Raw genomic sequence first — 57,671 nt, forward strand, 5'->3', positions numbered from 1 at the left:
TGGAGATGGTGGTATGCGCCGCACCTTGCTATCTGGCGCGCAACGGTACGCCGCAGCATCCGGCCCAGCTGGCGCGAGACCATCACATCGTGCAGGTGGCGTCGCCGCAAAGCGGGCGCGCTTTTCAGCATACTTTAACGCGTGATGGCGAAGAGATTGCACTACAAGGCCGCTGGCAGCTATCGGTAAACGATGCCACCGCTGCGCTGAGCGCCGCCTGCGCCGGCGCTGGCGTGGTGACTACCTACCGTTTTCTGGCTGACGAGGCGTTAGCCAGCGGGAAACTGGTGGCCCTGCTGCCGCAGTGGCGGCTGGCGCCGGTGCCGGTGCATATTGCATGGCCGGAAAATCGCCATCTCGCATCACGGGTCAGGCTGTTTATTGACTGGGTCCGCTTGCTGTTCAGCGCTGAAGCGCCACAATGACAGTACCGTTCGCTGTTAAGGGGGATGAATGACTCGTTTTTGCCTGGGTAGCGGTCGCCATCCGCGCGTCATACGGTTGGGTTGAAAGCACAAATAATTTATGGTTAAACGTCGTCGCAATGGGATAATTTGTCGACTCTACTATAGCGAGCGTGGGTGCAATGTCGGTATTCAATACCATCTGGTCGTTTATTGCTGAGAATTATATTCTCTACGTGATATTTTTCAGCGGCGTGCTGCTGATATCCGGCTTGGTATCATGGCTTATCAGCAAGTTCTTTTTGGTATTTCTGGTGCGCAGGCTGTTTTTTGCCACGCACAAGCAGGAAGTGCCGCTGGAAAAAGATGTGCGTATTGCCGGTAAGCTGGCGAATATGGTGCCGGTGGTAGCGGTATATACCCTCAATCAGTTCATCCCCAACCTGCCGCTGCACATGGTGGACAGCATAAATACCATTTGCGGTATTTTATTTATTGTTTACCTGGCGAATCTGATTAACGAAATTCTGGAGATTATTAATCTTTCATGGGTGCGTAAAACCCGTAAAAAGAATCACTCGATTAAAGGCTATATCCAGGTGGGTAAAATCGGTGTCCACGTGATTGCCGTGATACTGGTGTTGGCGACGATGTCGAACAAATCGCCGGTGATCATTCTGTCCAGTTTGGGCGCCGTGGCGGCGGTGCTGATGTTAGTGTTCCAGCACACGCTGATTTCGCTGGTAGCCAATATCCAGGTTTCAACCTCTGACGTATTACAGCTGGGCGACTGGATTGAAATGCCTGGCTCGGATATCAGCGGCGAAGTGATTGATATCGCTCTGCATACCATTACCGTGCGTAACTGGGACAATACCATTTCGCGCATTCCCACCAAAAATTTTATTACCGAAGCCTACACTAACTGGCAGGCAATGTTTGCCTCCGGCGGTCGGCGTATTAAACGCAGTTTTTATATTGATCAGCTGTCAATTTCCTTCGCTACGCCCGCGCTTATGCAGTCGCTGGAGCGCCTGCCGCTGCTGCATCAGATGGTGGAAGAAACCCTGCCGGCGGACAAGCCGGCGTCGCCGGACGAGTCATGGTTTATTGAGCAGGGAATTACTAACGTTGGGCTGTTTCGTCAATATATCGCGCGCTGGCTGGGTAAGCGCGGCGATATTCGTGGCGATATGTATCTGGTTGTGCGGCCGCTGGCGCCGACGGCGCAGGGCCTTCCCGTGGAGGTTTACTGCTTCACCTCCTCAACGTTGTGGATTGATTATGAAGCGTCGCAGGCGGAAATTTTTGAATATATTTACGCCATTTCGCACTATTTCCAGCTGAACATTTATCAGCAGCCAACCGGCAGCGATTTCCGCCGCTTTACTGGCCCACCGTCGGCGTGATGCTCTGCTCCCTTGTCTCTCCCGGCGAGGCAGGGGATTGCGAGTAAGCTATTTCTTTTCCGCAGAATCTTCCGTTGGCTGACCGCTGGCTTATCAGGTGCTTTTTGCCAGCGGCTTCGGAAACCAGGACATTTACAACTGCGCCTTCTGGCGTCAGGGTAGAAAGCGGACCTAACGCAACATTCGGAGATTATGATGATTGTTAACAGCATTGTTTATCGTCAGGGACGCGAGCCGGAAGTGGTTGCGGTTGAAGATATCAGCGAAGTTATTAAGCAGCCTGATACCTTTATCTGGCTGGGGTTGCTGGAGCCGGAACCGGCTTTTATGAACACCATCAAGCAGGAGTTTAACCTGCACGAACTGGCGATTGAGGATGCGCTCACCGCCCATCAGCGGCCAAAGATTGAGCGCTACAGAGATTCGTTGTTTATCGTATTAAAAACCGCCGGGCAAAACGAAAGTGGCGAGGTCCACTGTGGTGAAACCCACCTGTTTGTCGGCAAAAACTTTCTTATTTCGGTGCGTCATGGTCAATCGGACAGCTATGCCGCCGTGCGTCAGCGGGCGCTGGAGAACCACGATAAGTTTGCGCTGGGTGCAGGATACGCGCTGTACTGCATTATGGATTTTATCGTCGACAACTACAGCGATACCGTGGCAAAGCTTAACGACCGTTTTGGCGATATCGAAACGGCGATGTTTAACAGTGAGTTTAATCGCGACGATCTGCAGCTTGCCTATAACATGCGGCGCGAGCTGTCTTTGTTGCGTAACGCCGCCCAGCCGGTTGAGGAAATCTGCTCGCAGCTGATCCACCTGCACGAAGAGATAATCCCGGAGCCGCTCCGGCCTTACATTCGCGATGTGCAGGACCACGCCAGCCACGTGGTTATTGATGCCGAAGAGATGCGCGAAATGCTGATTAATGGGATGCAGGTCAAGCTGGCGCTGGTCTCGGTGCAGCAAAACGAAGTGGTTAAGCGTCTGGCGGGATGGGGGGCGATTCTGGTGGTGCCTACGGTGGTGTTTAGCATGTACGGCATGAACTTTAAAAATATGCCGGAGCTTAATGAAGCCTACGGCTATCCGGCGGCGCTGGTGATTACCTTCGGGGTTTGCGGCTGGGTGTGGAAAAAGTTTCGTAACGCCGGCTGGCTGTAATTGAGCGGTGAGGGCGCAGAGGGGGCTAGTCCAGCGCCACCCATCGGCGGCCGCCGAGCACCGTAATGGCGATAATCGTCAGCGCTGCTGCCAGATGCATAAGCAAATCAGGCATCTCCAGCGTGACCGGATGGCAAAATGACAGCAGGGTTGCGGTCATAAAAGCGATACCGCAACCGGCCAGCGCCAGGCTGCGCGTCGGATAGAGCGTTCGCGTACGGCGCAGGCTGATCACAGAAAAGACCATCATTGGCAGGCTGGCCGCCAGCATAAACTGATAGCAGTGCATACCGTCGCCCGCGGCGTGGGGCTCAATGGGAGTATGGCTGGCGTTAATCAGATTGGTTACCAGCCAGCTCATCACCAGCAGTGTCAGCCAGAGTGGCCTGATCGGTTTGCGTCCGGCAATGCTGAGGTTAAAGGCGCTGAAAATCGCCACGGTGCCGGCAATAAATGCCAGCAGCATGGCGAGGAGGGCGGTTAATGCGCCTGGCTGCGACCAGTCGGTAAAGGTGTGGCGCAGCTGCCAGCCAGCCAGCGCGCCGGTGGGAAGCACGCAGGAAACCCAGCTGACAACGCGCCAGAGGGTGGGCGGCGTGCGGGTAACCGGACGTGCAGTGCGGCTTAAGGTCTCAATTAATTTGTCATGATTTCCCATGGCTACTGGCTCCAAATTTACGCAGGTTTTGCATGGCGCGGTGCAACAGCGCTTTCACTGCTGATACGGAGAGATCGTTTTCCGCTGCCGCTTCGGCAAGGCTACTTTCGCGTAAATGAACTGATTCAATGATCTGTCGCTGGCGGGGCGGCAGCTGACCCAGCCAGCCGCTCAGCACCTGGCTGTTGGCAATATCGTCCGTTAGCTTGCCTTCGCCGCCGCTGGTCTGGTAATGCAACACGTCTTCATCCTGTAACTCCCAGTCGCGGCGACGGCCGCGCTGACGCAGCGCATCTATCGCGCGCGCGGCGGCGATCGCCGCGACCCATGGCAAAATCGGACGGGTCGGATCATAGGTATGTCTCACCCGATGAATCGCCAGCAAAGTGTCCTGAATGACATCCTCGACCAGCGCTTCATCGCTGATTTTCTTGCGCACCAGGGCCCGGATGGCGGGCACCATTGCCTGCAACAGCTGACTGTAAGCCTGCTGATCGCCTGCCTGAGCGCGCGCCATCAGTGTCGGCCAGCGGGTGCTTGATGCCTCAGACAACGACATAGTGCGCCCGCTGAGCGGTTATTTTACTCCGCGCCGGATGCTTAACGCGGTGTGGCATGAAACACGTGGTAAGTTACTAATAATTTCATGCTTTTTTCCCCGTTTCGCTGGCTTTGTCAAGGGCGGAAATCACCGTGCCGGGCGTCAATACCTGCGGCAGAACGACCGGCTTGCCGCCGTTCGCCGGGTAAACGACGTAGAGTGGCAAACCACCGCGGCCAAAATCGCTTAGCGCCTGTTCTATATCGGCATTAAATTTCGTTGAGTCGGCAACCATATAGATGGTGCCCGTTTTCGCCATCGCCTGCTTCACCGCCTGGGTTGTCAGCGAGGTGCGATCGTTGACCTGACAGGTAATGCACCAAGACGCGGTAAAGTTGACGAATACCGGTTTGCCCTGGCCTTTCACCGCGTCAACATTCTGCGGCGACCACGCCACCGGTGCCGGTGCGCTGTCGCTGGCGATCTCAGCGTTGCCTGGCGCCGGGTCCGCGCTGTTTTTCAAGGCAACCAGCGGCGGCGCTAATAAAATAATAAATGCGCCGGTCAGGATATACATCGGCAGATAACGTTTTCCCTGCAGATGACGCTGCTGCGCCATACCGTATAGCCATGCGGCGAAGCTGAGCAGCAATGCACAGGCCAGAATAGTCGCCAGTGCGCTGGAACCCGCCTGACGCTCCAGCACCCATACCAGCCACGCTGAAGCGCCGAGCATGGGAAACGCCAGCGCTTTTTTCAGCGTTGCCATCCATGCCCCCGGACGAGGCAACAGCTTACCTACCAGCGGGAAAAAGGAAATAAGGGTAAATGGGGCGGCAAAACCGAGGGCCAGGGCGGCAAAAATAATCAGGCTCACTGCTGGCGGCTGGGTCAGGGCATAGCCAACGGCGCTGGCCATAACCGGCGCGGTGCAAGGGGTGGCAACCACAATCGCCAGCGCCCCGGTCAGCGCAGAACCGATCAGGCCGCCGCGATTGCCGCCAGCACCGCCGACGCGCTGTACCGACAGGCCAATTTCAAACAGGCCCAGAAGGTTCAGCGCCGAGCCCAGCATAATCAACGCCAGCAGAGCGATAACCTGTGGCGATTGCAGCTGAAAACCCCAACCGACCGCCGACCCGCCGGAGCGGGCCAGCAGTAGCGCTCCCACCAGGATAAACATGGTGGCGAGCACGCCCAGCATAAACGCCAGTCCTTCAAGGCGGCTCTGAGCCGGTGAATGATGATGGCGGACCAGACCCAGCGCTTTGAGCGAAATAACCGGAAAAACACAGGGCATAAAGTTGAGAATAATGCCGCCAATAAAGGCGGCGACAATCGCAGTCAGCATGGTTCACCTGCTTGTTGGTCGCGGATTATGTCTTACCGTCAGGCTTTATTGATGGCTCTGACGATACTTTTTCACCGCATCCATGGTTTTCTGAATGTGGGCTTCCGGGTTTTTATCGGTATAGCTCAGCAGAATTTTGCCGTCCGGCGCGATAACAAACGAGGTGCGATCGGAGAGGGTTTTCCCTTTCATTTGCATGGTTGCCTGATATTCCGCGGCCACTTTGGCGCCCGGATCGGCGGCAACGGCAAACTTATCGCGGCACTCCAGCTTGGAGAAGTCAGCAATCTGTTCGACGTTGCCGGCGGTCACGCCGATTACGGTAGCGCCCAGCTTAGTAAAGCCATCGCTGGCTTCGGCAAATTCATGGGCCTCAATAGTACAACCCGCGCTAAAGGCGGCCGGGAAAAAGTAAAGCACCACCGGCCCTTTTTGCAGCGCCTGCTGCAGCGAGAAATTCATCGGCTTACCGGCCAGCGCGGCCTGTAGCTGGAAGTCAGGTGCTTTAGTTCCAACGTTGAGCGCGGCAAGGGCCGAGGTAACGGGCAGGGTGATGCTTAACAGCAGCGTGGCGATCAGTTTATGTTTCATCTGCATGGTGACTCTCCAGTTGGCAGGGTAGTAAGGATGCTATTTATTTCAGGTTCGCCGCCAGCTGCAAAAAGGTTGCGCCCGGCAGAGATTTTTTTATCGCTGACGTTGGTAATGAATATAGTCGTTGAAGATGGGACCATTTACCGCCATGCTGCCGGAGGCTGAAGGCCTGACCATTGCCGGGATTAGCACCTGGGTTAGCATCCACGGCGTGGTCGCTGGCGTAATGCCGTTTATCTGCTGCGGGCGACGCCAGATAAGCCCGTAAGTGGCAATTTTCACGCCGTTAGCCTTCATCAGCGCCAGCATCTGCTGTAAATAATGCGGAGTAAACCAGCGCTGGGAGGTAATAAAGCTATCCCACTGTGATTGGGAAACCGGCGTGCGCAACGTGAGGGTAAGATACTGAGCGACCGTTATCTGCGGCGGCAAATGCTGACGCGCCACGAAGGCAGCGCCGGCAGGGCTGGCAGCAACTTTGTCGGGCAGGTGCTTTTTCCAGGCATGGATCAGCGAGAGCTCCGTTACCATTAGCGGCTTATGCGGCACCTGACGATGGACAAACGCGGCGGCACTGCGGGCGCTGCTGATATCAGGCTGATGCAGATGGTAATCCACGCCGGTAATGCGTGCATCGTGGTTTGCCCAGCGCAGCATGCGGCGGGTCAGCTTTGCGTTTTGCACTGCCGGGCGATCGACGCGAGTCAGGCCGCCGGCATAAAGTGGCAGAGGCCTGCCGTCCGCCGCCAGCGGGTGATGTGCGGCAATATGCGCTGTCAGCCGGCGCAGAAAAACCAGTACCGGAATGCGTCCGTCAGCGCCGGGGCGTAAATCTGCCGGTCGGGTATCAATGGTGAGTTCATTGACGAGCACCAGTGCGGACAGTTTGCCTGACAGCGTTTGCAACAGGCGATCGCAAAAGTTAAAGGCCTGCTGTTCTTCCCGGCTGCCGGGGCGGGGGATCGAGCCAAAGCGGCCTTTACCGTTGGAATCCCACTTCAGCGACAGGATAATTTTATGGCCGCTGTCTGCCGCCTGTTTTAACGCCAGCAGACCGGGATCGTGCTGATAATCGCGCTGGCCGCGAATAAAGGCGGAGGCCGGGACAAAACCGCGCAGCCACTGGGTCTGCGTTTGCGCCAGCGCCTGAGGCGTCACCCAGCGCCAGTTTTCATTAATATTGCCGCCCAGCTGCAGGGCGGGGTGAGCGGCGGCGCTGAACGCGATGAGCGCGCTGACAGCCAGCAACCCAGGGCGCAGGAATATTTTGCGCAGCGAGCGCAGTATGGCGGACAAAATCGTCTCCCTGTAATGAGGGAAATATCAGGTGCCGACAGCGAAACAGGCAGCTGCCGGAATCCTTGCTACGTTTTGCGGTGTCGTGGCGCAGTTAAAAGTGTCGTCGCGAGAGTCGGCCGCAAGGTAAACATTGCGGTGAGAAGTCGTGGCTTCCGTCAGGTTCCCGCCATTACGCCGGCAACCGCGATCCCCAGGAACGCGGTGAAAAGTATGGCCACCAGCACCACGGAGCCGCCGCCGACGGCGGCGGCTGTTTTACCATCGGAGATCCCACGCTTTTCCAGCTTACTGATTTGTGAAACCGCGACGACGCTGCCGTCATCACCATAAATATTTTGCTGATCGGTCCGTGATACCGTCAGTTCGCCCGTTGCGCCATTTTTAAGCTGATAGCGGACTTTATCGCCTGAATATAGCATCGGCTGCATTAAATAATAGCTGCCGTTATTTAACGACTGCTGGCGAACATTAACACCGTAATAGGAATGGCAGCCGCTGATTATCAGCGTTGCGGCAATAAGCGCGGCTGACAGCGTTTTTAACTGTTTCATAATAGCCTGTCCCTCTTGGGGGTTATGGTGAGGTCTCGGGTAAAAGATAGCTCAGCGTTTACCGTCAGGCTAGTTTCCGACAGCTTATCTCTCCGTTTTTCATATTATTTTTCGCTGGCATCAGCAACTTCATCGGCTTTATTTTTAGCGCTCTGAATCCGGGCGTAGGTAATGACGCTATTCAGCAGGGCAATAATCAGTCGACGCTCTTCAACGGGTAAAACTTTAACCGCCAGAAACTGACTGACAAGTTCCTCCGGTGGATCGAATTGCGCATTGGCGAACACTAACTCATCCAGTGAAACATTCAGCCGGTGCGCCAGCTTAACCAGTGGAGAAAGCGTCGGCTGGGCGGTTCCGGCCTCATAGCGCCGCAGCTGATTCACGTGAATGGCCACGCTGTCGGCCAGCTCTTGTTGGGTAAAACCGGCGGCCCGGCGAAGTTGGGTCAACCGTGCGGAGAATTGCATTAAAACCCCCGCAGCGTAATTTTCAACATATCCTAACATCCCTGTCAGTTGGTTCATGTTGCCATCATAAGGCCTTTAAAACTGATGAAAAGCGTATTTCGGCAAAAGATAAAATCATTGTGTGCTGGCTCGCATTAGTGTGCTATCTGCGCCTGTCGGGGAAGCGCCCGGTTAAAATATCGAGGCTTTAAGTGTTGATCTTTCTTCATGGAACTTTTATTGTTACGTGAAATTTTATGAGGAAATCTCTATGCCATTGTTAACTTCATTTTTACCCCTGTGGATCTGCCTGGTGATTGCGCTGATGGCGAGCTGCATTTCGATTACCGTTACCCAGACTGAAATCTTTCGGCCGCTACGGGAATGGGTCAGTGGTAAAAATGTGCTGATAGGTCATCTGTTTACCTGTTTTTACTGCTTTAGCCACTGGGTGGTTTTTTTAGCGATCGTGGTTTACCGCCCGGTATTAATCAGCAGCGGATTTGTCATTATCGATTTGTTTGTCAGTACTTTTTTTACTATCGGTCTGGCGACAATGTTCAGCGGTATAATTTTAAAAGTAATGCGTACCGCCATTGCTAAAGCGATGGAAGAAAAAGAAGCCAGAGAGAAACTGGGCTTTTAATCAGGGCGCCGGTGCGGTCATTGTTAGCTTTCCACATCCTCCAGGCTGAAGGTTTCCGTCTGATCGTTATAGGAAAATATTTCGCCGTACCTGCCCCAGTTAATCACCGCCTCCAGCGTTTCCCGCGCGGCGGCGTCGGAGAGATAGTCTTCCAGTTCCTGTGCAAAGCGTACGCGCGGCGCCCGATGTTCCGGCCGCTCTTGCAGAATTTGTCGGATATGCGCTGCCAGCGGCACCCCGCGCAGCAAGTGTCCGGCAAACTGCACCTTACGCTGCTGGGTATCAAAGCCGGCAAACTGATGAGCCGCGTCGGTCAGAAATATATCGCCCTGTTGAATATCAACGAAGCGCAGGTGCTGCAAAACTTCGGCAATGGGAAACAGATCATCGACTTCCAGATGAAGAGAATTGGCGATTTCTGGCATATCCGCACGGCCGGAGTAAGGCTCCGCCGCCAGGGTTTCAATCAGACCCGCCATCAGGTTAGTTGAGACTTCCGGCAGGCGGCTGCCGAGCTGTAAAGTTTTGCCGACCGTTGGCTGACTAAGCCGGTCGGTCATGCGGCCATAGACGTCATCGACGAGGCGGCGAAATGTCGGATCGAGGCGGTTACGAGGATGGGGAAACGGCACCTGAATTTCAGCGACCACCCTGCCGGGATTTGATGACAGGATCATAATGCGGTCACACATAAACACCGCTTCTTCAATATTGTGCGTGACGATCAGTATCGACTTTATCGGGGTTTGCCCTTCCGTCCATAGATCGAGCAAATCGGTACGCAGCGTTTCCGCCGTCAGGACATCCAGTGCTGAAAACGGCTCGTCCATCAGCAGCAGCGTCGGGTCGACCACCAGTGCGCGCGCAAAGCCAACCCGCTGGCGCATGCCGCCGGATAATTCTCGCGGGTAGGCATTTTCAAAGCCATCGAGGCCGATCAGATCGATGGCCGCCAGCGCACGCTTACGTCTTTCACCGGCATTGACTCCCAGGGCCTCCAGTCCGGCTTCGACGTTTTGCTGCACCGTCAGCCAGGGAAACAGGGCAAAAGACTGGAATACCATGGCAACACCCCGTGCCGGACCAGCGACCGGTGCTCCCTGATAAATTATCTCTCCCTGCGTTGGGGTAATTAAGCCGGAAATAATTCGCAGCAGCGTCGACTTACCCGAACCGGAGCGCCCCAGCAGGCCAACGATTTCACCCGGACGGATCTCCAGCCTGACATCATCCAGAATGCGCACTTCGCCATGGGCCTTCTGATAGCCGTGCGTAACGCCGTTTACCTGCAGAATGCTTTCCTGTCCGGACGCGGTGAAAGTCATCTCTTTCTCCTTGGTGGGTCAGTCGGGAGGCTATGGAGCGCCACGCTTAATCAATACGGAAACGGTTTTCTGCCCAGGCATACAGCGGACGCCACAGCAGGCGGTTAAACAGCGTCACGAACAGCGACATCACCGCAACGCCCAGAATAATATGGGGGAAATCGCCATTGGCGGTGGTCTGCGCAATATAGGCACCCAGCCCGTGGGCTTGTAATTTAACGTCGCCCCACTGAACCCATTCCGCCACGATGCTGGCATTCCAGGCGCCGCCGGTGGCGGTAATGGCCCCGGTCAGGTAGTAGGGCATAATTCCGGGCAGGACGAACTGGCGCCACCATTGCCAGCCACGAATGTGAAAGTTTGCCGTTACTTCGCGGTAGTCATTAGGCAGAGCGCTGGTTCCGGCGATGACGTTAAACAAAATGTACCACTGCGTACCGAGTACGATCAGCGGTGACAGCCAGATATCGGGGTTTAACTGATAGCGCACGATGACTATCACAAACACCGGAAACAGCAGGTTAGCCGGAAAGGCCGCAAGAAACTGCGCGACAGGCTGTACCACCCCGGCCAGCGCCGGACGCAGACCTATCATCACGCCGATCGGCACCCAGACAAGGGAGCACAGTACGGTCAGCAGCAGCACGCGTAGCAGGGTAATCAGGCCCAGCCATAGCACATGACCGGTCTGCACTAGCGTGACATCCCGACTGATATACGCAAATACCTGCCAGACCACCAGCGCGGTCAATGCCAGTACCAGCAGATTCCAGAGCATATCCACGGCGCGCGCGTGGCGCCGCAACGGGTTTGCCTTGCGCTGAGGCTGGCTGGCAGGGGACCCGGCCAGCCGCAGGCGGGAGAGGGTGGCGAAAACCAGACCGAGGAGGGTCATCGTGCGATGCACCAGCCTGGTACGACGCATCAGATTGCGCAACCAGGACTGCGGCGCCTGCTGGCTGCGGGTGGTTTCCATGCGATACTTATCAGCCCAGGCGACCAGCGGACGGAACAGCAGCTGATCATAGGCCAGTATGACGATAAACATCGTCAGGGTTACCCACCAGATGGCCTGCATATCCTGACGTGCAATGGCGAGAGCCAGCCAGGCGCCGATGCCTGGCAACGTAATGGTACTGCTGCCAACGGTAATCGCTTCCGATGCCACCACGAAAAACCAGCCGCCGGACATCGACATCATCATGTTCCAGATAAGGCCCGGCATGGCGAAGGGAATATCCAGCTTCCAGTAGCGTTGCCAGGGCGTTAAATGAAACCCCTGAGACACTTCGCTCAGGTCGCGCGGCAAAGAGCGCAGCGACTGATAAACGCTGAAGGCCATATTCCAGGCCTGGCTGGTAAAAATAGCAAAAATTGCCGCCATCTCCGCTCCCAACACCTTGCCAGGAAACAGCGCGAGAAAGAAGGTAACGGTAAAGGAGATATAGCCCAGCACCGGCACCGATTGCAGGATATCCAGCACCGGGATAAGTATTTTCTCCGCCCGCCGGCTCTTTGTTGCCAGGGTGCCATAAACCAGCGAAAATATCAGTGAGGCCAGCATCGCCACCAGCATGCGCAGCGTGGTGCGCATGGCATATTCCGGCAGGTTCGAGGGCGATAGCGAAACCGGCGATGATTGCAGGGTGCCAATCGGCAGCTCCGTTTGCCGGAACATCACCGCAATCAGGGCAATTGAGCCGATAATCAGCGGAAAGGCGACAAAATCCCAGCGATTGGGCAGCAGACGGCGTCTTAATGCTCCACCGTTGAATCTGAAGATCATCGCGGCACCTCCACGTTATCGGCCACGCAGCATAATGAACTGGCTATTGCCGGTAATGCCTGATCTCCTCCGGCAAATATAGTGTAGCCAGGTTTTTACAAAAATATGAAAGTGTTGCGATTGCTGGCCGCTCGTACTGTATCGGTGGAACAGGCTTAGTTTGCGCCGGGCCAGTAATCAGTAACAAAGCCAGCCTGTGATAAAGATCGCCCTGTAGAAATAAGCAGATTGCGCATGTGGGAAATGCAGCGCAGGATTTAGTGTATAAAAAAAAAGCTAGTGTCCAGTGTTTAACTTTCCTCCGTATTATCACCTTGATCAGGGCCTTACCATGTCGGCGAAAGATAACCTGCTGCATAAAATTAACAGCGTGTATTCCACCCATGACGCGGGTTTCACCGCCCAGGACTGTGAGGCTCTTATGGCGGTCAGCCGCAGCGTCATTAGCCATTATCTCAACCGGCTGTGCGATGAGGGAAAATTAACCAAACAAAATACCCGCCCGGTCCGCTTTTATCTTGCTGACGAGGTTGCGTCCGGCGTATCCGCTGGCGGCGTCATGCATGACGATCCTTTTAACCTGTTTATCGGCGCTGACGGCAGCCTGCAGCCGCAGGTTGAGCTGTGCCGCGCGGCGGTGAACTACCCTTCTGAGGGGCTGGCGCTGCTGATGGTCGGTGAAAGCGGCGTCGGCAAAAGCTATCTGGCTCACCTTATTCATCAGTACGCGGTTGAAAAATCGCTCATAGCGGCGGGAAAGACGCTGGTGGATCTTAACTGCGCCGATTACGCCAATAACCCGGAGTTGCTTTCCGGCGCGCTTTTTGGCTATACCCGCGGTGCTTTTACCGGCGCCGATCGGGAAAAGGCTGGCCTGCTCGATCACGCTGATGGCGGCTTTCTGTTTCTCGACGAGGTGCATCGCCTGTCGGCGGAAAATCAGGAAAAGCTGTTTCTGTTTATGGATAAAGGCTATTTCTACCGCCTTGGCGATAGCAGCACGCGACGCTATGCCAAAGTCAGATTCCTGTTTGCCACCAGTGAAGCGACCGATGAAATGTTGCTGACCACCTTTCGCCGCCGCATTCCCTGCCGGGTCGAACTACCCGCTTTCAGCGAGCGCCCGGTTGCGGAACGGGTGGCGCTAATCGAAGCTTTTTTGCAGCAGGAGTCAGGCCGCCTGAAGCGGGAAATTGAGGTCGAGGTGGCACTCATGCAGCAGCTGATTGCCACCCCGGTGCGCGGCAACGTCGGTGAGCTGAAAAACCAGATTAAAGTACTGTGTGCCGGTGCCTGGAGTCAGCAAAAAGAGAGTGAGCAGTCCAATCTGGTGCTGGCGCTTTCCGCATCGAACCGCCCGACGCCTTCTGCTGAGCGGCTGCTAATTACCCCTCACGGGCAGCCAGGCTCAGTCTCGTTGCTTGGGCAGCGGCTGGGGGGCTGGCTGAATGAAGAGCGGCTGCTGGTTGAATTTTGTCAGAGCGCCAACGCGCCGCTTTTTGCACGCAAACTTGAGGAGTGGCTGCACTATTCCCAGTCGGACGTTTTATTGGATCGCAGCCGTCACGGCTATCTGTGGAAAAAGAGCCAGCAGGCGTTTTCACAGCTTGCGGATCTGACGGGCATTGAAATCAATCCGGCGCTGCGTAACACCCTCTGGCTGTGCATGCTTTATGCGCTGCACGCCCCGGTGGCAGAACAGCCGCTAGCCGAGCTTGATGCCGCCAGCGCCTGGACTTCGCAGCGGGCATTAATGGTTGCTGATGAATGTCTGGCGCTGATCCGCGCGCAGGTGACGCCACAGCCGCTGCCTCTGCTGCGACCGGTTATCAGAACCCTGTTTCATCATCATGTTGAGCCAGATCAGCTTATTCAGGGCGTGATTGTCTCCCACGGCAACGCCACCGCCTCCAGCATTGCGGGGACCGCTAATAAGCTGGTTGGCGGCTATTACCTTAAAGCCTTCGATATGCCTTTTTCAGTTGATACCCGCGGGATAATTGAAATGCTTATCCGTCATCTGGACAGCATTCAGCACGGTAGCGGACTGATTATTCTGGTTGATATGGGCTCGCTGAATGAAATTTATCGGGAAATTAAGCTGCATCTGCATAGCGACCTGCTGGTCATGAATAACGTTTCGACCTCAATGGCGCTGGATATCGCCGGCAAAATTCAGCACCGGCTGTCTATGCCAGAGATTGTCGACAGCATTAAGGGTGCTTATGAGGTGGAAGCCCGCTATTACGAGGGGATGATCAAGGGCAATAAAATCGTGATCTCCTGTATTTCCGGCGCCGGGGTTTCCGCCAAGCTGAAAGATATCCTTATGCGCTATCTCGATGAAAAGAGTATGGAGATCGTGACGGTGGAATATGACGATCTGAAATGGAAGTTAAGCCGGGCGGATACGGTGCTCAATGGCACCCAGCTGATTATTACCACTACCGACATTGACGCCGGCACCATTCCGTTGGTTAACGTTCAGCAGTTGCTCAAGGAGAAATCAACCCGGCTGTGGCAAAACTACTTTTGCAGCCTGCTTACCCCTGAGCAGATGGAGAGCATGATTGACGATATCGTTAAGCTTTTTACACTTGAGGGCGTTGCCGGGCATCTGAAGTTTCTTAATCCCGCAGTTATTATCGAAGAGGTCGATTTACTGATTAAGCAGTACGAAGCCCATTACCGCGTGCATTTTGAAAGTTACCTGCGAATGAATCTGTTTATGCATATCGCAGCGATGATTGAGCGCCTGATGATTAATGACGCCTTCCATCACCGTGATAACCACGAGCTTAGCCAGCCGCAGCTGCATTTTATGGATCTGCAACGCGAACTGTTTAAGCCGCTGGAAAACAGATACCGCATCGCACTTTCCACCAGCGAATCATTAATGATTTATGAGCTGATTGAACCCTGGGTAACGGTTTGAAGCTGCTGCCGCTGGCAAATGTGATCGCTGGCATAAACAGTGTCTGATAAGCAATTAGACACTAATGTAGTGTTGGGTTTGTTGTTTATCTGATTGATTAATAGCTTAAATAAAAGCTGGCATGGCAATTGCTCTTATTCTTCTGCCATCAACACAGGGGAAATCAAATGAGCGCAGGCTGGCTGGACTTAAATAACAACGTTGTGGTTGTCACCGGGGGATGTTCGGGTATTGGTGAAACGCTGGTGGGGATGCTGCATCGCAACAATGCCCACGTGGTCGTGGTCGATCGCGCGGCTAAACCCGCGAATGCACCGGACGGTGTGGACTATTTTCAGGCAGACATTACCCAGCGTGACAGCGTTGAGCATACCGTCGCGGCAATTAAAAAGCAGTGCGGGCGGATTGACGGTTGGGTGAATAACGCCGGGGTGAATCGGCCCCGTCTGCTGGTCGATTACTATCAAACCACGCCAGGATTTGAACTGAACGAGGAAGACTACGACTTTATGGTGAATATTAACCAGAAAGGCGTTTATCTCTGCGCGCAGAGCGTTGCCAGAGTGATGATCGCGCAGCAATCCGGCGTGATTATCAACATTGCCTCCGAAGCGGGAATCGAAGGCTCACGCGGGCAGAGCTGCTACGCGGCGACCAAGGCCGCCGTCCATGCTTTTACCCTGTCGTGGGCGAAAGAGCTGGGCAAATTTAATATTCGCGTCGTTGGGGTAGCGCCGGGTATTAACGAACCAACCCCGATGGGCGGCATTGAATATCAGACCGCGCTGGCCTATACGCGCGGCATTAATATCAGTGATATCGGTGATAACTACAGCGAGAAGCTGCCGCTCGGCCGCCCGGGCAAGCTGAGCGAAATTGCCGACCTTTGCTGCTTTTTGGTCTCTTCTCACGCCAGTTATATAACCGGCACCACGATTAACATTACCGGCGGTAAGTCGAAAGGGTAACCGCATCCTCATTCAGGCAGTGGTAAATAAGGAACGCTCATGACGCAATTAGCAAAACGTCCATGGTTGTTGATCATTACTCATGGGCGCTTCGGTGAAGAGCTGGTGAAAAGCTGTGAACTGGTGCTGGGCAAGATGAAAGATGTCTATTGCTTCTCTTTGCTGGAAGGAATGACGCCGGAAAAATTAATGGAAAACGTCGGAGAGGTTCTTAATAACGCACCGGAGGACAGTCTTATCTTTACCGATATATTCTCCGGCACGCCAACCAACGTTGCGGCGGTATTTGCCAAGCGTCATCAATACACGGTTATTTGCGGCGTGAATTTACCGATGTTAATTGAAGCGGAAATGAACCGGGGAGATAAATCTACTCACCAATTAGCTGATGACCTCGTCGCCGCTGGCGTGGGAAGCATTATTAATATAACCAGAATAACAAATGAAAGGTAAGACATTATGAAGAACATCAAGCTGGTACGTATCGACTTTCGTTTAATTCATGGCCAGGTCGTCACTAAGTGGAAAAATATTATCTCGGCGCAGAAGATTATTATCGTTGACGATAAATTATCTAAAGATGAATTTTTATCTGACATTTATGTTATGGCTGCGCCGCCTGATGTGTCCGTCGAGGTGCTGGCGGAAGAAACCTTCATTAATAACGTGGCATCGGGCCAGTACGATGATGGCAAGACCAATATTCTGCTGTTGTTTAAATCGATCAGCACGCTGCGCCGGGTAATTGATAACGGTGTGCCTTTTAGCGAGGTGCAAATTGGCGGATTAGGCGGCGGCGTAAACCGCAAATCCGTTACTAACGGTATCTCCATTGATAATCAGGATTTTGACGATCTGAGAGCCATTCAGGCAAAGAACGTTAGCGTTTACTTTCAGGTAACCCCGGAGGAAGTGAAGCTGACACTGGATAAAGTGCTGGCAAAAGTCGGGAGCTTATCATGATAGAAATCGCCATTTTCACCGGTCTGTGGTACTGGATTTGTAAAACGGACATGGGTTACGCCGTGACCCATGTTATCCGCCAGCCGCTGTTCTCTGCGGTTATCATCGGCTAATCATGGGCGATCTGACCCAGGCAATCGTTATCGGTGCTGCCATTCAGATTTTGTATATCGGTCTGGTTGCTGCCGGTTCCAACCTGCCGGCCGATGACTGCCTTGCCGGGCTTATTGCCATCCCGCTGGCCTTAAATACCGGGCTTAGCCCGCAGCTGGCGATTGCCATTGCGGTGCCGGTTGGCGTCATGGGGGTGTTTATTGACCAGTTCCGTAAAACGATCAATGCCTTTTTTGCTCACCTGGCGGATAAAAATGCCGAACAGGGCGATACCCGTGCCTTGACGATGACCGCCATTGTCTGGCCGACGCTGCTTGGCTTTTTCCTGCGTTTTCCGGTGCCATTCTTTGCCAACCTTTATGGTAAAGACAGCATTACCGCGTTTCTGAACAGCGTACCGCAATGGCTGATACATGGCTTCAGCGTGGCGGGCGGACTGCTGCCGGCGCTGGGGTTTGCCCTGACCATCTTTGTGATTGGTAAAAAGTCGCTGCTGCCGTGGTTTTTTATTGGCTATTTTCTCGTGCAGTTCAGCGGAATTCCGGTGTTTGGCGCGGCAATCTTCGGCTTAAGCGCCGTACTGTTAATCGCCCACTATCAAAACAAAAAAGAGGCCTGAGGGGAACATCATGGAAAACCAACAGAAGCTTATTACAGAAAAAGATGTCAAAAACAGCTGGCTTTACTATTACATCATTGCCGAAATGGGCATCTCCTACGAACGCCTGCAGGCGCTGGGTTTCGCTACTTCGCTGATCCCGGTGCTGAAAAAGCTGTACCCGAACAAAGAAGATCTGAAGCAGGCGCTAAAACGCCATCTGGTGTTCTACAACAGTGAGGCGGTTTACAGTGCGCCGATCAACGGCATCGTCATCGCCATGGAAGAGCAGAAATCGCGCGGTGGCGATATCGAAGATGACACCATCACCGGAATAAAAACCGGTCTGATGGGGCCAATGGCGGGAATCGGCGATTCCATTGACTGGGCGACCTTAAAACCGATTATCTTTGGCCTCGGCGTGACGCTGTCAGCCAGCGGCAGCATGATTGGCGCGCTATTTATGCTATTGCTGCCGATTATCCAGATAGTGGTTGGCCGTAATCTTGCCGCCTATGGCTATCGTGCCGGGCAGGCATCCATTCGGGAAATTCTTCAGTCCGGTCATATCAAAACGCTGATAACCGGCGCCAGCACCCTTGGGCTGTTTATGATGGGGGCGCTTTCCTCAACCTACGTCAAGCTATCGACGCCGGTGCAACTCAGTTTCGGTGCGCAGAATAAGCCGTTTGTTCTGCAACAGGTGCTGGACAATATCGTGCCCGGTCTGCTGCCGCTGGCGGCGGTATTCGGTATCTACTGGTGGCTGCTTAAACGTAACCAGAATTTTACCGTCATCATGATATTTATTATCGCTCTGTCGATTGGCGGCGCCTGGCTGGGGCTGTTCTGATCGCGCTGAAAGGAGACGTTTATGCAAGCGGTACACTTTGGCGCAGGCAGCATCGGACGGGGTTTTATCGGCGATCTGCTGCATGACTCAGGTTATCAGATAACCCTGCTGGATCTGGATGCTGGACTCAATGCGCAGATTAACCGGACGCACAGCTATGATCTGTATGTGATTGAGCAGGATTACCGCCTTAAAACTATCGATCGGGTGCGGGCGCTATCACCGCTAACTGACGAGCCGCAGGCCATCGCGGCGCTGGCTGACGCCGGGCTGATCACCACCGCCGTGTGGGCGGACAATCTGCCGCGTATTGCTCCGCTGCTGGCAAAAGGACTGCGGGAGCGGGCGCGGCAGGGCAAAGCTAAAATCAACGTTATCGTCTGTGAAAATGCGGTTGGCAACGGCCAGCTGATGCGCCAGGCGATCCTTTCTCAGGATCTAATGAGCGCCACTGAGCTTGACGCCTGCGCCGCCTTCCCCTGCACCGCGGTGGATCGACTGGTTCTCGGCGCGCAGCGCGAAGGGCAGCAAGTGATTAACGTTGGCGTTGATCATGAGCTGGTGATTGATCTGACGGAGCTGGTCCATCCCGACGATCGCCCGATACAGGGAGCGGTATACAGCGATAACCTGGCCAGTTGGTTTGAAAAAAAACTGTTTATTATTAACGGCGGTCACGCCTGGGCCGGTTATATGGGCTGGATCTACGGCGAGGATATTATTCAGCGGGCGTTTGCCCGGCCGGGCTTTCTCGACCAGGTAAAGCAAACCATGGGTGAGAGCGCGGCGCTGATCGCCAACAAGCACGGTTTTGCGCTGGCGGAGCTGCATGACTACCTCGACTTCGCCTGCCGGCGCTTTGCGCTGCCAGGGCTGGAGGACAGCGTGGCGCGGGTATGCCGCTCGCCGATACGCAAGCTGGCTGCCGGCGATCGATTGGTTGCGCCTGCGGTGCAGTGCCAGCAGGCCGGTCTCGACTACCCGCATTTGCTGTCGGGCATTGCCGCCGCGCTGCTGTATGACCATCCGCAGGATGAGCAGGCTCAGGAGCTGCAATGCACTATCGCTGAGCAAGGGGTTGCGCAGGCGCTGGCAAAGTACAGCGATATTACGTCGGGACATCCGCTGGCAAAGGAAATTCTGGCACAGTTTGCCCGCCTGAAAGAAATTAAAGCGCGTCACCGACGCTGAATAAAACCATATGGCTTTTATCTGAATATTTCAGAGGAATAGCCACGCCTTTTAGCTGTTAAATACCGATCGAGGAAATATCGATGAAATTACAGTTGGCCTTAGATGAATTAAAACTAAATGATGCCATTGCGCTGGCGCAGCGCGTCAGAGAGTACGTGGATATTATTGAAATCGGCACGCCGTTCGTTATTGATGAAGGGATGAATGCGGTCAGGAAATTTAAGCAACAGTTTCCTGAAAAAGAAATTCTGTCTGATGAAAAAATAATGGATGGCGGCTTTCTTGAATCCGAGCTGGCGTTTAATGCCGGCGCGGAATACGTCACGGTGCTGGGCGTAACCGATATTCTGACGATAAAAGCCTGCCTGAAGGCAGCAAAGGCTCACGGACGGCAGCTGGTGGTGGATATGATTTGCGTCGCTGATTTACCTACGCGCATTGCCGAGCTTGAGCAGGCCGGGGCGGAGATCCTGGCGGTGCATACCGGCGCCGATCAGCAGGCGGCGGGCCGCCAGCCTCTTGACGATCTGCGCGTCATGAAAACCCACGCCCGGCGCGCTAAAATTGCCGTGGCTGGCGGTATAAATAGTAAAACCATTGATCAATACGTGGCGCTGCAACCGGATATTATTATCGTTGGCTCCGCGATCACCCATGCTGCCGATCCGCAGCTTGAAGCGCGTTTAATCAAGGAGGCTATGCTGAAGGCCGGAGGTGCAGAATGACGACCTGTCACTCATTGATGGCAATTATCGAGGAGCTGAAAAGCGATGCGCAGCTTATTGAACGACAGAGCGTCGATCGGCTGGCGCAGCTGGTTCACAGCGCCAGTCGCGTTTTTGTTGCTGGCGCCGGGCGTTCTGGCTTTGCCGCCCGCGCTTTCGCTAACCGACTGATGCACCTCGGCTATAGCGTTTTCTTCGTTGGCGAGCCGACCACGCCCTCGATTCGCCAGGGCGATTTGCTGGTCATTGGTTCCGGCTCCGGTGAAACCGCAAGCCTGGTCAGTATGGCGAAAAAGGCCAAAGCCGAAGGGGCAAACATCGCCACGCTGACCATTTATCCCGATCACAGTATTGGTAAGATGGCCAGCGTCAGCATCAGGATCCCTGGGGTGACTAAAAAATCGACCGAGGGCAGCGGCAAAGCCTCATCGGTGCAGCCCTCAGGTTCATCGTTTGAGCAATTGAGCTGGTTGATTTATGACAGCATCATTGTCGATCTGAAAGCGCTAAGCGGACAAAACGACGACCAGATGTATTACCGTCACGCGAATCTTGAGTAGCAAGAACCGCTCACGGCCGCCGCGCCAGTTAGCCTGGCGCACGAGAAATTCCGCATTGCTGTACGCCCGTCGCCCGCAGCGGCGGGCAACGATGGCACCTGCCGTACAGGCGAACGGAACAACCCACCGGCGGTGGATAAATCAGCCACCAGCTTGATAACAACATTGAGGTATCAGCAAATCTGCGTCCAACGCCGTTATCGATTAAAAACGGATGCCGTTTCCCACAAGCCTGTACCAACAGGCTTTTCTGCGCCGAACGAATGAAGCCCGCCAGGGTGAGCCGCAGGGAAGCGGCGAAAGTAAGCGCTGCGTCGGGAACGCATCGCGAACGGCCCGTCAGGCGGGCTGAAGCAGTGAGGGAATGGCGCAGCCACGCAGAAACCGCCGGAAGTCCGGGGTCAAGGGGCCATGACGTTTGATGGCCCCTTGCCGGTCGCCCGCAGCGGCGGGCAACGATGGCACCTGCCGTGCAGGCGAACGGAACAACCCACCGGCGGTGGATAAATCAGCCACCAGCTTGATAACAACATTGAGGTATCAGCAACTCTGCGTCCAACGCCGTTATCGATTAAAAACGGATGCCGTTTCCCACAAGCCTGTACCAACAGGCTTTTCTGCGCCGAACGAATGAAGCCCGCCAGGGTGAGCCGCAGGGAAGCGGCGAAAGTAAGCGCTGCGTCGGGAACGCATCGCGAACGGCCCGTACGGCGGGCTGAAGCAGTAAGGGAATGGCGCAGCCACGCAGAAACTGCCGGAAGTCCGGGGTCAAGGGGCCATGACGTTTGATGGCCCCTTGCCGGTCGCCCGCAGCGGCGGGCAAACGGAGTGCCTGGCGCAAAGGCGAACGGAACAACCCACCGCAGGTGAAATAAACAACCCACCGGCGGTGAAATAAGCGCCCACCGCACAGGCGAACGGAACAACCCACCGTTGGTGAAATAAGCCGGGCAGGCAGGGAGGGATGTACAGGCCCAAGGTCAAGGAACCGTGACGCCAGATGGCCCCTTATCGCACGCCGGGTTTATTTTGTGTTCAGTATCACAAAATTCATTTCAGCGTTTTGACTGATTGCAAGCCGACGATTAGCGTAGCAGTCAAAATGAAACGTTTCATTTAGGTTCGGGAAATGGTCGCCACGATTAAAGATGTAGCCAGGCTCGCCGGCGTCTCTCTCGGTACGGTATCGAAAGTGATTAACGGTGACCTGAGCGTCAGCGAAAAGCGTAAAGAGCAGGTGCAGAGCGCGATTGCCGCGCTGGGCTATTCGCCGAACAGCATCGCGCAAAATTTACGCATTGCGAACTCCAGAACCATTTCGGTGCTGCTGGCGAATATCACCAACTCGTTTCAGATGGCGTTGGCAAAAGGCATCGAAGAAGTGGCGGTGGCGCATAATTACAACCTGGCGATCGGGGCGACCAACGAGCTGATGGAAAAAGAACTCGATAGCCTGGAGATGTTTGAACGCAATCGCAGCGACGGCATCATCATCTGCAGCACCGGCAAAACGAAAGACAAGATTTGCGCGCTGATTAATAAAGATATCCCGGTGGTGATGGTTGATCGCTTTGTGCCGGACATTCCGTGCGATTACGTTGGCGATGATTTTCCGCGCGCCATTGAGATTGCGCTGCAGCATTTGCAGGAACTGGGGCATCACCATATCGGCGTGATCCACGGCGATTTAAATACCTATCACGGCGCCTGGCGCCATGAGCTGGTGCTGCGCAAAATGCGCCGGCTGAAAATAAAATACGATGAGCGCCTGCACAAAACCGGTGCCTACAGCCACCAGCAGGGGGAAAAGGCATTTCGCGAGCTGATGTCGCTGGCGGTGCCGCCAACGGCGATATTAGCGGTGAACAACGTGCTGTGCGCCGGGGCGATTAAAGCGGCAAATAGCTGTGGCGTATCCATTCCGCAGCAAGTGTCGCTGATATTGATTAATGAGAATAATTTCTTCTGGGACATTATCTCGCCGGGTATCACCATGGTGACGCAGTCGCCGCTGAAAATCGGCCGTCACGCCGCCAGCATTATTTTTGAACGTCTACAGAGTAAGGACGCGCCGACGTTCACCAATACGTTATTTGAACCCGGACTGATTATCCGGGAGTCGACGCGCAGAATCTGAATTTTTTTAAATTAAAAATGAAACGTTTCATTTTTGAAAAATAACAACAAGGGCGTACCTGATGAACGGCTCTGTCATCCTTACTCTGGACATTGGAACCACCTCATGCAAGCTGGTGCTGATTGATCGCCACGGCCATGAGTTGTTTACCGATAAAACGCATTACCCGCTCTTTTTCCCCGCGCCGGGGAGGGTGGAGCAGGACCCGCAGGAGATCTGGTCCAACATTAAGGCGATGCTTCAGCGCCTGCCGACGCAGAGCGCCCACGCTGAAAATATTGCGGCGTTTGCCATCAGCTCGCAGATAAGCGCCCACTTTTTGGTCGATGAGGCCGGCGTGCCGCTGACCAATATTATTTCCTGGATGGACAGCCGCGCGCTGGCCGAGGCGCAGGAGCTGGTGGGGGCTTACAGCAAGGCGGATCTTCATCACGAGCTGGGGATGGATATGCTGATCGGCCCGGCGTTTATCGCGCCGAAGCTGAAGTGGCTGGCAAAAAATGAGGCGGCAAAGTTGGCGCAGGCTCGCTATCTGGTGCAGATAAAGGAGTACGTTATCTGGCAACTGAGCGGCCAGTGGCGCTCTGATCTGACCAGCCTGAAGGGCATCGTTAACCAGCAGAATCGCCGCCTCTCCACCAGGCTGCTCGCCTGGGCCGGTGCGCCGCAGTCAATTATTCCGCCCTGTGGCGATCCGTGGGATATCGTCGGTGGCCTGCAGGAAGAGGTGGCCGCAGAGCTGGGGCTGCCGCAAGGCGTGCCGCTGGTGCTCGGCTGGAACGACCTGAATGCCGCCATCCTCGGCACGGTCGGCGTACCGCAGCAAAAGCGCGGCTTTGATATTACCGGCACCTCGGAGCACATCGGCTTTGTCAGCTCGCAGCCGCTGAGCGCCAGCCCGCAGGGCATCAACTGTCTGCCATTTTTCGCCGACGTGTCGCTTTCATACGGCGTCACCTCGTCCGGCGGCCAGTCGCTGCAGTGGTATATGAAAAATATCGCGCGCAGCGATCGCTATCATGAGATCGAAACTCAGGTTGCCAGCGTGCCTGCCGGCAGCGACAGACTGCTTTTTCTGCCCTATATCAACGGGGAACGTAACCCCTGGTGGAACCCTAATGCTCAGGGCGTTTTCTTCGGCCTGCGCGCCCAGCACACCAACGATCATATGACGCGGGCGGTGCTTGAAGGCGTCGGGTTTGCTTTGAAAGCCAGCGCGGTGCGGCTGGAATCGATGCCTGATGAGTTCGTGGTCTCCGGCGGCGCCAGCTCGCTTGATATCTGGAACCAGATTAAGGCCGACATCATTGGCGTCCCCTTCAGAAAACTACAGACCACCGAGGCCGGCTGCCTTGGCGTCGCTATTCTGGCGGCCTACGCGCTCGGCTGGCATCCCTCGCTCGCGGCGGCAGCGGATAGCATGATCCGCACCGCGCAGCTCTATCTGCCGGATGCCGGTAACCAGCGTATGTATCAACAGAGGTTCGACACTTATCTCAGCTTGTATAACGCGCTGACGCCGGTGTTTGACAGCAATATTAATCAGCCAGAGGTCGTGGAATCATGAAAGCCATCATTTACGGCGCGGGAAAAATTTCGCGCGGATTTATCTCGCAGCTGCTGCATATTGCCGGCTGGCAGATTGTTTATGTCGATCTAAACGAGGCGCTGCTGGAACAGCTGCGCAGCCGCGGTAGTTTCACCGTCGAGGTGATGGGCGCAACAGAGAAAAATAGCGTTATTCAGGGCTATACCTGCCTGGCGCTTAGCGATACCGCCGCCGTGGCAAAACAGTTAAAAGATGCCGATATTATTTTTACCTCGGTGGGCGGTAAAAATTTACAGGCGTTAGGTCAAACCATCGCCGAATCGCTGAGCCTGTGCCTGCGCGACGGCGGCATTAAAAACAGCCTGAACATCATTACCTGTGAAAACTGGAAAGATCCGGCAAAAGTATTAACTGCAAGTATTAAAAGCCATTCTGGCACCAGGGAAAACCAATTATTTGACCAGCAAATTGGCGTGGCGCAGGCGGTGGTTATGCGCTCCGCCGTTGAGCCAACTCCGGACATGCTGGCGCGCGATCCGCTGATCGTGCCGGTACAGGACTTCTGGCAGCTGCCGGTGGATGCTGACAGCATTAAGGGCCAGCCGCCGGCGATCGAGGGCATTGTTTATCAGGAAAACTTTGCCGGCTTCCTCGAACGCAAAATTTTCACCTATAACACCGGCAATGCCACCATCGCCTACCTTGGCTACCTGAAGAAGCGCTATGCGCTGGCGGAAGCGGCTAACGATCCTTTCATCGTCTCGGTGCTGGACGAGGTCTATCAGGAAACCAACCGGGCGCTGGCGTTAAAGCATCAGTGCAGCATCGAAGAGCAGCAGGCCTTCTCAGCGCAGGCTAAACGGAAATATCAGGATTTCGCCATCATTGATGACGTCCGCCGTCATGCCAACGATCCGTTAAGGAAACTCGGCCCTGACGATCGGCTCATCGGCGCCGCCCGGCTGGTGCAGGCGTATGACCTGCCGGTTGATGGCATCGCCACCGCCATTGCCGCGGCGCTCTATTACGACAATCCGCAGGATGAACACGCCGTCGCCTTGCGCGCTATGAGAGAACAGCACGGCATCAGCCATATTCTTGAGCATGTTTGCCAGATTTCACCGGATGGTAATTTAGCGCGCGTTGTTAAAGAAAAAATCGCCTACCTTAAAAAAACGGGAATTATTGAACATGAGTAAACAGCCTTCCGCAGTTATTATCGGCGCCGGTCAGACCGGGCGAGGATTTATTGCCAGATTCCTGTTCAAAAGTAATTATCATCTGACTTTTATCGATAAAAATGAAAAGACGGTGAATTATCTTAAGCAGGATAATTTTTTCACCATTCACTGCTTCACCGAAACGGTGCCGCCGGTGCATATTCATGGCTTTGATACGCACCTTGCCGCCAGCGCCGCCGCCCACCAGGCGCTGCTCGATGCCGACTTGCTGTTCGTTGCCGTCGGTCAGCAAAACCTGGCGCAGGTTGCCGCCGATATTGCGCCGGCATTGGCGCAGCGCCGCAGCCAGGGGAAAGATCCGCTAAAGGTGCTTACCTGCGAGAACGGCGTAGCGCCGGGGCAAATTCTGACGGACGCCATCAATGGCTATGCGGATGCGCAGGGCGCTGCGCTGGTTTCCGAAGTGGCCATCTTCTGCACGACCAACGTGTTGAAGAAAACCCGTCTGGATATCGGCAGTGAAAACTACAACCGCGTGCCTTATAACGCCGCGATCCTCGGCGGCCCGTTGCCGATCGAAGGCTTCGATCCGGACGCGGATATGAGCAAACTGCTGAAACGTAAAATATATACCTACAATTTTATCAGTGCCTGCGTGACCTATCTCGGTGCTTATAAAGGGATTGAAGATTATGCGGCCTCGGCTAATGACGATGAAGTACGTAAGCTTATTTTCAGCGTAGTGCCGGAGCTAAATAAAGCGCTGTGCCGGGTACTGGAAGTGGATGCCGAATCGCAGAAAACCTTTTCTGATAACGCGCTGAAAAAATTCAGCGATCACAATATCGAAGATTACGTCAGTAAAAATGCGCGTGACGTAGCGCGCAAGCTGCGTCCGGACGATCGCATGATTGCGCCGGCAAATATGATTATTGAAAATCATGGTGATACCCATGCTATCGCCATCGTTATTGCCGCCGCCATTCTCTGGGGTGAGCGCAATGAAAAATTACTGGAATCCTTTGCCAGCGTGGCGGCGGTATTAACTACCCTGAGCAAAGTGAATAAAGATTCCGAATTATTTAAACAGGTTGAGCGTTATTATACGGCGCTCAAATCAGGCACCACCATCGGTAGCCTGCTGAAGTAACTATTTTCATTAAAAGATAGAGGGCCAAAGCTAAACGAAACCGTTTAGCTGGCCCTGACTGTACCCTGAATTCGAGCCTTACTATAACAATATCAGAGGTTTATATGACTCATTCCAAACCAACCAAAGTCAGATTTTTTATTCTGTTTATGGTGTTTATCTCTGTGGTAATAAACTATATGGACCGTAGCAACCTTTCGATTGCCGGGCCGCATATAGCGAAAGACTTTGGTTTATCCACCGTCGAGATGGGCTATATCTATTCTGCCTTCGGCTGGAGCTACGCGCTGTTGCAAATTCCGGGCGGACTGATTGTTGATAAGATCGTTCCGCGCGTGCTGTATACCCTGATGCTGGTGGGCTGGTCCGCCATGACACTGATGATGGGTCTGGCGCAGGGCTTCCTTACGCTGTTCGGCCTGCGTCTGGCGATCGGTGTATTTGAAGTACCCGCTTTTCCGACTAACAATAAAATTGTTACCGCCTGGTTTCCCGAGCATGAAAAGGGTAAGGCTATCGCCTGCTATACCTCGGGGCAGTTTGTCGGCGTTGCCTTTCTGACGCCGGTGCTGGTGGCTATCCAGGCGTGGATCGGCTGGCAGGGTATGTTCATTCTGATGGGGCTGATCGGCATTGTCTGGGGCGTAATCTGGTATCTGCTGTATCGCCAGCCCGATGAGCACAAGGGGGTGAATCAGGCCGAACTGGATCATATCAGCAAGGGCGGCGGCATCGTTTCTGGCAGTGCCGCGCAGCAGCAAAAAATCGACTGGTCGCAGATCAAAATGGCTTTTTCACGCCGCAAGCTGTGGGGCGTTTACATCGGGCAGTTTGCCTCAACCTCAATGCTGTGGTTCTTCCTTACCTGGTTCCCAACCTATCTGGTGCAGTATCGCGGGCTGGATTTCATCAAGGTAGGTTTTCTGACCTCCATTCCGTTCCTCGCTGCTTTCTGTGGCGTGCTGCTGGGTGGCACTTTCTCCGACTGGTTAATTAAACGTGGCCATAGCATCACCCTGGCGCGTAAGCTGCCGGTTATTCTCGGCCTGCTGCTGTCTACCAGTATCGTTGGCGCCAACTTTACCGATAACACTACGCTTATCGTCGTGTTTATGACCATCGCCTTTTTCGGCAATGGTTTCTCGTCTATAACCTGGGCGCTGGTGTCCGCCATCGCGCCGTTGAAAGCGATTGGCATTACCGGCGGCACCTTTAACTTTATGGGTAACCTGTCGTCAATCTTTATCCCGATCGTTATCGGCTATCTGGTCAGCGGCGGCAACTTCGCACCGGCGCTGATCTTTATCTCGCTGATTGCGCTGACCGGCGCGCTGTCTTATATCTTCGTGGTTGGCAAGGTGGAGCGCGTTTCGTTTTAAGCGATAAGCTGATAGCGCAGGCGATTACAAAGCGGCTCCCTGATAAACACAGGCGCCGCTTTCAGCCAACGCTGCGGTAACGGTATTCCCTTATTGCTGCAAGTCAAGCACCCAGGTCGCAGCAGGCCCGGCTGCTTTCCGCACCGGCGCAAGCACGTCCGTGTGGCCTGGCGCACGGCCATCCCTGGCCGCGAGCCTGCTGAAACCAGCCGGGCCTTCTCCTCCCCCGTAAACTTCCTCATCGCTTTAGTAAAAAAACCAAGTCTGCGCCGGGCTGGATGCCAGCAACCTGGTTTTGGCTTTTTAATAAAAAACGGATGCCGTTTCCCACAAACCTGTATCAACAGGCTTTTCTGCGCCGAACGAATGAAGCCCGCCAGGGTGAGCCGCAGGGAAGCGGCGAAAGTAAGCGCTGCGTCGGGAACGCATCGCGAACGGCCCGTACGGCGGGCTACATGCGTGAGGGTAGGACGCAGCCACGCAGAAATTGCCGGAAGTCCGGGGTCAAGGGGCCATGACGTTTGATGGCCCCTTGCCGGTCGCCCGCAGCGGCGGGCAACGATGGCACTCGCCGCACAGGCGAACGGAACAACCCACCTCCGGTGAAATAAACACCCACCGCCCGGGCGAACGGCATATCCTCATTGCTGCAAGTCCGATACACCGGTCGCAGAAGGCCCGGCTGTTTTCCGCACCGGCACAAGCACGTCCGTGTGGCCTGGCGCACGGCCATCCCTGGCCGTGAGCCTGCTGAAATCAGCCGGGCCTTCTCCTCCCCCACAAGCTTCTTCATCGCTTTAAGTGAAAAAGAAAACCAGGTCTGCGCCAGACCGGATGCCGTTTCAGCAACCCTGCGCCAACAGGCTTTTCTGCGCCGAACGAATGAAGCCAGCCAGGGTGAGCCGCAGGGAGGCGACGAAAGTAAGCGCTGCGTCGGGAACGCATCGCGAACGGCCCGTACGGCGGGCTACATGCGTGAGGGTAGGACGCAGCCACGCAGAAACTGCCGGAAGTCCGGGGTCAAGGGGCCATGACGTTTGATGGCCCTTGGCCGATCGCCCGCAGCGGCGGGCAACGATGGCACCTGCCGTGCAGGCGAACGGAACAACCCACCAGAGGTGAACATCAACAAAGCAACCCATGCCGTTATCGATTAAAAACGGATGCCGTTTCCCACAAGCCTGTACCAACAGGCTTTTCTGCGCCGAACGAATGAAGCCCGCCAGGGTGAGCCGCAGGGAAGCGGCGAAAGTAAGCGCTGCGTCGGGAACGCATCGCGAACGGCCCGTACGGCGGGCTACATGCGTGAGGGAAGGGCGCAGCCACGCAGAAACTGCCGGAAGTCCGGGGTCAAGGGGCCATGACGTTTGATGGCCCCTTGCCGGTCGCCCGCAGCGGCGGGCAAATAAGCCACCTGCCGTACAGGCGAACGGAACAACCCGCCTAAGGTGGAGAAATCAGCCAGCCGCTGCCCAGGAAAACGGAACAACCCACCTTCGGTGAGTGGAATATCAATATCCCACGGAAGGTTAAATAAGTCGGGTAGGCAGGGAGGGATTTACAGCTCCAGGGTCAAGGGACCGTGACGCCAGACGGTCCCTTGTCCGCCGTCGCGCGGAAAATTAATCAATACGCGAGCGGATAAATTGCAACACGGTGGTCAGGTGAGTGCGGATTGCGCTTTCCGCCTGGTCAGCATCGCGCCTGCTGAGGGCGTTCGCCAGCGCCATATGCTGCTCCTGCAACAGCACCGACTCCTGGTGATCGGAGGAGGGTGTCAGTTCAGTAAACGAGTAGGCGTAGAACTCTTCGATCAGGCTGATTAACCGCTGGCTGTGAGATGCCTGCGCCAGCTGCATATGAAACTGGCGATCCAGCGTCGAGCGTTCGCGAAGCGCAATGCCGCGATAAATCGCATCCTGTCCTTCCTGGGCGTAGCGCATAATCTCCGCCAGCTCCTCGTCGCTGCCGCTGTGGCAGGCAAGCCGCGCGGCGGCCACTTCCAGCGCCTGGCGGATAATCAGCACTTCGGAAATTTTGGCGCGGGTATCCTGCACCTGCAATCCTTTACCCGGCACGCGTTTCACCAGACCTTCACTTTGCAGCTTCAGCACCGCTTCACGCACGGGTGTACGGCTGACGTTCAGCTTTTCTGCCAGTTTGGTTTCTACCAGGCGTGCGCCCGGCGGGAAGCTTCCCTGCAAAATAGCCTGGCGCAGCTCGCGGTAAACCAGGTTTACCACCGGTTCGCGGTCGGCTAATTGTGATATTTCCATGCGGGCTCCCAATCTCTGGCCTGTTTCGGCTCTATGCTATCTCAGATGCTGCGGATAAGCGATATCAGTCCGGCGCGCATTAGCGGCGTAAATTAACCGGTGCGATACCATGATAGCCGCCGCGAAAAAATACCAGCGGCGGTTCATCCTGCTCCTGATGGCGATGCCTGAGCACCTCGCTGAGAAAAATAATGTGGTCGCCGCCATCATCATGGCGATGGACCCGACATTCAAAGCTGGCGATGGCGCCATCCAACAGCGGCGCCCCGTTGTCGCCGCGATGCCAGTTAACGCCCTGCCATTTGTCAATGCCTGCAGTAGCGAAGCGTCCTGAGAGATCGGCCTGCTTATGGCTGAGCACATTTACCGCGTAGAACGGCAGCGTAAGCAGCGTCTGGCAGCCCGGCGCCCGGCGCGACAGGCTGAAAAGGATCAGCGGCGGATCGAGCGATACGCTGTTAAACGAGCTGACTGTCATGCCAAGCGGTGTGCCGTTCCCGGTGATGGCGGTGACGACGGTAACGCCGGTGGCGAACTGGCTCAGCACCTGGCGTAGTGCAAGGGTGGTGGTTTGGCTGGTCACGATCAAATCTCCTCGCTGGCGATAAACGCACGGCGCTCAAGCTGGGTTAAACGCTCGGCTCCGCGATCGGTAATCAGGATCGTTTCGCTGAACGCCAGACCCTGAGCGCTGGTGTACATGTGAAACACCATGCCGGCCTGCAACGTCCAGCTGCTGTCGGGCAGAAACACGCGGGTGAAATCGCTGGTGCGCGGAATGCAGACCAAACCAAGCGAATATCCGCTGATATTGCTGTAGCTATCACGCAATCCTTCCGTCAGCACCTGCTGACGCAAAATGGCATCGATCTCTGCGGCGCTGACGCCAGGCTGCATTGCGGCGAACTGGGCGTCTTGCAGGGCGATGAGCCTGGCGGCGATTTCCAGCGCCTGCGGCTCTGGCTCGCCGACCAGCACCGGGCGCATCAGGCGTGCGGTATAGCAGCGGTAGTGGGGCACCATTTCAATATGCACCACGTCGCCCTGCTGCAATACGCGCTGGCCGAGGGGCGCGTGCAGAATATTAGAGCGCGGGCCGGACTGCATCAGCAGCAGGCGGGTGTTATCCGCTCCGGAACGCAGAGCGCTGCTGTAGATAGCGGCAGCAACGTCGCGCTCGTTAACGCCGATTGCTGATGCGCGGACCCCTGCCAGGGTGGCGCTGTCGCAAATCTCACTGGCGCGTCGCAGGTAGTCGATCTCCCTGGGCGATTTATACAGCCGCTGTTCCCACATATGCCGGGAAAAATCAACAAAGGAGGTTTGCGGTAGCAGCGCCTTGAGCCGTGCGAGGCGCTGTGGCAGGAGAATATTCGAATCCATTTCCACGCCGAGGGATAACCTGTCCCAGCGGTAACGACGCAGCGCGGCGGCGACCAGCTCAAGCGGCTCTTCATTGTCGGCATAGGCCACGCAGGTTTCCACCCAACTCATTTCTTGCTGCATCCCGGCGTCAAGGCTGCGGATAATCATTACCGGATCGCCGGAAAGCGGCAGCAGGCAGCACTGGTACATCGCGGCGGTAGGGACGTGGCCGGTGAAATAGGCCAGATGCTCAAACTCATCAATCAACAGGACGTCAATGCGCTGCTGCATCATGGTTTGGCGCAGCTTGCTGACACGCTGCTGATATTCAGCTGGCGTAAAGGCCAGCCCAGGACGACCAGGTACGCTGTTTTCTGTATCCATGACGGCACCCCGTAGTAATCAGAGAATCGCGATTGCGCGCGAGCTTTGTGTCAGTCAGCGGCTTGCCTGCGCCGTTACCACCAGAATATCTTCGATACGCACTCCCCAGCGGCCGGGAATGTAAACGCCGGGTTCCAGTGAAAACGCCATTCCCGCCGCCAGCGGCTGCGGGTTGCCCGCGACGATCCACGGGCTTTCATGGGCGGCGAGACCGATACCGTGTCCGATGCGGTGAGTGAAATAGTCGCCGAAGCCGCCATCCGCAATCTGCTGACGCGCAACGGCATCAATCTGCTGGGCGCTGACGCCGGGGCGTACCGCCCGGCAGGCCGTCTGCTGGGCGCTAAGTACCAGGTCATACAGCGCCTGGTATTCATCGGGTGGGGTTCCGGTCAGGGCTACGCGACAAATATCACCGTAATAGCCATCAAAGCAGCCGGCAAAATCGAATACCACCGGCTCATCGGCGCCGATAACGTAATCGCTGCCGTGATGCAGCGGCGAGGCGCCGTTAGCGCCGGCACCGACGTCAATCCAGCTTATCTCGCTGAAGCCTACGCGCTGCATCAGCTGTTGTAGCCTGGTGCGCAGGGCGAACTCGCTTTGTCCGGCCAGTGGACCGCAGCTGGCGCAAAACTGCTGCCATGTTTCATCGATTGCTTCGGCAGCGCGAGCCAGCGCGCTTATTTCATGGTCTTGTTTGACGGCGCGCGCGGCGTCAATGGTGCGCTCCCCGCTGACAAATTGACGGTCTTCTCCGGCCTGCAACGCCAGCAGGAATCCACTGTAAAACTCATCGTTAACGGCAATCCGTTGCGCTTTGCAGGCTGTTATTTGTTCGAGTAGCAGGTCTGCGGGCTGCTCACCATCCCGCCAGGTCGCAAGCTGAACGCCCGCAATGTCGTTATACAGCGGCGCCTGCAATTCGGGGGCAATGAGCTGACAACTGCCGTTGGCTGTCACCAGCAGCGCCAGCAACCGTTCGGTTGATATCGGACGACGCCCGGTGAAATAGCTGAAGTTGGCGCCTGGTCCAATAATCGCCAGGTCAACAGATTCGGTGCGTAGTCGCTCTGCCAGCGCTGCACGCCTGTCCTGCATGACTTTTTGCACTTCAGTAGCCATTTTGCTCTCCGTGATGTTGCACATTTGATGAGTAGTTGTTGACTAAAGGTGAAAAAAACATCAATAGTAATGTATACAGAATACATACTGGTGAGCGGAAAATGTTCTGTCAAGCGCTTTATCAGCCGGCTGTTTAAGCCTGCGGCCCGTCGTTGCCGTGATTAACCAGGAGCCTCTAGCTATGCATTCGCACTTACAATCACCGCGTGAAGTGGTGGCGTTTTACTATCAGCAAGTCTGGGCTGAACGCCGGCCTGAACTTATCCCTTCGCTGTTTGCCGACGGCTACTCCAACCACGCCGGAGCGCGGGGAACCCTGAGCGGTCCTTCAGGTATTGAAAATAATTATCACGCCACCCTGAGCGCCTTTCCCGACGTTGAAATGCGGGTGGAAAAACTGCTGGCCGAGGGGGAGTTCGTTACCGCTCATTACCTGATGCTGGGTAGCCATCAGGGTGATTTTCAGGGCATCTCCGCCACAGGTTCTGCAATCAACGTGCCAGGAATCGGTATTTATCGGGTGCAAAATGGTCAGATCCAGGAAAGCTGGGTGGTACGTGATTCCCTGCTGCTGCTACGCCAGCTGGGGGCCGCCTAATGACGTCCTGGCAACGTTACTTGCAGCAGCATCAGGCGCAGTTTATTGAGCAGATGTCTGAGTTTTTGCGTATTCCCAGCATTTCGGCGCAGCCGGAACACCTGCCCGACGTCTGGCAGTGCGCGCGCTGGCTGGTACAGCGGCTGGAAAGCGCCGGAATTTGCCAGCCCGCCATTCTGCAGGCCGGTGAGTATCCGCTGGTGTACGGCGAGTGGCTTGAGGCCGGCGAGGACGCGCCGACTATCCTGATTTATGGTCATTTTGACGTGCAACCGGTGGAACCGCTGTCGGAATGGCATCACCCGCCGTTCGAACCCTGGATTGAAGACGACAAAATTTATGCCAGGGGCGCCAGCGATGATAAGGGCAACATGCTGGTGCCGATTGTGGTGCTGGAGGCGCTGCTGCGTACCGAGGGCCGCCTGCCGGTTAACGTTAAGCTGCTATTTGAAGGGCAGGAAGAGATCCTCAGCCCCGATCTGCCCGCGTTTATCGCCGCTCATAAAACGCGCTTAGCCTGCGATCTGGTGGTCAGCGCCGACGGTTGGCAATGGAGCGAGAGCGAGGCGGATTTACGCACCGGTCTGCGCGGTCTTTGCGCTCTGGAGGTCACCGTCAGCGGGCCGCGGCAGGACGTACACGCCGGTACTCACGGCGGCGCGTTAGCCAACCCGATCCATGGGCTGGCGCAGCTGCTGTCCGGTTTGCATGACGAACAGGGCAGGGTATGCGTGCCGGGATTCTATCAGCAGGTGAAGGCGCTGACGCAGGCCGAGCGCGAACAGCTTAATGCGATTCCTTTTGATGAAGCGCAGTGGCTGGCGCGGGTGGGCGTCACTGAACCTTTCGGCGAGCAGGGCTATACCACCCGCGAGCGTATCGGCATCCGTCCGACGCTGGAAGTTAACGGGATCAGCGGCGGTTATCAGGGCCACGGGGTAAAAACCATTATCCCGGCGCGGGCGACGGCCAAAATTACCTGTCGGCTGGTGCCGGATCAGCATCCTCAGGCTATTGCCCAGGCGGTGGCCGACCATCTGCACACCAGGGTACCACCCGGTGTCACTTTGCAGGTCAAGGTGCTGCCTAACGGTGCGCATCCCTACTACATGGCCAGCGACCATCCTGGCAACCAGGCTGCCGCTCATGTGCTGGAGGAAATTTATGGCAGAGCGCCTTATTACACCCGCTCTGGCGGCTCTATTGCGCTGCTGACGCTATTTCAGCAGCAGCTTGGCGTCTGCACCGTCATTTTTGGCTTTGGCTTACCCGATGAAAATTTTCATGCGCCGAACGAGTTTTTTCGCCTGGCGCAGTTTGCGCGTGGGCAGCGCGCATGGGGAGCGTTACTGCTACGGCTGGCCGCGACCCGGCTGTAACGCATCGGGTCCATATTTATTTCGTATGCTGTATACAAAAATTTTTATTTATATTCCCAACATCAACGTTTGATAATCGAGGGCACCAACATGATGGCATTAAACCAGCAACAGCAGCACTGGGTTGAAAAAGCGCAAGGGCTGGCGTCAGAGATTGCTGACCTGGCGGCGCAATATGATCGGGAAGCCTGCTTCCCGGAAAAAGTATTCGAACGTTTACGCGCAAGCGGGCTGCTGGCGCTGGCGGTGCCAAAAGAGTACGGCGGCCACGGTACGGCGGATGGCAATGTGCATCTGACGGCTTACCTGGTGACGGAGGCTATCTCACGAGCCTGCCCATCAACCGGCTGGGATCTGATTATTCACTACCATCAGTGCGGTGCGGTGGCGCGCCTCGGTAATGAAGAACAAAAGCAGCGTATTCTCGGCGACGTCGCGAAAAACGGCGCGCTGATGGGGTCGCTGGGCAGCGAGGTCGATCATCGGCAATCGGTCACCGTCGGCCAGGAGACGCGTAAGCTGGTTTTTCAGGCCGATATGATGCCGGTTGATGGCGGCTTTTGCGTCAACGCCAGCAAGCATTTTTGCTCCAACGGGCCGGTGGCTGACTACCTGCTGTACTGGAGCATGGCGCCCGGCAGCCAGTCGGGCGGCGAAGGCCTGACGCTGTCTATCGTGACCCGCGACTCTGCTGGTCTGACGTTCCACAACCACGGCTGGGACGACATTATTGGCCTGCGCAGTTCGGTAAGCTGGAGCGCTACCCTGAAAGACGTATTTATTCCGTGGCAGAACGTGCTGGGCGAACCGGCTGACTTTGTACATAAAGATCCCTACACCCTCGAACTTTCTCAGGCGTTTCAGCTGGTCGGTGCGGGGCAAGGGGCGATGGACTGCATTGTGAAAACGTTGCGCGACCGGCCTTTCCTGCAAAAAGAAGAGGGGCTGATGGTGCTGCTCGGTGAGCTTGAAAGCGCGCTGCAGGCTGCAAGAGGTTCCTGTCTGTACGCCAACATGCTGTGGGAGCAGAAAAACTACGGCGCGGCGGCGCGCGCATCGTTAAGTGCTCACCATACCGCCAGAGAGACTGCGCTGCTGGTTGCCACTAAAGGTTTCGATATTATCGGCACGCGTTCGCTGTTTAAAACCATGCCGCTGGAGCGCATCTGGCGCGATATTCGTACCGCTTCGCTGCATACCCGTGAATCACAGCTGTTAAGGCTCGTAGCCGACGCGGTAGTAAGCGGCCACTATGCGCCGAAACAGAAGTATGGTTCGCAAACGGTAAAAGCCAGAAGCTGGCGCGAGCTGGGACTGACTCACTAATAACCAACCTGTACCGGCATGCCTGCTGGCATGCTTTCATCGCGAGGGGAACTTATGGCAACGTCAGGCGCTGCTTTGCAGCTAAAAGAGCTACAGCGTTATTACGAGAGCTTCGGCGCGGTACGCGGCGTATCGCTTTCGCTGGAACCGGGGCAGTTTCTGACGCTGCTGGGCCCCAGCGGTTCAGGTAAAACCACCACGCTGTTGATGATCGCCGGCTTTCTGGAACCGAGCGCCGGAGAGATTCTGATTAACCAGCGTCCGGTAACCCACATCGCCGCCCATAAGCGTGATATCGGCATGGTATTTCAGAACTACGCGCTGTTTCCGCATATGACGGTCACTGATAACGTCGCCTTTCCGCTGAAAATGCGCGGCATAGCGCGTAAGGAAGCCCGTGAACAGGCCCAGCACTTTATCGAAAAGGTGGGGCTTGAGCGCTTTGCCCGGCGTTTTCCCGCCCAGCTCAGCGGCGGTCAGCAACAGCGGGTAGCCCTGGCGCGCGCGCTGGTTTTCAGCCCTTCGCTGGTACTGATGGATGAGCCGCTCGGCGCGCTGGACCGGCGTTTGCGTCTGCAAATGCAAGAAGAGATCAAAAAGCTGCAAGTCGACCTTGGCCTGACGGTGGTATATGTCACCCATGATCAGGAAGAAGCCCTGACGATGTCTGATCGGGTGGCGGTTATGGAGAATGGCCTGATCGCCAGCTTCGGGCCGCCGAAGCAGATCTATGAAGCGCCCGATAATCGTTTCGTGGCGGGCTTTATTGGCGAATCCAATTTTATTCAATGCCAGGTGCGTCAGCAGGATCAGAATTACGCGCTGGCAGCGGTAGGCGATTGCGGCGACGTGCGGGTATTGATGCGTCAGAGCGCGCAAGCCGGCGCCAGCGCCAGCGACGACAGCGTTATTTTCGTGCGCCCCGAGCGCCTGCATCTCTGTACGCCAGACGATCATTATCACAACAAGCTGTCGGCCAGCGTGGTGGGCGAAATTTATCTCGGTGACGCCACGCTGTTTCGTGTGCGGCTGGCAGACGGCCAGGAAGTGCGGGTCAAACGCCCCAATCGCGGCATCGGCGCACCGCTGCACCCCGGCGACCACTGTTTCGTCGGCTGGCAGACGGATGACGGCGTTTTACTCAGGCACTAAGCCCAGGGCTGTTTTCGTCTTTTACCCGGTTCTCTAGCGGAGATTAATTTATGCGCCAACACCTGTTATCTGCGTTTCATCCAGCCCGCTGCGCCTGCGCCTTAATCATGGCGGTCAGCCCGCTGGCCATCAGCGCTGACAATAGTCAGTCTCTGACCATTTTGTCTCTCGGCGGCGATTACCAGAAAGCGCAGAGTAGCATCTGGTTTCAGCCCTTTGCCCATGCGTCCGGTATTACGGTAAAAGAGGGTGCCGGTTATAACTACGCCAAGCTGAAAGTAATGATTCAGTCCGGCAACGTTGAAGCGGATATCATCGACGTTTCCGCTGATACCGTCGCAGCGCTGAATAAAGACGGTTTGCTGGAAAAAATAGACTGGGCGGCGATCCCGCAGGATTGTCAGCACGGCTTGCCGGCCGACATGAAGAAAGAGACGGCGTTTCCGACTATCCAGTGGGCAATGGTGATGGCCTACAACAGCAAAACCTTCCCGGATGGCAAAGGACCAAAAAGCTGGCAGGATTTCTGGAATACGCAATCGTTTCCGGGAAAACGCGGATCGATCGGCGCCACCCGACCGCCGGTAGAGCAGGCGGCGCTGGCGGAAAATCCGGATATGGCGAAGCTGTATCCTATCGACCTGAAAAAAGCCTATGAAAAAATCAGGCAGCTCGGTGACCAGTTCGTTTTTTCGGAGGGCTATGCCCAGGTGGCGCAGAACCTCGCCTCCGGCGAAACGGATATGGCGATTTTGCCTAACGGGCGCGTGACGCCGTTGATCAATAACGGCGTCCCGGTGGTGATTAACTGGAATCAGCATCTGCGCTTCCCAAGCTTTTTCGTCATTCCTAAAGGTGCGCCCAACAAGCAGAATGCGATGAAGTTTCTCGCCTGGGTTTGCCATCCAAACGTTATTGCACAGATAGCGAAACCTACCAGCTACGGGCCGATTAATACCGATGCCTATCAGTTTATCGCTGCGGAAGTGGCAGCGACGCTGCCCGGCAACCCCAAAACCGCCGATCTGGGACGGACGGCTGATACCGAGTGGCTGAGCAATGCACGCCCGCAGATCGCGCGGCGCTGGGCCAGCCTTAGCCTGCAATAAATACAACAGGGGTCAGCTATGCTGAAAACTTCCTCCATTAAAGCCGGCGCGGTTATCGATCGACACCGCTCCGCCAGTACCTGGCTACGTTATCCCTGGCTGGTCACGCCGGCGGCCCTGTTTTATTTGATTTTTTTCGGCGTCCCGCTGGCGCAAATGGTGTTACAGAGCTTCCAGTCCGACGGCTGGACGCTGGAAAGCTATATCACTTTTTTTAGCGAGCCGGCCTACTGGCGCATGCTGGGTTACACCTTTTTTCTTGGCGCCGTCTCGATGCTGATCGTGCTGCTGGTGGCTTATCCGGTCGCCTGGTGGCTGACCACCCTGAGTCAGCGCTACGTGGTGGGCCTGATGGCGCTGGTGCTTATTCCGTTCTGGAGCAGCGGCCTGGTGCGAACCTACGCCTGGATCGTTATTCTCGGGCGGGAAGGCATCGTCAATAAGATGCTGATGGGCTGGGGCTGGATCGATCATCCTCTGCCTTTTCTCGGCACCACCTGGGCGGTGGTTATTGGCCTGCTTTACTACCTGCTGCCCTATATGATCCTGTCGCTGTATAGCGTGATGAACCATATCGATCGTAATCTGCTGCTGGCGGCGCGCAATCTTGGCGCTTCACCCGCTTCTGCCTTCTGGCACGTGTTTGTTCCACTGACTAAACCGGGGATTTTCTCCGGCTGTTTTTTGGTGTTCATGTTGGCGATCGGCATGTATATCACCCCGGCCTTGCTGGGCGGGCCGCAGCAAAGCACGCTGCCGTTGATGATTGCGCTGCAAATCAACGAAGCGCTGGACTGGTCGCTGGCGGCGTCGATGTCGGTTATTTTGCTGCTGCTGGTATTAGTTATGCAGATGCTGGCTGGGCGCTACGTTAATCTTGATTCGATGTGGGGAGGCTCCAGATGATTCAGCACCAATCAGGGCGCGGTGGGCGCCTGCTGCTGGGCAGTTTCTCTTTGCTGGTTCTGACGTTTTTGATGTTGCCGATTATTATTATCGTTGCGGTGTCGTTCAGTCCTGGAGAAATCATCGCCTTTCCGCCCGGCGGTCTGTCGTTACGCTGGTATCACAATTATTTCAGCAGTCCAACCTGGATGACCGCAACGCGGGTCAGCGTAGTGGTGGCGTTTCTTACCGCCATTAGCTCGGTGATTCTCGGTTCGATGGCCTCCGTTGCGTTGGTGCGCAATAAGTTTCCGGGGAAAAACCTGATCCGCGCGCTGATGATGGGGCCGCTGATCGTGCCGAAAATTATTACCGCCGTCGGCCTGTATTTCCTTTATATGCATTTCCGTATGCTCGGTACGATGTTGGGGTTGGTTATCGCCCATACGCTGATTGCCGTTCCCTACGTGATAATGATTATGACGTCGGCGCTGTATGGTTTTGATCGCCGACTGGAGTGGGCGGCGCGCAGCCTGGGCGCCGCGCCGCTGAAGGTTATCTGGCACGTTCACTGGCCGGTGCTGCGTCCGGCGATTATCAGTGCCACCCTGTTTTCATTTATCGCCTCGTTCGATGATATTATTCTTAGCCTGTTCCTCTCGCAGCTGACTGAGCCCACTTTGCCACGACAAATCTGGGTTAACGTTCAGCAGTTTATCGATCCAACGATAGCGGCGGTTTCTACCCTGATGACGCTGGTTTCAGTGCTGGGGTTGTGGATGGTGTCGCTGGCGAAAGGCTGGGCGCAGAAGCAGCAAAATCTGACGAATGGAGAAGGTAAATGAAGCTTGGTCTGTTGCAGTGCGATGATGTTGTCCCTGAGTTACAGGAAAAGCATGGCAACTATCCGCAGCTCTTCCGTCAGGCCTTTAATCGCGAGGATCCACAGGTCTTGTTTAGCGTCTTTCGCTGCCATGATGGCGAACTGCCGCCTGAGTCGGCAGCGATGGATGGTTGGGTAATTAGCGGATCGCGCTATAGCGTATACCAGCCGCTACCGTGGATCGGTGGCCTTGAGGATTTTATCCGCCGCTGCTGGCAGCAGCGCCAGCCGATGGTAGGCATCTGCTTTGGTCATCAGCTGATCGCTCAGGCGCTGGGAGGGGAGGTAGGTAAGCATCCGCAGGGCTGGGGCGTTGGCGCGGCCTTTAATCAGATCAGCGAATCCCGCAGCTGGATGCAGCCCGCCGGCGAGGCGCTCGATATTCTGGTCAGCCATCAGGATCAGGTCGTTCGTCCGCCCTCGCAGGCCGCGGCGCTGGCCGCCAGCGCTTTCTGCCGCTATTTTATGCTGGACTATCAGGGGGTAATGCTGGGCATTCAGGGGCACCCTGAATTTACCCGCGAGTATCTGCTTGATTTGATCGACTACCGGCGCGCTATTCTACCACCAGCGCGCGTGCGCGAAGCCCATTGCAGCCTGAGCGCGCCGCTGGACGATCGTCAGCTTATTCGCTGGATCCTGACTTTTTTGCGTCAGGCGTGTGCAAAACCCTGATCTGAGCGCGGTCGCAGAAGGCCCGCTTTTCCAACGCCGTTATCGATTAAAAGCGGATGCCGTTTCCCACAAACCTGTATCAACAGGCTTTTCTGCGCCGAGCGAATGAAGCCCGCCAGGGTGAGCCGCAGGGATGCGGCGAAAGTAAGCGCTGCGTCGGGCACGCATCGCGAACTGCAGACCCTCATTGCTGCATGCCCGGCCCCCCGGTCGCAGAAGGCCCGGCTGCTTTCCGCACCGGCACAAGCACGTCCGTGTGGCCTGGCGCACGGCCATCCCTGGCCGCGAGCCTGCTGAAATCAGCCGACCCTTCTCCTCCCCCGTAAACTTCCTCATCGCTTTAAGTAAAAAGATAAAACCCGGTCTGCGCCGGGCTGGATGCCAGCAACCTGGTTTTGGCTTTTTAATAAAAAACGGATGCCGTTTCCCACAAATCTGTACCAACAGGCTTTTCTGCGCCGAGCGAATGAAGCCCGCCAGGGTGAGCCGCAGGGATGCGGCGAAAGTAAGCGCTGCGTCGGGAACGCATCGCGAACGGCCCGTACGGCGGGCTATATGCGTGAGGGTAGGGCGCAGCCACGCAGAAACTGCCCGAAGTCCGGGGTCAAGGGGCCATGACGTTTGATGGCCCCTTGCCGGTCGCCCGCAGCGGCGGGCAGCGATGGCACTGGCCGAACAGGCGAACGGAATACTCCACCGCAGGTGAAAAAAAAGTCCGGGGAGGCCATGACGTATGATGGCCTCGTACTACTCATCCGCAGCGGCGGGCAGCAATGGCACTGGCCGCCCAGGCGAACGGAACAACCCACCGAAGGTGAGCAAAACATCCACCGCAGGTTAAGCAGCCTGCCAGGCGAACGGAATACTCTACTGAAGGTTAAATAAGTCGGGCAGGCAGGGAGGGATTTAAGATCCGGGGTTAAGGGGCTATGACGTTTGATGGCCTGTTGCCGGTCGCCTGCCGCTAAAATTCTGCTGCTGCCCTGAGTGCGGCGACAGCACTAAATGAAAACTGTGATGCAGCTGCGTATTTTGTTTTAGCCAGCGCTAACCGGGGCCAGCGGGAATATGCGATTATCGCGTTATGCCGTTAACTGCCGGAAAGGCTCAGGTTGACGCTGATTTTATGCAAAATTAACGCGTTGCTATTACAGGGCTAATAAAAATGAACACCGCCAGCACCCCGCTTGAAAACGTTCGCCTGAAGCTGGAGTCCACCCGTAGCTTGCTGACGCCAACCGAGCAGCGGCTGGCGGATTTTATTTTGCGGAATGCTGAAACCGTTATTCATCAGACGATTCAGGAGCTGGCGCGCGCTGCTGAGGTGAGCGTGGCAACCGTTACGCGCTTTTCACAAAACGTAGGTTACAGCGGCTACACCCAGTTTCGTATTCTGCTGGCAAAAGATTTGACCCTGCTGCCGGCGCTGCGCGGCAACAGCGAATTGCAGATCAACGACGAGGTCAGCACCATCAGCGATAAGCTGACTTTCGCTACCTGCGCCTCGCTACAGGATACGCTGAAAATGGTCAATACTTCGGCGCTGGTTAACGCCGCCCATCTGATCAATGATGCCCGACGTATTGATATTTACGGCGTCGGCGCCAGCGCCACCGTGGCCAGCGACCTGCGCCATAAGCTGCTGAAACTTGGACGTTCGGTGGCCGTGTATGCCGACTCCGACCTGATGATCATTTCTTCTTCATCACTGAAGTCCGACGATCTGGCGATCGGCATTAGCCACACCGGGCGCACAGAGCCGGTGGTAGCCGCGATGCAGAATGCCGCAGAGACTGGCTCAAAGCTGCTGGCAATCTCGCACGATCCGCTGTCGCCGCTGGCGAAGGCGGCGCATATTACGCTGAATTATTCGGCGCGCACCACGTCATTCTCCAGCGATTCAATGACCGGCCGCTTTGCGCAGCTGCTGATCGTTGACTTGCTGTACACCATTATCGGCTTTTCTCACTTTGAACAGTCGGCCTCGCGTATGCAGCAGGTCGACAGCCAGGCCACCCGCCGACGGCTAAATCGCTGACTAGCTCAGCTCTTCCAGCCGTCGGGTGAGGACGTTAACAACGGCGTCATCGTAAGCGACCTGCCTGGCCTGCGCGGCCTGATAGATTTTGCCGGCCGCGGCGTCCGGGACCACCGTCGCTTGTAGCGGGTGCTCAAGCGGCGAGATATCGTCGTACTTTTCCAGCACCAGCAGGGCGGCACCGCGCAGCGAACCCTCGTCAATATCTGACAAATACAGCGTCTCGCCGAGACAGTCTGCAACGATCTGCGCCCAGATGCCGGACTTAATAAAGCCGCCACCGGTAGCGATTAAACGGCGTTTCCCCGGCCAGGCGGCGTCGAGGCGCTGCTTAAGGGTGGCGAAGCGCAGTCCGACGCTTTCCAGCGTGGCGCGATAAATTGCAACCGGCGTGGTGGCGGCGGTAATGCCAAGAATGGCGCCGCTGCGCCCTTCTGACCAGTCGGGGCTGCGGGCGCCAAGGAAGTAGGGCAGGATAGTCAGCCCGTGGGCGTCCGGCGCCAGCGCGGTGACCTGCGCATCCAATTCTGCGGCGGGCATTGCCGCCAGCATCTGGCGCGCCCAGGCGACGGAGTTTCCCCCCTCCGACATCGCCATACCGCCGGCAAAGCGGTGCTTATCGATGCGATAGCACCATTGACCTTTATCGGCGATCTCCATGCGATCCGCCGTCCAGACGCGACGCAGCGAGCCGCTGGTGCTAAGCATCAGCACCAGGCTGTTCTCATCCAGCGCGCCGGCGCCAATATTAGAGCAAGCACCGTCACCCCACGCGGGATACCAAGGAATATTGGCCAGCTGCGGCCAGCGCGTTGCCCAATTATCCAGCAGTCCCTGGCTGGGCTGGTCGGAGATTTCCGGCAGCGTTTGCGGTTTTATCCGCGCCAGCGATAGCGCCAGTTTTGACCAGACCATGGCGTTGCTATCGAGCATGCCGCTGCCGGATGCCATCGACAGCGAGGTGGAAAGCTTGCCGAACAGGCGCAAAAACAGCAAGTCGGCAAAGGAGACCCAGCGATGGGCGGTGTCGAAGGCCTGCGGCTCATGCTTCGCCAGCCATCTCAGACGCGCCGGCCAGAAGCTGGAGTGCACCGGACAGCCGGTAATGGCGTGTAGATCCGCCGCCATACCGGAAAATTTCAGCGCGGCGGCCTCATGGGAGGCGCGGCTGTCGGCCCAGATAAGCAGCGGCAGCAGGGGGCTGCCTTGCTCATCGATAGCCGTCAGGCTGTGCCAGAAGGTGCTGATGCCGACGGCCGTAACCTGCTGACCGACTGGCAGCGCGCTATGCACCTCATCCAGCGCGGCGTACAGCGCGCTGAGCAGCGCTTCGACGTCGAGCGTCGCTTTGCCGCTGACATCGGTATCCAGCTGATATTCGCGGCGGCAACACGGGCCTGACGGCTGCCCGTATTGATCAAATAAACCGACGCGCAGTGATGACGACCCGACATCAATGGCAAGCACTGCTAAGGGCTGATGCATGTGATTACCCTATTTTTTTCGGCGCGCGGAAGGCTGCCAGCATCAGCGCGCCAACCACGAATGAGCCGCACAGAAACAGCAGACCTGCCCGCTGCGTCCCGCTGGCGTTAACCAGCGCGCCAACCAGTAGCGGACCGAAAAAACCGCCGAGGTTACCTACCGAGTTGATTGCCGCCAGGCCAACGGCGGCCGACAGTCCGGTAAGGAAAGAGGTTGGAATCGTCCACCAGACGCCAATGTAACCGTAGGCGGCGATGGCAATCAGACACAGCCAGAGCATCGACAGCCAGGTATTGGTGGTCAACGCCAGCAGCAGCATGCCGACTGCGCCAATTAAAATCACCGTCACCACGTGCCATTTACGCTCCATGGTTTTATCTGAATGCCAGCCGTTAATTAACATCGCCACCGCACCGACCAGGGTTGGGATCACCACCAAAAAGCCGATCGCAGTATTGGAAAAGTGATCTTTAAATCCTTTGATAATAGTCGGCATCCAGAAGGTGATGCCATAGATAGCCATAACGATAAACACGTAGGTAACGGCAAGGTAAAGCACATGGCGATTCGCCAGAATTTTCCACCAGCGCATTTCCGGCGCCGGGCTGTTACGGGTCTCTTCTTCCAGCTCGGCCACAACCCAGGCTTTTTCACTGGCACTCAGCCATTTGACCTCTTTGGGGGAATCGCTCAGTACGAACAGCGTGACGAAACCGAGAATAATTGCCGGTACCCCTTCGATTAAGATCATCCAGCGCCATCCGGCGAGGTTAAAGGCCCCAATGCTGTCCATAATCCAGCCGCTGAGCGGCGCGCCGAGGCAGGTGCACAGGATCTGCGCAAGGAAGAAGGTCGCCATTGCCGCCGCGCGGTGCTTACGCGGGAACCAAAACGTCAGATAAAACGCGATGCCGGGGAAAAATCCCGCTTCAGCGGCGCCCAGTAAAAAGCGCAGTATATACAGATGATTCACATGCGTAACAAAGGCAGTGCAAACGGCAACAATTCCCCAGGTTACCAGAATACGCGCAATCCATTTGCGCGCGCCGAACTTATGCAGGGCAATATTGCTCGGAACTTCAAAGAAGAAATAGCCAATAAAGAAAATACTGGCGACCATTCCGAACTGTGCCGGATTAATACCCAGCTCAGCGTTCATTTGCAGCGCGGCGTAGCTAATATTAGTGCGGTCAAGATAAGCAATGGCGTAAAGCAGCAGAAGGTAAGGAATTAACCGCCAGCGAATTTTTTTTATAGTAGAGATTTCCAGCGATGACGCAGGGAGGTTCTCATGACCTTTTAAGTTTTCCTGGTTCATATTGTTCTCTTATTTTTCTGATCAGGTTCCGTGCCTGAGCTATAAATAACTCAGGCATGCAGGGTGAGTAAGAATTATGCGTTATTGTAAGTTAGCGTGGCGGTTATCCAGGTCGGAATCGCTCATTCCACGCAGGCGTTGGATCCTCCAGGCAATGGCATCGCCGGTAATTAACAGTGACTGCTCGAATAACGAACCGGCATGCTGGTCGGTGGCGACCTGCTTTCTGGCCGGTAAATACAGCGTCAGATCGGCGGCAATATCCGCTGCCGGCCCTGAACTGATTAAGGTGATTTGAGCTGAGGCTTTGCGCGCGGCGGCGATATGCATCAGGGTCGTCTGGGTTTTGGCGGAAGAGGAAACGGCGATCAGTAGATCGTTGTTGCCGATCGCCGGCGTATTGCTTTCACCGGCAACGTAAACCGTCAGGCCGATGTGCATCAGCCGCACCGCAATGGCTTTTATCATCAATCCGGAGCGCCCCTGGCCGCTGAAAAACACGCGCGGCGCCTGGTTTATCGCCTCGGCCAGAGCATCCAGCTGCGCCGGGTCGACGCTGGCGGCCATCTGCGCCAGCTCTGCGCTGACCTGCTTCAGGCGTTGATCAATATTATGCACCGACATATTACTTCTCCCCGCTGGTTTTTACCGCATGGCCGCCAATGGTGCCGCGCAGGGCCGCGATGCTTTTCATGGTTGGCGAGTCGTCCTGCTGGGAACGGAAGCGCGCCTGTAGCGCGGCGCTGATGGTCGGCGTTGGTACCCGCAGGCGAATCGCCTCCTCAACGGTCCATCTGCCCATGCCTGAGTCAGCGGCAAAGCCTTTAATGCCTTTCAGCTCCACGTCCGGGTTGACCGCTTCCAGCAGCTTTTCCAGCAGGTGCGATCGGATAGAGCAGCCGTTCTGCCAGGCCTGCATCGCTGCCAGTACGTCGACTTCAATATCAGAAGCCAGCAGCAGCTCATAGCCTTCGCCGTAGGCCTGCATCAGGGCATATTCGACGCCGTTATGCACCGCTTTAGCAAAGTGGCCCGCGCCCTGATTGCCGACGCGGGCAAAGGCGCCCGGTGCGGCCAGGGCAGTAAAAAGCGGCGTCAGTCTGGCAAACAGCGCCTCGCTGGCGCCGACCAGCAGCCCGCAGCCTTCACGGGCGCCCTGGGTGCCGCCGCTGACGCCAGCGTCGACCAGCACGATACCGCGTTCGCGCAGGGCGTTGCCTCTTCTTAGGGTGTCACGAAAGTCAGAATTGCCGCCGTCAACGATAATATCCCCGGCGTTCAGATGTTCCTGTAGCGCGTTAATGGCCGTTTCCGTCGCTTCTCCCGGCGGCGTCATCAGCCAGACGGCCTTGGGCGATGCGAGTTTTTTGACGCACTCTTGCAGGCTGGCGGACACGGCAATACCAGCCTGGCCAGCCGCTTCCTGGGCCTGGGCATTCGCATCCCAGGCAATGACCTGGTGCCCGGCGTTTTGCAGGCGTTGCGCCATTGCGCCACCCATTTTACCTAAACCAACGAAACCGACTTCCATCACTATTTCCTCTGGCTATAACAATGGATTCAGACTAGCGTTAAATAAAATCAAGTAAAGAAGTAAATTAATTTCAGTCAATGGCTTGTTTCTGAAAATTAATTTCATTGAGTATGGAGTGGGTGCGTTTTTTAATTTAATTAATTATTTTATGGCTGGATTGTTTTTTATTTTTAAGCTGATCGATTTTATATAGTTATTATTTTTATGGCATTGTCAGGCTGAGTTTATTTTCTGCTTAAAAGCTAAGGTGAGGTTGCTGGTGTTTAACCCGGCGCAGGGTTGTGGGAAACGGCATCCGTTTTTAATCGATAACGGCGTTGGGGCTGGTTTGCTGATGTTCACCTCAGGTGGGCTGTTCCGTTCGCCTGCCAGTCAGGTGGCTTATTTGCCCGCCGCTGCGGGCGAGCGGCAAGGGGCCATCAAACGTCATGGCCCCTTGACCCCGGACTTCCGGCGGTTTCTGCGTGGCTGCGCCATTCCCTTGCTACTTCAGCCCGCCGTACGGGCCGTTCGCGATGCGTTCCCGACGCAGCGCTCACTTTCGCCGCCTCCCTGCGGCTCACCCTGGCGGGCTTTATTCGCTCGGCGCAGAAAAGCCTGATAACGCAGGTTTGTGAGAAATGGCATTCGTTTTTAATCGATAACACCGTGGGCATAGATTTGCTGAAGTCGGCATCCGTTTTAATCAATGAAGGCGTTGGGTGCGGGTTTTTGACGACAGTGATTATCTTCTGCTTAAAAGCTACGGTGAGGTTGCTGGTGTTTAACCCGGCGCAGACCTGCTTTTATCTTTTTACTTAAAGCGATGAAGAAGCTTACGGGGGAGGAGAAGGCCCGGCTGATTTCAGCAGGCTCGCGGCCAGAAATGGCCGCGCGTCAGGCCACACGGATGTGCTTGTGCCGGTGCGGAAAGCAGCCGGGCCTTCTGCGACCTGGGTGCCGGACTTGCAGCAATGAAGATCTGCCGTTTGCGCGATATCACCACACGGACGTGCTTGTGCCGGTGCGAAAAGCAGTCGGGCCTTCTGTGACCGGGTGCCGGACTTGCAGCAATGAGGGTCTGTTGTTTGCGCGACATCATAACACGGACGCACTCTCGTCGGTGCAGAAAGCCGGCGGGCCTTCTGCAATAGCCACCGCTTTTAAACGGTGTCGCTGACGCCGTGGCGGCAACCGACCTCTCTGTATTCTGCTGTGCTAAACGGCGCCAGAAATCCGGCGATTTCCGCACATGAATTTTGAAATAGCGACACGATATCCTGTACGGCGCTGCCGCTCTGGTCCTTGCGCCAGGCGAGGCTCAAAGGCGAAGGTGGGCGCATGGCGGGGATGGCGCGGCTGAGCAACGCGCCCTGAGCAATAAGCGGCTGGCACAAAGGAGCCGGTAAGAAACCGACGCCAACGCCAGCGAGGTGGGCGGCAATTTTGGTTTCCATATCCGGTACCAGAATCTCTTTTTGCCCCGACAGCCGCCAGGCTACCCGTTTGGTGAGCCTTCTGGCGCTATCTTCAATATTAATTGCCGGATACTGACGCAAATGGCCTTCAGTCAGCGGGCCGGCATGCTGACGCAATGGATGGTCTGCCGCCATCACAAACAGCCATTTCACTTCTCCCAGCGGCGCGATGGCAATGGTCTCGGCCAGTGATTCAGAGCCGGTTACGCCGATCGCCAGGGAAAAATCATCATGCAGCATCGTATCCCATACCCCCATATAAATCTGGCGTGAAAAGTTGAATTGGGTAAACGGATAGCGCTGCGTCAGCCAGGCAAGCAGCCGTGAAACGGCCGTAGGGCTATAAACCAGGTTATTAATTACGATATTCACCTGGCGTTCCACGCCGTCATTAATCTGACGCAGTTCGGCAGGCATGCCGTCAATCCAGCTCAGCCATTCGCGCGCCTGTTCAAGTAAGTGCATCCCTGCCGGCGTCAGGGAGACGCTACGGGTGGTGCGTTGCAATAACGCCACGCCAGTATTTTCCTCCAGCAGCTTAATACGGTAGCTGATGGTGGCGGTGGTTTTACAAAGCTTATCGGCCGCTCTGGAAAAGCTGCCGGTCTCAGCAACACCGATGAAGGTGCGTAGAATTTCAGGATCGAGCATGCAGGGCTACTCCTATTACGTAAGATGTTCTTATAGGTTTTATGGCTTTTTTTTCATAATACGGTTTGTAAAACTGTGGGTCTAATCTTGTTTTTGGAAAAATATTCCAACTTTACCTTGCCGATGTTTTTCGATGCTTCTAGATTTAGCCTTCATGCGCTTCGTAAGGCTCATGGGGCTAGCTGATAAGGGTTTTGATGGCATGAAGAATACGATGAAACTTAAAGTGTTACCGCTCACGCGAGAGGCTTTCAGCCCCTATGGCGATGTCATTGAAACCGCCGGGAATGATTATTTTCATATCAACGATGGCGCCGTGGAGCGCTATCACGATCTGGCGAAGGTCGACATTCTGAAACAGGACCGGGCGCTGATCAGCATTAACCGGGCGCAGCCAGCGACCCTGCCGATCGTTATCTCCCTGCTGGAGCGTCATCCGCTTGGTAGTCAGGCATTTATTCCGCTGAATGGTGAGCCTTTTGTGGTGATCGTCGCCTGCGGTGATAGCGAGCCGGACCCGGACACGCTGCGCGCTTTTATCTCTAACGGCCAGCAGGGGATAAATTATCGCCGCAATGTCTGGCATCACCCGCTGTTTGCCTGGCAGAAACAAACTGACTTTCTTACCGTCGATCGCGCCGGACAGGATAACTGTGAGGTGATGTCGATTCCGGGCTGTGAACTGTCCTTTGCGTAATGTAGCAGGTGACGCTAAAGGTTATCTTGCATAAGATGTGAGCATTTACATAAGACTTATGCTCAGATTTTGAGCCGGAGATAATCAGGGTATGGCAGAAGTTAGACGACGAGGCCGGCCGGGAAGAACGGAGCCGGTGGAGGTAAAAGGGGCACAGGCGCTGGAACGAGGCATTGCCATTCTGCAATACCTTGAAAAAAGCGGCGGCAGCTCATCGGTCAGCGATATTTCGCTGAGCCTGGCGCTACCGGTGTCCACCACGTTTCGCTTGCTAAAGGCGCTGGAGAATGCCGACTTTGTGAATCAGGACAGCCAGTTAGGCTGGTGGCATATTGGCCTGGGGGCGTTTAACATCGGCTCTGCCTATATCCATAACCGCGACGTGTTATCGGTCGCCGGGCCTTTTATGCGTCGGCTGATGCAGATGTCCGGCGAAACGGTCAACGTGGCGATCCGTAACCGCAATGAAGCGGTGCTCATTGGTCAGCAGGAATGTAAATCAATGGTCAGGATGTGTGCTCCGCTGGGGAGCCGCTTGCCGTTGCATGCGTCCGGTGCGGGTAAGTCGTTGCTCTATCCGCTGCCTGACGATGAGCTGGTAGAGGTTATCGTCAACACCGGGCTTCAGCGCTTTACGGCGACCACCGTTGTCGATTTGCCCGCGTTGCAAAAAGATCTGAAAGACGCCAGATCGCGGGGCTACAGCATTGATCATGAAGAGCATATAACCGGGCTGAACTGCATTGCATCTGCAATCTATGACGATGTCGGCTCGGTGGTCGCGGCTATTTCTATTTCAGGTCCGGCCTCAAGGTTGACGCCGGACAGGTTTACCAGTCAGGGGGAGCTGTTGCATAACACGGCTCAGGACATCAGTACCGCCTTAGGCCTGAGAAAACCGGCGCTTTAGGCAACCCGCCCGCTCGCAGGAGCGGGAATTTTTTAGACTTTTCTGAAGTTGGAAAAATTTTTCAATAAAGTAAGGTGGAAGTCAAAATGGCAAAAATGAGAGCCGTGGATGCGGCAGCATATATTTTGGAAAAAGAAGGCGTTACCACGGCATTTGGCGTGCCTGGCGCGGCAATCAACCCGTTTTATTCCGCGATCCGTCAGCACGGTGGCATCCGTCACGTTCTGGCTCGTCATGTTGAAGGCGCTTCGCATATGGCAGAAGGCTATACGCGCACCGCAGCAGGTAACATCGGCGTTTGTATCGGCACCTCCGGTCCGGCAGGAACCGATATGATAACCGGGCTCTATTCAGCCTCCGCCGACTCAATTCCTATCTTATGCATTACCGGGCAGGCACCGCGTGCGCGCCTGTATAAAGAGGATTTTCAGGCGGTTGATATCGAGTCTATCGCTAAGCCGGTCACCAAAATGGCGGTTACCGTGCGTGAACCGGCATTGGTGCCTGGCGTACTGCAGCAGGCGTTCCACGTGATGCGCTCTGGCCGTCCGGGACCGGTTCTGATCGACCTGCCATTTGACGTTCAGGTGGCGGAAATTGAATTTGATCCTGAGCTTTATGAGCCGCTGCCAGCCTTTAAACCGGCGGCCACGCAGGCGCAGGTTGAGAAAGCGCTGAGCATGCTTATTCAAGCCGAGCGGCCGGTGATCGTCGCCGGTGGCGGCATTATTAATGCTGATGCTTCCGCACTGCTGCAAAAGTTCGCCGAAATCACCCAGGTGCCGGTTATTCCCACCCTGATGGGATGGGGCTGTATTCCTGACGATCATGAGCTGATGGCCGGCATGGTTGGCCTGCAAACCGCTCATCGCTACGGTAATGCGACCCTGCTGGCGTCGGACCTGGTGTTTGGTATTGGTAACCGCTTTGCTAACCGCCATACCGGTTCGGTGGAGAAATACACCGAGGGGCGCAAGATCATACATATCGATATCGAAGCAACGCAGATAGGGCGGGTGATCAGCCCGGATCTGGGGATTGTGTCTGATGCTAAAGCGGCGTTAACGCTGCTGGTGGAAACCGCGCAGCGTATGCAGTCTGAAGGGCGTCTGCCGCACCGCGAAGCCTGGCTGACCGCCTGCCAGCAGCGCAAACGGACCCTGTTGCGTAAAACCCACTTCGATAACCAGCCGGTTAAGCCGCAGCGGGTTTATGAAGAGATGAACAAAGTATTTGGTCGTGACGTTTGCTATGTCTCAACCATCGGCCTGTCGCAAATTGCCGCCGCGCAGATGCTGCATATATTTAAAGATCGCCACTGGATTAACTGTGGTCAGGCTGGCCCGCTGGGCTGGACGATTCCTGCCGCTCTCGGCGTCTGCACCGCCGATCCGGAGCGTAAAGTGGTTGCCATATCCGGCGACTACGATTTCCAGTTCATGATTGAAGAGCTGGCGGTGGGCGCGCAGTTTAATATCCCTTACGTTCACGTACTGGTGAATAACGCTTATCTTGGGCTAATCCGCCAGTCGCAGCGCGCCTTTGAAATGGATTACTGCGTCCAGCTGGCGTTTGAAAATATCAACAGCAGCGACGTCAATGGTTACGGTGTCGATCACGTTAAGGTGATTGAAGGTCTGGGCTGTAAAGCTATCCGCGTGTTTAAGCCGCAGGATATTGCGCCAGCCCTTGAACAGGCTCAGGCGTGGATAAAGCAGTATCGCGTCCCGGTGGTGGTGGAAATTATCCTCGAAAGGGTAACGAATATTTCTATGGGAACCGAGCTGGATAACGTCACGGAGTTTGAAGAGACCACGGAAAACGCGCTGGACGCGCCGACCGAAACCTGTTTCATGAAATACCAATAAGCGAGGTGATTTATGTTGCGCTTTTCAGCCAATCTTTCGATGTTGTTTCAGGAATATGATTTCCTCGATCGCTTTGACAAGGCAGCAGCCAGCGGCTTTCGCGGCGTGGAATTTATGTTCCCCTATGACTATGAGGCGCAGGTTTTAAAACAAAAAATCAGCGCCAGCGGTGTTGAACACACGCTGCACAATTTACCCGCCGGCGACTGGGCTGCCGGCGAGCGCGGCGTTGCCTGTATTCCCGGCCGTGAACCAGAGTTCCGCCAGGGCGTCAGCGAGGCGGTGCGCTATGCAAAAGTACTGGGCAACCGCAAAATTAACTGCCTGGTGGGGAAAACGCCTGACGGATTCAGCGCGCAGCAGATCCATTCAACCCTGGTGGAAAACCTGCGTTATGCGGCGCGTGAGCTGGCAAAAGAGAACATTTTGCTGCTGATCGAGCCGCTGAATACCTTTGATATGCCCGGCTTCCATCTTTGCGGCACCCAGCAGGCGCTGGCGCTGATCAAAGAGGTTGGCAGTGATAATCTGAAAATTCAGTATGATATTTATCACATGCAGCGTATGGAAGGCGAACTGACGCACACCATGCAAACTTATGCCAGCAGCATCGGCCATTTGCAGGTTGCGGATAATCCAAAGCGTGGTGAACCCGGCAGCGGCGAAATTAATTATGACTTCCTGTTTAAGATTATTGAACAGTCAAATTATGACGGCTGGGTAGGCTGCGAATATAAGCCGCTGGCTACCACCGAAGCGGGTTTGCAATGGCTTAATCGCTATCGTTAATTTTTAAACATTATTGGGCAATATTTTTATTCCGCCTCGCGGGAGAGAGAGGTATTGCCCAAAATCCGTCAGCGCGTAGCTGATAAATGAGGAACATTATGAAACTTGGATTTATTGGTCTTGGCATCATGGGCGCCCCAATGGCGCAGCGTCTGGCTGAGGCCGGGCATGACTTACTCGTTACTTCTAACAGCGCGGTGCCGTCAGCGTTGCTTTCTCTCGGAGCAAAATCGTTTGAAACCGCGCAGCAGGTGACCGAACAGTCCGAAATTATTTTTATTATGGTGCCGGACACGCCTCACGTTGAAGACGTGCTGTTTGGCGAGAACGGCTGTGCGAAGGCGCAGTTAAAGGGCAAAACCATCGTCGATATGAGCTCCATTTCGCCTATCGAGACGAAAGTCTTCGCCAGACAAATTCAGGCCAGCGGTGCGGCCTATCTGGATGCGCCGGTCTCCGGCGGTGAAATTGGCGCCCGCGAAGGCACCTTGTCCATTATGGTTGGCGGCGATGAAGGCGTATTTGGCCGGGTCAAACCGTTGTTCGACATTCTGGGTAAAAATATCACCCTGGTGGGCGGCAATGGTGACGGCCAGACCTGCAAGGTAGCAAACCAGATTATCGTGGCGCTGAATATCGAAGCCGTATCGGAAGCGCTGCTGTTTGCCTCTAAAGCCGGGGCCGATCCGGCTCGGGTACGTCAGGCGCTGATGGGCGGCTTTGCCTCGTCGCGCATTCTGGAAGTTCATGCCGAACGTATGCTGAAGCGTACGTTTAACCCCGGTTTTAAGATAGCCCTGCATCAGAAAGATTTAAATCTTGCTCTGCAAAGCGCCAGAGCTCTGGCTGTTAGCCTGCCTAACACCGCTAACTGCCAGCAGCTGTTCAATAGTTGCAGCGCAGACGGCGGCAGCGAACTGGATCATTCCGCTCTGATTCAGGCGCTGGAAAAAATGGCAAACCATAGTATTGGCTAATTAAAAAATAGTTGAATACTTCGCAACGATTTTTATTACGCTGTTATTGTGCTTTATATGAAGTTGGCAATATCCGCACAAAGTCGGCAGTAATGTTAATTTATCAGCGTGTTATTTTTATGGTGAAATTGACTTGCTGCTGGCATTTATAACCAAACGGGACGAAAAAAATCAGTTGTGTGATTACTTACCGACTGATTGTTATGGATGTTTTTGACTTTTATTCCGCATAAAGGAATTACGCGATTTATATAATTAAATAAAAACAATATAAATTAAAACAATGTTAATTGTTCCTCATGGCTAAATCTGTAGAAACGTAATCCGATACGTGTGAAGAGGGGTTTATGGAACAACATAGAACGTTATATCGTCAACGCGGTTATAGTGAAGATCTATTACCAAAGGAAGAGTCTCAGAGGAACTGGAAAACTTTTAATTACTTCACGTTATGGATGGGATCGGTACATAATGTTCCTAATTATGTCATGGTCGGCGGCTTTTTTATTCTTGGACTGTCAAGCTTAAGTATTCTGATGGCCATTATAATGAGCGCTTTTGTTATCGCGCTGGTGATGATATTAAACGGCGCGGCGGGCAGTAAATATGGCGTACCGTTTTCCATGCTGCTACGTGCTTCTTATGGCGTGCGTGGCGCGTTGTTGCCCGGCTTATTGAGAGGCGGCATCGCCGCTATCATGTGGTTTGGTTTACAATGCTATGCCGGATCGCTGGCGTTCCTGATACTGTTGGGAAAAATATGGCCAGCCTTTCTGACGCTGGGCGGTGATTTTAAACTGTTAGGCCTTTCGCTTCCGGGGTTAATTGCTTTTATCATCTTTTGGATGTTAAACGTTTCTATCGGGTTAGGCGGCGGAAAAGTTTTAAATAAGTTTACTGCTATTCTGAATCCCTGCATTTATATCGTTTTTGGCGGTATGGCTGTCTGGGCGATTTCACTGGTTGGGATCGGGCCGATCCTTGATTATATTCCGAAAGGCGTCGACAAAGCGCAGCACAGCGGCTTTTTTTTCCTGGTGGTGATGAATGCCGTCGTGGCGGTGTGGGCCGCACCGGCGGTAAGCGCCTCTGATTTTACGCAAAATTCGCATTCGTTTCGCGGGCTGGCACTGGGGCAAACCCTGGGATTACTGGTGGCTTATGCGCTGTTTGCCGTGGCCGGCGTTTGTATTATCGCCGGCGCCAGTATCCATTATGGCGCTGATACCTGGAACGTTCTGGATATAGTACAAAAGTGGGACAGCATGTTCGCCGCCTTTTTCGCTATCCTGGTGATTCTGATGACCACTATCTCAACCAACGCCACCGGGAATATCATCCCGGCGGGCTATCAGATCGTGGCGCTGGCGCCCAGTAAGCTTAATTACAAGAGCGGCGTCTTAATTGCCAGCATTATTAGCGTATTAATTTGCCCCTGGAAACTGATGGAGAATCAGAACAGCATCTATCTTTTCCTGGATATTATCGGCGGAATATTAGGGCCAGTCATTGGGGTAATGATGGCGCACTATTTTATCGTGCTGCGCTGCCAGATTAATCTCGATGAACTTTATACCGAAATGCACAGTAAGAAACGTTGCGATAATGCATTTAATCCAACTGCATTCTCCGTCACTCTGGTTGCCGTTATTGTTTCTCTGTGCGGCCATTTGATTCCACAACTCGAACCGCTATCCCGCCTATCCTGGTTCGTCGGGGTCATTTTTGCCTTTTCCGCTTACGCGCTGCTGAAAAGAAAAAGTCCGCTACAAAGTTCGGCCAGATCCAGTGCGACCAATCGAAGTTATTAACCCTACATCAGGATGTTTTATCTCAAGGATGAGGATGAAGAAACTCTGTACTCACTCCAGGAGAATTAACATGTCATACGATCTGATTATCAAAAATGGCACCGTCATTTTAGAAGATGAAGCCCGGGTTATCGATATTGCGGTTAACGCAGGGAAAATTGCCGCAATAGGCGAAAATTTGGGGGACGCGCGTAAGGTTATGGATGCCAACGGTTTGATTATTGCTCCGGGAATGGTGGATTCGCACACCCATATTTCCGAGCCGGGTCGTACCCACTGGGAGGGATACGCCACTGCCACGCGCGCAGCGGCGAAAGGCGGCATTACCACCATGGTTGAAATGCCGCTCAACCAGCTACCGGCTACGGTCGATCGCAAAACGGTGGAGCTGAAGTTCGATGCGGCTAAAGGCAAACTTTCCGTCGATGTTGGCATGTACGGCGGTCTGGTGCCTTATAACCTCGACCGGTTGCATGAACTGGATGAAGCGGGCGTT

The 57,671-nt window shown here is 55.4% G+C and carries 52 protein-coding genes (2 of these 52 only partly in view); 34 read left to right on the forward strand and 18 right to left on the reverse strand.

The genetic code is table 11. The features are described 5' to 3' along the window. The 3 genes from BTJ39_RS02300 to BTJ39_RS02310 all read left to right on the forward strand — a co-directional run. A protein-coding gene (locus tag BTJ39_RS02300) for a LysR family transcriptional regulator (RefSeq protein ID WP_078001035.1) crosses the window boundary here: on the forward strand, positions 1–425 show its final stretch. The gene continues 481 nt to the left of window position 1, outside the view; the window shows 425 of its 906 coding nt (coding positions 482–906); its start codon lies off the left edge, out of view; its stop codon occupies positions 423–425. Positions 426–586: 161 nt separating this feature from the next. Beyond that, positions 587–1,813, forward strand: coding sequence for a mechanosensitive ion channel family protein (locus tag BTJ39_RS02305; RefSeq protein ID WP_078001036.1), 1,227 nt, complete (start codon positions 587–589; stop codon positions 1,811–1,813). Between the two features lie 195 nt (positions 1,814–2,008). Next, positions 2,009–2,977 carry a magnesium and cobalt transport protein CorA gene (locus BTJ39_RS02310; protein WP_078001248.1) on the forward strand — a complete coding sequence of 323 codons (969 nt, stop codon included), beginning with the start codon at positions 2,009–2,011 and terminating at the stop codon, positions 2,975–2,977. Positions 2,978–3,002: 25 nt separating this feature from the next. Here BTJ39_RS02310 and BTJ39_RS02315 read toward each other — a convergent pair whose 3' ends face one another. The 7 genes from BTJ39_RS02315 to BTJ39_RS02345 all read right to left on the reverse strand — a co-directional run bounded on the left by BTJ39_RS02315 (position 3,003) and on the right by BTJ39_RS02345 (position 8,441). After that, entirely contained in the window at positions 3,003–3,635 is a 633-nt protein-coding gene (locus BTJ39_RS02315; protein ID WP_078001037.1) for a DUF1109 domain-containing protein, read from the reverse strand. Then, positions 3,622–4,194, reverse strand: coding sequence for a sigma-70 family RNA polymerase sigma factor (locus tag BTJ39_RS02320; protein WP_078001038.1), 573 nt, complete (start codon positions 4,192–4,194; stop codon positions 3,622–3,624). The genes BTJ39_RS02315 and BTJ39_RS02320 overlap by 14 nt, the downstream gene beginning before the upstream one ends. Positions 4,195–4,279: 85 nt before the next feature. Next, positions 4,280–5,527 (reverse strand): protein-disulfide reductase DsbD family protein, encoded by a 1,248-nt coding sequence (locus BTJ39_RS02325; RefSeq protein WP_078001039.1) that lies wholly within the window; start codon positions 5,525–5,527, stop codon positions 4,280–4,282. 45 nt (positions 5,528–5,572) lie between these two features. Further along, the gene (locus tag BTJ39_RS02330) at positions 5,573–6,124 is read right to left on the reverse strand and encodes a peroxiredoxin (protein ID WP_078001040.1); all 552 of its coding nucleotides are present in this window, start codon (positions 6,122–6,124) and stop codon (positions 5,573–5,575) included. A gap of 90 nt (positions 6,125–6,214) precedes the next feature. Further along, positions 6,215–7,417 (reverse strand): hypothetical protein, encoded by a 1,203-nt coding sequence (locus BTJ39_RS02335; RefSeq protein ID WP_078001041.1) that lies wholly within the window; start codon positions 7,415–7,417, stop codon positions 6,215–6,217. A 158-nt stretch (positions 7,418–7,575) separates the two neighbouring features. Then, entirely contained in the window at positions 7,576–7,971 is a 396-nt protein-coding gene (locus BTJ39_RS02340) for a hypothetical protein (RefSeq protein ID WP_078001042.1), read from the reverse strand. 104 nt (positions 7,972–8,075) lie between these two features. Next, the gene (locus tag BTJ39_RS02345) at positions 8,076–8,441 is read right to left on the reverse strand and encodes a helix-turn-helix domain-containing protein (protein WP_198412926.1); all 366 of its coding nucleotides are present in this window, start codon (positions 8,439–8,441) and stop codon (positions 8,076–8,078) included. Positions 8,442–8,691: 250 nt separating this feature from the next. On the opposite strand from BTJ39_RS02345, the gene BTJ39_RS02350 reads away from it, so the two are divergent. Then, positions 8,692–9,066 carry a hypothetical protein gene (locus BTJ39_RS02350; RefSeq protein ID WP_078001044.1) on the forward strand — a complete coding sequence of 125 codons (375 nt, stop codon included), beginning with the start codon at positions 8,692–8,694 and terminating at the stop codon, positions 9,064–9,066. Between the two features lie 23 nt (positions 9,067–9,089). Here BTJ39_RS02350 and BTJ39_RS02355 read toward each other — a convergent pair whose 3' ends face one another. After that, complete coding sequence (locus BTJ39_RS02355; RefSeq protein ID WP_078001045.1) at positions 9,090–10,391, reverse strand: ABC transporter ATP-binding protein; 1,302 nt, start codon at positions 10,389–10,391, stop codon at positions 9,090–9,092. Between the two features lie 46 nt (positions 10,392–10,437). Continuing rightward, positions 10,438–12,177 carry an ABC transporter permease gene (locus BTJ39_RS02360; RefSeq protein ID WP_078001046.1) on the reverse strand — a complete coding sequence of 580 codons (1,740 nt, stop codon included), beginning with the start codon at positions 12,175–12,177 and terminating at the stop codon, positions 10,438–10,440. Positions 12,178–12,508: 331 nt separating this feature from the next. Here BTJ39_RS02360 and BTJ39_RS02365 point away from each other — a divergent pair, with 331 nt between their 5' ends. The 14 genes from BTJ39_RS02365 to BTJ39_RS02430 all read left to right on the forward strand — a co-directional run bounded on the left by BTJ39_RS02365 (position 12,509) and on the right by BTJ39_RS02430 (position 28,483). Then, complete coding sequence (locus BTJ39_RS02365; protein WP_078001047.1) at positions 12,509–15,112, forward strand: sigma 54-interacting transcriptional regulator; 2,604 nt, start codon at positions 12,509–12,511, stop codon at positions 15,110–15,112. 167 nt (positions 15,113–15,279) lie between these two features. Further along, the gene (locus BTJ39_RS02370) at positions 15,280–16,080 is read left to right on the forward strand and encodes a sorbitol-6-phosphate dehydrogenase subunit (protein WP_078001048.1); all 801 of its coding nucleotides are present in this window, start codon (positions 15,280–15,282) and stop codon (positions 16,078–16,080) included. A gap of 39 nt (positions 16,081–16,119) precedes the next feature. Beyond that, positions 16,120–16,533, forward strand: coding sequence for a PTS sugar transporter subunit IIA (locus tag BTJ39_RS02375; RefSeq protein ID WP_078001049.1), 414 nt, complete (start codon positions 16,120–16,122; stop codon positions 16,531–16,533). A 6-nt stretch (positions 16,534–16,539) separates the two neighbouring features. Beyond that, positions 16,540–17,043, forward strand: a complete 504-nt coding sequence (locus tag BTJ39_RS02380) for a PTS sugar transporter subunit IIB (protein WP_078001050.1) — start codon at positions 16,540–16,542, stop codon at positions 17,041–17,043. Between the two features lie 115 nt (positions 17,044–17,158). Beyond that, positions 17,159–17,776: a PTS mannose/fructose/sorbose/N-acetylgalactosamine transporter subunit IIC gene (locus tag BTJ39_RS02385; protein WP_198412927.1), complete on the forward strand. Its 618-nt coding sequence runs from the start codon at positions 17,159–17,161 to the stop codon at positions 17,774–17,776. A 10-nt stretch (positions 17,777–17,786) separates the two neighbouring features. After that, entirely contained in the window at positions 17,787–18,608 is an 822-nt protein-coding gene (locus BTJ39_RS02390) for a PTS system mannose/fructose/sorbose family transporter subunit IID (RefSeq protein ID WP_078001051.1), read from the forward strand. A gap of 21 nt (positions 18,609–18,629) precedes the next feature. Further along, the gene (locus BTJ39_RS02395) at positions 18,630–19,799 is read left to right on the forward strand and encodes a mannitol dehydrogenase family protein (protein WP_078001052.1); all 1,170 of its coding nucleotides are present in this window, start codon (positions 18,630–18,632) and stop codon (positions 19,797–19,799) included. A gap of 83 nt (positions 19,800–19,882) precedes the next feature. After that, on the forward strand, positions 19,883–20,527 hold the full coding sequence (gene hxlA / locus BTJ39_RS02400) for a 3-hexulose-6-phosphate synthase (protein ID WP_078001053.1): 645 nt from the start codon (positions 19,883–19,885) through the stop codon (positions 20,525–20,527). Then, positions 20,524–21,087: a 6-phospho-3-hexuloisomerase gene (hxlB, locus tag BTJ39_RS02405; RefSeq protein WP_078001054.1), complete on the forward strand. Its 564-nt coding sequence runs from the start codon at positions 20,524–20,526 to the stop codon at positions 21,085–21,087. The genes hxlA and hxlB (BTJ39_RS02405) overlap by 4 nt, the downstream gene beginning before the upstream one ends. A 1,129-nt stretch (positions 21,088–22,216) precedes the next feature. Next, complete coding sequence (locus tag BTJ39_RS02410) at positions 22,217–23,224, forward strand: LacI family DNA-binding transcriptional regulator (protein ID WP_078001055.1); 1,008 nt, start codon at positions 22,217–22,219, stop codon at positions 23,222–23,224. A 61-nt stretch (positions 23,225–23,285) separates the two neighbouring features. Continuing rightward, positions 23,286–24,791, forward strand: a complete 1,506-nt coding sequence (locus BTJ39_RS02415; protein ID WP_078001056.1) for a xylulokinase — start codon at positions 23,286–23,288, stop codon at positions 24,789–24,791. Beyond that, positions 24,788–25,972, forward strand: coding sequence for a mannitol dehydrogenase family protein (locus BTJ39_RS02420; RefSeq protein ID WP_078001057.1), 1,185 nt, complete (start codon positions 24,788–24,790; stop codon positions 25,970–25,972). The genes BTJ39_RS02415 and BTJ39_RS02420 overlap by 4 nt, the downstream gene beginning before the upstream one ends. Continuing rightward, positions 25,965–27,104: a mannitol dehydrogenase family protein gene (locus BTJ39_RS02425; RefSeq protein WP_078001058.1), complete on the forward strand. Its 1,140-nt coding sequence runs from the start codon at positions 25,965–25,967 to the stop codon at positions 27,102–27,104. The genes BTJ39_RS02420 and BTJ39_RS02425 overlap by 8 nt, the downstream gene beginning before the upstream one ends. 104 nt (positions 27,105–27,208) lie before the next feature. Continuing rightward, positions 27,209–28,483 (forward strand): MFS transporter, encoded by a 1,275-nt coding sequence (locus BTJ39_RS02430; RefSeq protein ID WP_078001059.1) that lies wholly within the window; start codon positions 27,209–27,211, stop codon positions 28,481–28,483. 1,622 nt (positions 28,484–30,105) lie between these two features. Here BTJ39_RS02430 and BTJ39_RS02435 read toward each other — a convergent pair. The 4 genes from BTJ39_RS02435 to BTJ39_RS02450 form a co-directional block, all read right to left on the reverse strand. Beyond that, the gene (locus BTJ39_RS02435; RefSeq protein ID WP_078001060.1) at positions 30,106–30,759 is read right to left on the reverse strand and encodes a GntR family transcriptional regulator; all 654 of its coding nucleotides are present in this window, start codon (positions 30,757–30,759) and stop codon (positions 30,106–30,108) included. Between the two features lie 79 nt (positions 30,760–30,838). Next, on the reverse strand, positions 30,839–31,342 hold the full coding sequence (locus BTJ39_RS02440) for a flavin reductase family protein (RefSeq protein ID WP_198412928.1): 504 nt from the start codon (positions 31,340–31,342) through the stop codon (positions 30,839–30,841). Positions 31,343–31,344: 2 nt separating this feature from the next. Then, positions 31,345–32,508 carry a M24 family metallopeptidase gene (locus BTJ39_RS02445; RefSeq protein WP_078001062.1) on the reverse strand — a complete coding sequence of 388 codons (1,164 nt, stop codon included), beginning with the start codon at positions 32,506–32,508 and terminating at the stop codon, positions 31,345–31,347. A gap of 54 nt (positions 32,509–32,562) precedes the next feature. After that, entirely contained in the window at positions 32,563–33,633 is a 1,071-nt protein-coding gene (locus BTJ39_RS02450; RefSeq protein WP_176110177.1) for a M24 family metallopeptidase, read from the reverse strand. A gap of 181 nt (positions 33,634–33,814) precedes the next feature. On the opposite strand from BTJ39_RS02450, the gene BTJ39_RS02455 reads away from it, so the two are divergent. From BTJ39_RS02455 to BTJ39_RS02500, 9 genes are all read left to right on the forward strand, one after another. Then, entirely contained in the window at positions 33,815–34,231 is a 417-nt protein-coding gene (locus tag BTJ39_RS02455) for an ester cyclase (protein ID WP_078001064.1), read from the forward strand. After that, positions 34,231–35,610, forward strand: coding sequence for a dipeptidase (locus tag BTJ39_RS02460; RefSeq protein ID WP_078001065.1), 1,380 nt, complete (start codon positions 34,231–34,233; stop codon positions 35,608–35,610). Before BTJ39_RS02455 ends, BTJ39_RS02460 begins: the two co-directional genes overlap by 1 nt. A 90-nt stretch (positions 35,611–35,700) precedes the next feature. Then, positions 35,701–36,936, forward strand: coding sequence for an acyl-CoA dehydrogenase family protein (locus tag BTJ39_RS02465; RefSeq protein WP_078001066.1), 1,236 nt, complete (start codon positions 35,701–35,703; stop codon positions 36,934–36,936). A 54-nt stretch (positions 36,937–36,990) separates the two neighbouring features. Continuing rightward, on the forward strand, positions 36,991–38,088 hold the full coding sequence (locus BTJ39_RS02470; RefSeq protein ID WP_078001067.1) for an ABC transporter ATP-binding protein: 1,098 nt from the start codon (positions 36,991–36,993) through the stop codon (positions 38,086–38,088). 50 nt (positions 38,089–38,138) lie between these two features. After that, the gene (locus BTJ39_RS02475) at positions 38,139–39,197 is read left to right on the forward strand and encodes an ABC transporter substrate-binding protein (RefSeq protein ID WP_078001068.1); all 1,059 of its coding nucleotides are present in this window, start codon (positions 38,139–38,141) and stop codon (positions 39,195–39,197) included. A gap of 18 nt (positions 39,198–39,215) precedes the next feature. Next, positions 39,216–40,103, forward strand: coding sequence for an ABC transporter permease (locus BTJ39_RS02480; protein ID WP_078001069.1), 888 nt, complete (start codon positions 39,216–39,218; stop codon positions 40,101–40,103). Further along, a complete protein-coding gene (locus tag BTJ39_RS02485) occupies positions 40,100–40,927 on the forward strand; it encodes an ABC transporter permease (RefSeq protein ID WP_078001070.1) in 828 nt (275 codons plus the stop codon). The genes BTJ39_RS02480 and BTJ39_RS02485 overlap by 4 nt, the downstream gene beginning before the upstream one ends. Next, positions 40,924–41,640 (forward strand): glutamine amidotransferase-related protein, encoded by a 717-nt coding sequence (locus BTJ39_RS02490; RefSeq protein WP_078001071.1) that lies wholly within the window; start codon positions 40,924–40,926, stop codon positions 41,638–41,640. Before BTJ39_RS02485 ends, BTJ39_RS02490 begins: the two co-directional genes overlap by 4 nt. Before the next feature lie 1,165 nt (positions 41,641–42,805). Beyond that, positions 42,806–43,678 (forward strand): MurR/RpiR family transcriptional regulator, encoded by an 873-nt coding sequence (locus BTJ39_RS02500; protein WP_078001073.1) that lies wholly within the window; start codon positions 42,806–42,808, stop codon positions 43,676–43,678. Here the strand turns inward: BTJ39_RS02500 and BTJ39_RS02505 are convergent, their stop codons facing one another. The 5 genes from BTJ39_RS02505 to allS all read right to left on the reverse strand — a co-directional run bounded on the left by BTJ39_RS02505 (position 43,679) and on the right by allS (position 50,123). After that, on the reverse strand, positions 43,679–45,163 hold the full coding sequence (locus tag BTJ39_RS02505; protein WP_078001074.1) for a gluconokinase: 1,485 nt from the start codon (positions 45,161–45,163) through the stop codon (positions 43,679–43,681). Positions 45,164–45,167: 4 nt separating this feature from the next. Then, positions 45,168–46,481 (reverse strand): MFS transporter, encoded by a 1,314-nt coding sequence (locus tag BTJ39_RS02510; protein WP_078001075.1) that lies wholly within the window; start codon positions 46,479–46,481, stop codon positions 45,168–45,170. An 81-nt stretch (positions 46,482–46,562) separates the two neighbouring features. Beyond that, on the reverse strand, positions 46,563–47,105 hold the full coding sequence (gene hxlB, locus BTJ39_RS02515) for a 6-phospho-3-hexuloisomerase (protein ID WP_078001076.1): 543 nt from the start codon (positions 47,103–47,105) through the stop codon (positions 46,563–46,565). 1 nt (position 47,106) lies between these two features. After that, positions 47,107–48,012, reverse strand: coding sequence for an NADP-dependent phosphogluconate dehydrogenase (locus BTJ39_RS02520; RefSeq protein WP_078001077.1), 906 nt, complete (start codon positions 48,010–48,012; stop codon positions 47,107–47,109). 1,145 nt (positions 48,013–49,157) lie between these two features. Then, positions 49,158–50,123 carry an HTH-type transcriptional activator AllS gene (gene allS, locus BTJ39_RS02530; RefSeq protein ID WP_078001079.1) on the reverse strand — a complete coding sequence of 322 codons (966 nt, stop codon included), beginning with the start codon at positions 50,121–50,123 and terminating at the stop codon, positions 49,158–49,160. A 214-nt stretch (positions 50,124–50,337) separates the two neighbouring features. Here allS and allA point away from each other — a divergent pair, with 214 nt between their 5' ends. The 7 genes from allA to allB all read left to right on the forward strand — a co-directional run. Beyond that, the gene (gene allA / locus BTJ39_RS02535; RefSeq protein WP_078001249.1) at positions 50,338–50,820 is read left to right on the forward strand and encodes an ureidoglycolate lyase; all 483 of its coding nucleotides are present in this window, start codon (positions 50,338–50,340) and stop codon (positions 50,818–50,820) included. A 91-nt stretch (positions 50,821–50,911) separates the two neighbouring features. Further along, positions 50,912–51,730: an HTH-type transcriptional repressor AllR gene (allR, locus tag BTJ39_RS02540; protein WP_078001080.1), complete on the forward strand. Its 819-nt coding sequence runs from the start codon at positions 50,912–50,914 to the stop codon at positions 51,728–51,730. 86 nt (positions 51,731–51,816) lie between these two features. Then, a complete protein-coding gene (gene gcl / locus BTJ39_RS02545) occupies positions 51,817–53,598 on the forward strand; it encodes a glyoxylate carboligase (RefSeq protein ID WP_078001081.1) in 1,782 nt (593 codons plus the stop codon). A 12-nt stretch (positions 53,599–53,610) separates the two neighbouring features. Continuing rightward, positions 53,611–54,387 carry a hydroxypyruvate isomerase gene (gene hyi / locus BTJ39_RS02550; RefSeq protein ID WP_078001082.1) on the forward strand — a complete coding sequence of 259 codons (777 nt, stop codon included), beginning with the start codon at positions 53,611–53,613 and terminating at the stop codon, positions 54,385–54,387. 98 nt (positions 54,388–54,485) lie between these two features. After that, entirely contained in the window at positions 54,486–55,364 is an 879-nt protein-coding gene (glxR, locus tag BTJ39_RS02555) for a 2-hydroxy-3-oxopropionate reductase (protein ID WP_078001083.1), read from the forward strand. A gap of 347 nt (positions 55,365–55,711) precedes the next feature. Beyond that, entirely contained in the window at positions 55,712–57,175 is a 1,464-nt protein-coding gene (locus BTJ39_RS02560; RefSeq protein WP_078001084.1) for an allantoin transporter, read from the forward strand. 70 nt (positions 57,176–57,245) lie between these two features. Then, positions 57,246–57,671: the start of an allantoinase AllB gene (gene allB, locus BTJ39_RS02565; protein ID WP_078001085.1), read on the forward strand. Its footprint extends 939 nt past the window's final position; 426 of the gene's 1,365 nt are visible here — the first part of the coding sequence; it begins with the start codon at positions 57,246–57,248; the stop codon falls past the right edge of the window.

The organism is Izhakiella australiensis (genome assembly GCF_002006995.1).
In the GTDB taxonomy this organism is placed as follows: domain Bacteria; phylum Pseudomonadota; class Gammaproteobacteria; order Enterobacterales; family Enterobacteriaceae; genus Izhakiella; species Izhakiella australiensis.

Bases quoted from the DNA above. Each gene is read 5' to 3' on its own strand.
- BTJ39_RS02305 (WP_078001036.1), top strand. From the start codon at position 587: ATGTCGGTATTCAATACCATCTGGTCGTTTATTGCTGAGAATTATATT.
- BTJ39_RS02310 (WP_078001248.1), top strand. From the start codon at position 2,009: ATGATTGTTAACAGCATTGTTTATCGTCAGGGACGCGAGCCGGAAGTG.
- BTJ39_RS02315 (WP_078001037.1), bottom strand. From the start codon at position 3,635: ATGGGAAATCATGACAAATTAATTGAGACCTTAAGCCGCACTGCACGT.
- BTJ39_RS02320 (WP_078001038.1), bottom strand. From the start codon at position 4,194: ATGTCGTTGTCTGAGGCATCAAGCACCCGCTGGCCGACACTGATGGCG.
- BTJ39_RS02325 (WP_078001039.1), bottom strand. From the start codon at position 5,527: ATGCTGACTGCGATTGTCGCCGCCTTTATTGGCGGCATTATTCTCAAC.
- BTJ39_RS02330 (WP_078001040.1), bottom strand. From the start codon at position 6,124: ATGCAGATGAAACATAAACTGATCGCCACGCTGCTGTTAAGCATCACC.
- BTJ39_RS02340 (WP_078001042.1), bottom strand. From the start codon at position 7,971: ATGAAACAGTTAAAAACGCTGTCAGCCGCGCTTATTGCCGCAACGCTG.
- BTJ39_RS02345 (WP_198412926.1), bottom strand. From the start codon at position 8,441: ATGCAATTCTCCGCACGGTTGACCCAACTTCGCCGGGCCGCCGGTTTT.
- BTJ39_RS02350 (WP_078001044.1), top strand. From the start codon at position 8,692: ATGCCATTGTTAACTTCATTTTTACCCCTGTGGATCTGCCTGGTGATT.
- BTJ39_RS02355 (WP_078001045.1), bottom strand. From the start codon at position 10,391: ATGACTTTCACCGCGTCCGGACAGGAAAGCATTCTGCAGGTAAACGGC.
- BTJ39_RS02360 (WP_078001046.1), bottom strand. From the start codon at position 12,177: ATGATCTTCAGATTCAACGGTGGAGCATTAAGACGCCGTCTGCTGCCC.
- BTJ39_RS02365 (WP_078001047.1), top strand. From the start codon at position 12,509: ATGTCGGCGAAAGATAACCTGCTGCATAAAATTAACAGCGTGTATTCC.
- BTJ39_RS02370 (WP_078001048.1), top strand. From the start codon at position 15,280: ATGAGCGCAGGCTGGCTGGACTTAAATAACAACGTTGTGGTTGTCACC.
- BTJ39_RS02375 (WP_078001049.1), top strand. From the start codon at position 16,120: ATGACGCAATTAGCAAAACGTCCATGGTTGTTGATCATTACTCATGGG.
- BTJ39_RS02380 (WP_078001050.1), top strand. From the start codon at position 16,540: ATGAAGAACATCAAGCTGGTACGTATCGACTTTCGTTTAATTCATGGC.
- BTJ39_RS02385 (WP_198412927.1), top strand. From the start codon at position 17,159: ATGGGCGATCTGACCCAGGCAATCGTTATCGGTGCTGCCATTCAGATT.
- BTJ39_RS02390 (WP_078001051.1), top strand. From the start codon at position 17,787: ATGGAAAACCAACAGAAGCTTATTACAGAAAAAGATGTCAAAAACAGC.
- BTJ39_RS02395 (WP_078001052.1), top strand. From the start codon at position 18,630: ATGCAAGCGGTACACTTTGGCGCAGGCAGCATCGGACGGGGTTTTATC.
- hxlA (WP_078001053.1), top strand. From the start codon at position 19,883: ATGAAATTACAGTTGGCCTTAGATGAATTAAAACTAAATGATGCCATT.
- hxlB (WP_078001054.1), top strand. From the start codon at position 20,524: ATGACGACCTGTCACTCATTGATGGCAATTATCGAGGAGCTGAAAAGC.
- BTJ39_RS02410 (WP_078001055.1), top strand. From the start codon at position 22,217: ATGGTCGCCACGATTAAAGATGTAGCCAGGCTCGCCGGCGTCTCTCTC.
- BTJ39_RS02415 (WP_078001056.1), top strand. From the start codon at position 23,286: ATGAACGGCTCTGTCATCCTTACTCTGGACATTGGAACCACCTCATGC.
- BTJ39_RS02420 (WP_078001057.1), top strand. From the start codon at position 24,788: ATGAAAGCCATCATTTACGGCGCGGGAAAAATTTCGCGCGGATTTATC.
- BTJ39_RS02425 (WP_078001058.1), top strand. From the start codon at position 25,965: ATGAGTAAACAGCCTTCCGCAGTTATTATCGGCGCCGGTCAGACCGGG.
- BTJ39_RS02430 (WP_078001059.1), top strand. From the start codon at position 27,209: ATGACTCATTCCAAACCAACCAAAGTCAGATTTTTTATTCTGTTTATG.
- BTJ39_RS02435 (WP_078001060.1), bottom strand. From the start codon at position 30,759: ATGGAAATATCACAATTAGCCGACCGCGAACCGGTGGTAAACCTGGTT.
- BTJ39_RS02445 (WP_078001062.1), bottom strand. From the start codon at position 32,508: ATGGATACAGAAAACAGCGTACCTGGTCGTCCTGGGCTGGCCTTTACG.
- BTJ39_RS02450 (WP_176110177.1), bottom strand. From the start codon at position 33,633: ATGGCTACTGAAGTGCAAAAAGTCATGCAGGACAGGCGTGCAGCGCTG.
- BTJ39_RS02455 (WP_078001064.1), top strand. From the start codon at position 33,815: ATGCATTCGCACTTACAATCACCGCGTGAAGTGGTGGCGTTTTACTAT.
- BTJ39_RS02460 (WP_078001065.1), top strand. From the start codon at position 34,231: ATGACGTCCTGGCAACGTTACTTGCAGCAGCATCAGGCGCAGTTTATT.
- BTJ39_RS02465 (WP_078001066.1), top strand. From the start codon at position 35,701: ATGATGGCATTAAACCAGCAACAGCAGCACTGGGTTGAAAAAGCGCAA.
- BTJ39_RS02470 (WP_078001067.1), top strand. From the start codon at position 36,991: ATGGCAACGTCAGGCGCTGCTTTGCAGCTAAAAGAGCTACAGCGTTAT.
- BTJ39_RS02475 (WP_078001068.1), top strand. From the start codon at position 38,139: ATGCGCCAACACCTGTTATCTGCGTTTCATCCAGCCCGCTGCGCCTGC.
- BTJ39_RS02480 (WP_078001069.1), top strand. From the start codon at position 39,216: ATGCTGAAAACTTCCTCCATTAAAGCCGGCGCGGTTATCGATCGACAC.
- BTJ39_RS02485 (WP_078001070.1), top strand. From the start codon at position 40,100: ATGATTCAGCACCAATCAGGGCGCGGTGGGCGCCTGCTGCTGGGCAGT.
- BTJ39_RS02490 (WP_078001071.1), top strand. From the start codon at position 40,924: ATGAAGCTTGGTCTGTTGCAGTGCGATGATGTTGTCCCTGAGTTACAG.
- BTJ39_RS02500 (WP_078001073.1), top strand. From the start codon at position 42,806: ATGAACACCGCCAGCACCCCGCTTGAAAACGTTCGCCTGAAGCTGGAG.
- BTJ39_RS02505 (WP_078001074.1), bottom strand. From the start codon at position 45,163: ATGCATCAGCCCTTAGCAGTGCTTGCCATTGATGTCGGGTCGTCATCA.
- BTJ39_RS02510 (WP_078001075.1), bottom strand. From the start codon at position 46,481: ATGAACCAGGAAAACTTAAAAGGTCATGAGAACCTCCCTGCGTCATCG.
- hxlB (WP_078001076.1), bottom strand. From the start codon at position 47,105: ATGTCGGTGCATAATATTGATCAACGCCTGAAGCAGGTCAGCGCAGAG.
- BTJ39_RS02520 (WP_078001077.1), bottom strand. From the start codon at position 48,012: ATGGAAGTCGGTTTCGTTGGTTTAGGTAAAATGGGTGGCGCAATGGCG.
- allS (WP_078001079.1), bottom strand. From the start codon at position 50,123: ATGCTCGATCCTGAAATTCTACGCACCTTCATCGGTGTTGCTGAGACC.
- allA (WP_078001249.1), top strand. From the start codon at position 50,338: ATGAAACTTAAAGTGTTACCGCTCACGCGAGAGGCTTTCAGCCCCTAT.
- allR (WP_078001080.1), top strand. From the start codon at position 50,912: ATGGCAGAAGTTAGACGACGAGGCCGGCCGGGAAGAACGGAGCCGGTG.
- gcl (WP_078001081.1), top strand. From the start codon at position 51,817: ATGGCAAAAATGAGAGCCGTGGATGCGGCAGCATATATTTTGGAAAAA.
- hyi (WP_078001082.1), top strand. From the start codon at position 53,611: ATGTTGCGCTTTTCAGCCAATCTTTCGATGTTGTTTCAGGAATATGAT.
- glxR (WP_078001083.1), top strand. From the start codon at position 54,486: ATGAAACTTGGATTTATTGGTCTTGGCATCATGGGCGCCCCAATGGCG.
- BTJ39_RS02560 (WP_078001084.1), top strand. From the start codon at position 55,712: ATGGAACAACATAGAACGTTATATCGTCAACGCGGTTATAGTGAAGAT.